The sequence below is a fragment of the Paenibacillus sp. FSL H8-0260 genome (assembly GCF_045040625.1).
Classification (GTDB): Bacteria; Bacillota; Bacilli; order Paenibacillales; family Paenibacillaceae; genus Paenibacillus_AQ; species Paenibacillus_AQ odorifer.
The window spans coordinates 1614799-1672469 of record NZ_CP150298.1 but is presented as its reverse complement, the minus strand read 5'-3'; the positions used below and the strand labels follow the sequence as shown (position 1 = coordinate 1672469).

Here is a 57671-nt window from a genome sequence, read left to right as displayed (position 1 = left end):
TTGCGGCCAATGCCACCGTTCACTGCTACGATATGCCAGGTCTGCTCAGATTTCGGAAAATATTTGTATGCTCCAGCAAACTGGACGCCCATCTCTTCTAGCCAGGTAATGGTATTGGCGGAATTTTCAAAATACCTTTTCACAAGAGTGGCATCTACGCGCCAATGCGTATATTCCATAAACATTTTGAAGGCCCGTTCTACACTGATATCTACCATCATGGATTTTTGCTGCCGCGTACCTATCCCCAGAGGTCCCATCCCCATATTTGCTGCGCCACCTACCGTACTGTTTTTCTCCAGCACTACTACCCTCGCTCCGTTCTCAGCAGCTTGCGCAGCGGCTGCCAATCCGGAAGGTCCTGCGGCAATTACAACTATTTCTGTCTCGATCTGTCTCATATAAAGTTCCTTTCCTAGAAACATTAATTTAAATACACCCTTAACCATTGCGCACTCCATTCCACCGCCTCATTTGCCAGCTCACGGAAGTTGATTGCATGGGTTTCTTTTGTATCTATGGGAAGTTCGTTATAACAGGCACTGTTAAAAGCATCTTCTATATAGCCATGGTGCGCAGCTTGCATCTGCCGTATAAAGACTGGAACGCCTGCCCTGGACAAACGAATTGCATATTGTTCGCCTTCATAGCACAACGCATCACACTCGGCAAGTACTATAATGACCGGCGGCATATTAGTAATGAACCGTTCAGGCGCATGGAGCGGTGATACATAGGGTTCCTTCCGTTGCTCCTCACTTGAATATAGAGAAGTAAACGCTTTCATCAACTCTGGGGCCATATCGGACAAACAGCGCTCCTTCGCTGCCGGATCATTTACGGCATCAAGATAGGGGTAATGCAAAATCTGGCAGCAAATAGAGTAGCGATCCTGTTCCCTTGCCTTCATTGATGCGGCTGTAGCAAGAGTCGCCCCTCCACTGAATCCCATAACTGCAAACCGTGAAGGGTCCATACTGAAGCTTTCAGCATTTTCGGCAAACCACTTCATTACCCCACAGACGTCATCTAGCGCTGCAGGGTAAGGATTCTCAGGAGCTTTGCGGTAATTTATCCCTACTACGTGACAGCCAATAAGAGTTCTGACTTCCTCGCACAGGTTATCATCCTTGGCAGCATCGCCAAGCACTAGCCCCCCGCCATGCAGCTCAAAAAGTACTGGCGAGTTTTGCCGCTGGGCACGATGCAACCAAACTTCAACACTGTGGCTTTCACCGCAAGGTATTTCCAGCCGCTCTCCATGAATATGCTGTGACAACAGGACCATTCTTTCAGATGCACGAATGGAGGGTATGATTTTAATGAAGCTTTGCAAGAAATCATCCATTTGATTTTCCTGTTTCTGTTCTGTTGAAACCTTCCCATACGGGATAACCCGTATACACTTTGGTTTCTTCTTCACCGTTCAGAGCACGCACAGTGCCTGCCGCAAGTGCCTCCATTTCAAAATCACCCCCGTACACCTTAACAGGTGCGATCCAGCCACAGTATAGCTCCACAAAACCTGTAAAATAGAGGTCATTGCTGACGCCGCCTGTGAGAATGATCCCGTCCACTTGGCCTTGAAGAACTGCTGCGCAAGCACCGACAGCTTTGCATAACTGATAAGCCATAGCATCATAAACAAGCTTCGCATAAGTATTTCCGCTAGCAATTATTTTTTTGATCTCCATGGTGTTATCTGTACCGAGATGACTGACTAGTCCTCCTGTCTTGCTGATCTTCTGGATCATTTCCTGATGGGTGTATTCACCGGAGAAGCACATATCAATAATGGGGACGGCAGGGATTGAGCCAGAACGATTCGGCGCCATAGGACCTTCTCCATTTAGTACATCATTGCCGTCTACCATTCTTCCCTTCTTATGGGCAGTAACAGATAGCCCCCCGCCCACATGCGCCACAATAAAGTTGCATTCCTCATACGGTCTGCGTAGTTCTTTGGCATACCGCATGGCGACTTCTTTCTGATTGAGCACATGTACTCTACTCTCTCGATAAATGCCCCTTATCCCTGTAAAACGGGCCAGCTCCTCATATTCGTCAACATCAGGCGGGTTGACCAAATATGCAGGTGCTCCGCCAAATTCATCCGAGAATGCTTGAATAAGCTGTGCGCCGAGAACTGCCGGATGCTTGACCGTTCTTCCCTCCCGGGAATGCTTAAGAATGGCTTCATTAATCGGATAAATGCCACCAACCATGCTTTCCAGACCTCCACTGTACGCAGCGTAAGCATCCATAGCAGTAAGGCTGATTTTAGCCTTATATAACTCCGATAGAATCGTCTCGCGCCGGTAAGGAAGTTGGTCGCCAATAGTTGCAAAGGTCTTTAGAACTGCCGGGTCATGGGCAACATTCGCTTTGAATACTTGTGTGTTGTTCTCAAAAACCGCCAATTTTGTTGAAGTAGAGCCTGGGCTGAGCGTAAAAATTTTATATATCCTTTCCATGTCTTCACAGTTCCTTTCCATGCTGTGCGCGTACAATTAGCATAATAATATTGCCCATCATTTCGGAAAGCGGAGCACTGCGGGAAAAATCGCAGATCGGCTGTGCAAAGCCTTGAAGTACAGGCCCATATGCATCGGCTTGACCAAAAAGCTGTATCAGCTTGACACCTATATTCCCGGCATGCAGATTTGGAAATATAAGCACATTTGCCTTGCCAGCGACATCACTTTCACGCTTCACTTTGTTTGCAGCAACCCCTGGGGATATAGCTGCATCAAGTTGAAATTCACCATCGATCTTCAAGTCCGGCACTCTGCCATGTACAATATCGATTGCCTTGCGGATAACATCAATACTCTCATGCTCCGTGCTGCCACATGTAGAAAAGGAAAGCATAGCAATACGAGGCTCCCAGCCGAGCAGCGTTTTGACAGTATGTCCAGAGGATATGGCGATGTCAGCAAGTTCGTCAGCATCGGGAGCGGCATTCACCGCACAATCAGCTATAGCAAGCAGCTGACCTTCAGGACCCTCAAAGCCCGGCACATTCACAATACCAAGACTTGAAATGCTGCTAAAGCTTTCCTGCATCCCGATAATGTTTTGAGCCGCCACAATAACCTCAGCCGTAGTATACTCGCGTCCAGCAGCTGCACAATCAGCCCTGCCGGTCTTAACCAGCAGCATCGCACAGTTTACTGGATCTTTTGCCTTGCGCAGGACCGCTTTTCTGCTCAACTCATCAAAACGGGCTTTATATTCGTCAGCGAGTTCTTCTAACTGCTGCTCATTCGAATTATTGAAGAAACTGAATGCCTCAGTCGAAATTCCAAGTTCCACCGCACGCGCACTGATACTCTCTGAATTGCCAATTAGCACAGGTTGGCCTATCTTGCGTGCGACCACCTCCGCGGCGGCTTTCAAAATCATTTCATTATCACATTCCGGAAAAACCACCCTTTTGGGATGAAGACGTGCTTTTTGCTCGAGCGTTTCCAGCAGGCTCATTTATATACTCCTTCCATCTGCAGCTATGGCAAAGGCCACCGCGTAGTCTGTATCATAAGAAAGGGAAATTTTCACTTGCGCACATGAGCTTTGCAGCGCCCGTTTGGCGATTTCCCCATGCAGTATCACATTAGGCCGCCCTTCGGCATCATTAAGGATTTCAATCTCTTTGAGACTAACTCCCTCGCCACTGATAGCTAGAGACTTGAACACCGCTTCCTTGCCGGCAAACCGCGTTACATAGTAATAAAAAGGCTCCGGACGGCTTATAGCTTGCGCGATCTCATTCGGAGTATATGTTTTTTGTATAAATGGATCTTCCTGCACCAGCGTAATGGCTCGCAGATGAGAAAAATTCACGATATCTGTCCCCACACCGATCATCGGACTTTCCTCCATATCTAACGGTAGATATATTCACCAGATTGATAACGTGGCGGAATTACCGGTACCTGAAGGAAGGATTGATATTCCCCGCCAGTGCGAATGATGTGTCTGCCCTTATTGTCTGTGTCCCACGCTAGAGGCTCGAACCATCCCTCCCGGATATAGCGGCCTGCCACCTGCACCCGCAGTTTCTCACCTTTATGCCAGATCCGGCTGGAAGGCACAATTTCGATATCCACCGGAACTACCTCTCCCCCAGTGAGCTTCAGCTCACGTTCGTGAGAAAGCACAGGCTGATAGTGGGTACTAAGCTTTGAATCAAGCTCTCTGTGCGAAACACGAATCTTACCCCATGCTCCGGGATGCGGCTCATCCAGTACATGCCAGGGAATCCAATTGCCCTCTCCATCAGCCTTCTGAATATTAATGAAAAGATCCATGTCGTCATGCCCGGCTGCTTCAACATAAAGCCGTAAAAACATATAACCGGTCAGCTCAGTATCCTCTTTAAACTCCATATCAAACATTGCTTCTCCACTGGCCGAGTCGTAAGTTACTTCGGATGCGGCAGAAACAGAACCTTCTTGCATGCTCATGCTGGCCGCATCCAGGTAGTAACGTGTATATTGAGTTCGCTCCAGAGGAAATCCTTTTTCCTTGCGCTGTACCTGGTAATCACAATCGAAAGCATCCATAACATCAAGCCGGACACGGGGGGTTAATTCCCAGCCATTATGAATGTCTTTCAGGTAGCGGTCATAGAAGCGCTTCAGGTCCTCAAGATTGTAAGGATCATAAGCATCTGCCCATTCAAAATCGCGATGTACGCGCAGCCATTTCTGCTTCGTCTTAATTTTACGATAGCCCTGAATTGAACCACGCAGATGAAAATGACTCCAGCCGGCGGTACAGTAACACGGAATCGTAATCTTGCTGAAATCAGGAATTTTGTCACGCCAGTAACCGTTCATTAAAGGATATTTCCGTGCCATAGCCACTTGATCATCGACACCGCCATTCCCCGTAACCGAAGCTGCGATGAATTCATTGAAGCTAAGTGCTGGGATGCCCCCTTCATAAATTGCTTCCCTGTACACATCAGTCGTGCCTTCCCACGGGGCTATACAGGCGAGATGGGGAGGTTGATAAGCTGCTACACGATACTGGGTCATGGCTACACCAGAGTTTCCTCCCATACCCACTCGACCATTACACCAGTATTGAACACCCAGCCATTCGATAAAATCATAGCCATCCTCACAATCCTGACGACTGAACATGCTTACATCACCTTCGGAATGACCTGCACCGCGAGTATCAACGTTGGCAACGGCGTAACCCATTCGGCACCAATACATAGGGTCCGGAGACTCGAACTTTGCGAGTTTGGATACGGTCTGCGGAGGAACGCCCATAATCTGCCACTCACTCATTCCTTCTCCTGGCCTTTTCCCGAAAAAACTCCAGGAAACTAGTGCAGGAATCTTGTCTATTCGGTTTTCCGGCATATATATATCACAATAGATAGTCACCCCGTCACGCATTTTAACGGGTACGTCTTGCTGACAGATCACGCCTTCACCCGCAATGTATGTTCTTTGGTTGAAGGGAGGACAGAAACCTTGTCCCATTGCATCCATTGGATTTTCACTTGCAGAAAGATCAATATCCTGCTCTTTATCAACAGGCCGACGGGCCACACGGTAAATACTCTCAAGCTCTTCGCCCTGAAACATTTCTTTCTTTGTAAAAAATTTGTTCATTGTCCTTCTCCTTATCCGTTCTCGCAAATTTCCAGCACATAATCAACAGCCTCAGCGATGGTTTGTTTCCGGCGAAATTTCATATATGGAATTTCAACATTAAAAGCGTCCTCCAAGAAAGTAGTGATCTGCGAAAAATGCACAGATTTTGCCTGTAAATCACTCGTAAATGAAAGACTTTCCGACAATTCCTCCGGCTTCTTCCCGAATAAAGGCGAAGCTCTTTCCACCAGCTTCGCATAAATTTCTTCACGTAATTCCAATACAATCCCTCCTTGTTGAATACAGCTCATCACACATTTTCAAGCTAAAGTGTCATTTATTGCTGCATGTGATAAATTCAGTATATATAATGAGAGCGTTATCTCCCATGTGCTGCAACTTAATCGTGATCGGTTATTTCAGCAAAGTTTTGTAAAATTGCACAAAGGTTCCTAGTGCTATTGGAGGCTGTTCTCGTGAATCTTCAAAAGATCATCAGAAAACTTAGCGACTGTTGTCTTGCCTGGCCGGAAGAGGCATTACAAACCAAAGAGATTAACGAATTTGCTATCCTGCGACCCTGCTCCGTATTCAAGACTGACACTGCCTATTTAGGCAAGCTTTCAGATATACCAAGGGACTTTCCAACAGACACCCCATTTTTCTGTATTCAGGATTGTGACGCATCTGTTGATTCTTATACTTGCCTTACCCTTCTGCCAAATGAACTGGATTTGCTTGATCTTTCAGAGAAAATCTCTACTATCCTTGCTCATGAGAATCGGCTTATTGAGCATATGCACACGCTTATCTCCGCACTTAACTCCAACAAAGGATTGCAGCACATGACGAATGAAGCCACCCGCATCTTTGGTAATCCGGTTATCATTGTTGATGCTGGCTATAAATTACTTGCTATGTGTCAAGCACCTATTCCCAGCCGACCTGATATTGAACAACAGAGACACTTAGGTTATGTCCTTGACCGAAATATTCAAAGCATGAAGAAATCCAATTTATACGAGCGGACCCGGATGGCTCTTTTTCCTTATTACTCTCGTGATCCCGAGACCAAGAACGGTTGGATTACAGCTTTTGTGTACGTCCACGGTATAGAATTTGCACAGGTTAGTGTTATGGAGCTTGATCGTGAATTTACTGATATTGATTTTGAACTAGTAAAATTTCTTTGCGAACTGGTTTCGGTAGAATTGCAGAAGAGTGATTTCTATAAATCCAATCAAGGAATGGTTCATAGCTTTCTGCTTACCGAACTCCTTACTGGTGATCTCTATGATGCTAATGTCATTGCAATGCGCTTGGCTCATATGGAGTGGCCGCTGTCCTCTAACTTGCGTGTGTTGACCTTAATTGACCAAAACAACGGTTTTTTTGAGGGAAAAGTTCAACTGGTCGCGCAGCATCTAAGTCAATTCCTGCCAAACAACCGTTGGATCGTTTTTCAAGGGCGCATTGTATTTCTAATCTCTCTCACCGATTCATCCCACGAAATAATTACTAAAGAAGAACGGATTCTGGAGTTTCTGCAAGTAAATAGTCTGACTGCTTCAATGAGTGACTCCTTCAGTCAATTAAATTTTTTGCGAAAATATTACAAACAATGTCTGGCTGCCATCGACTTAGGACTCCAACTTGACTTTAACAAGTCAATCTATGTGTATGAGGACTATCTCTGTGAGCATATTGGAAAAATCATATCTGAACATCATGATCTTGCTGATTTCTGTCATCCGGTTATTCAGAAGCTTATTGCTTATGACCATACCCACAAAACAAGTTTGCTGCCTACCCTTGAAGCCTATCTTCAGTATGTGGATACTCCAGCTCTTGCGGCAAAAGCTCTTTTTATCCATAGAAACACTTTGTTCTATCGTATCAACAGGATCCGGGAGCTTTTCCAATTAGACTTAAGCAACGGTGATATTCGTCTCAAACTGCAATTGACATTTCATTTTCTGAACTTAAAATACGAAGTACATAAATAAAACTAATCTTCGAGGAGTTTGTATGGACGTTCCAATTCAAAGAGAGGACTCGTCCCAGCAAACCTATATAACTTTATTCATAATCTGTAGAAGCTTTTACAGCACAAATAAAGGGCACCTTATACCGCCGGGCTCGGAACTTAAGCCTTAGCAGAAAGGTGCCCCCATTAATACTTCAGAGCAGATTACAGTGCGCTATCTTTAGCCATTGAAGCTAATTTTTCAGTCCCGTCAACGTGATTCCTTCTACGAAATATTTTTGACCAATCAGATAAAAAATGACACCCGGCGCAAAGGACATACACGTAGCCGCCATCGTCAGCGACCAGTCCTGCTTTAGTTGGCCTCTAAAGGCGGTTAGTCCCAAGGCTATCGTATACTTATCGCTTGAGTTTATGTAAATCATCTGTTGAAGTAGATCATTCCATAAACCGATAAAGATAAATAATGCGACGACGATCATCGCAGATTTAATGGCCGGCATAATAATGCTGAACAAAATGCGGTAATATCCAGCGCCATCGATCGTTGCTGCTTGATCAAGCTCTCTCGGTATAGACATGATAAACTGCCTAATCAAAAAGATATTAAAAGCCCCGCCACCACAGAAATAAGGCAAAATCAACGGCAGATAGCTGTCATGAATTCCTAAGCCTCTCGTCCACCCAATATATAGCGGAATAAGTGTAACCATGGCAGGTAGAAGCATCGAACCGACACAAAGAGCCCAAATCAATTTTTTGCCCCGAAAACGCAGTCTTGCAAAGGCATAACCGCATAAAGTCGCTGTAAAGGTTCCTGCCAAACAGGCGGGTACAATAATAATCATAGTGTTCCATAAATATTTCCAAAACTTAAAGATCTCTAGCGTTTCTGCATAGTTTGAAAACAACCAATTTCCTGGCAGCAGTGAAGGCGGATATTGGTATATCTCGGCATTCGACATGAGCGACGTGCGAAATATCCACCAGATTGGAAAGAGCACGAGTATAGTAAAAAAAATAACAACGACAAACGAGATCAGGTTCATCCATTGATTATTACGTTTTTTGCTCTTTAATCTTCCGTATGAGGCTACACTCATTTGTCATCGCCTCCTTCATTAAAGATCCATAGGTTGGAGGTTTTGAATAATACACCAGTAAAGCCTGCAAGAATAACAAAAATAACGGCTGTTGTCGCACAAGCATACCCCAATTTATAATTTACAAAAGCTTGATCATACATCAGATAAGTTAAAAAGCGTGAAGAATTACCCGGGCCGCCATTCGTTAATGAAAGAGCCGGCGTAACAATTTGGAGATTGGCAATCAAGCTCATTAGCAAATTGTAAAAGATAATGGGCGACATGCACGGTAAAGTGATATGCAAGAATCGTTTCCATCCATTCGCACCATCCATTTCAGCCGCTTCATGGTAGACGACCGGAACATTTTGCAGCCCAGCTAAGAAAATAACAATTAAGTTACCTGACAGCCAAACCGAAATCAAGGATAGGGATGGAATGACATAGCTGGAATCCGCGATAAAAGAAACTTTGTTCAAACCCATCTCAGAGAGAATAAAGTTAAAAAATCCAAAATTAGCTTCGTATAACCAGGACCATCCTACATATATTGCGGCTGCCGGCAAAACGTACGGTACATAGAACACAGCTCGGAAAAACCCTCTTGCCGGAATTTTACGATTCAGTAGCATCGCAATAAAAAGTGAATAAATCATGCCTCCAACTACCGATAAGACGGCAAAGTAGACCGTAGCTATAATAGAATCTTTAATATAAGGATCAGTGGTAAATAGATTAATATAATTCTCGAAGCCAACAAATTTGGGGTCTGAAAGTCCCGTCCAATTCGTTAAGCTGATCCCGAGCACCCCAATAAGAGGTAGATACGTTAAAAAGATCAGCCCAATGAAGGCAGGGATCAATAATATATACGCGGCTCGTGCCTCACCTGCATGAATACGTGAACGACGTTTCGGAGATTTATTAATCATTTCCATCTCTATCTCCCCACCTGAAGATCATAATATGGCCGCCGCGTGTGTGAGCTTGGCAGCGGCCAGTCTTTTACGAACTTTACTAATTGCCTGAATGGGCTGCTTTCAACGCATCGAGATTTTTAGAAATAGCATCCTTAGCGGTCGTCTTTCCAGTCCATACATCCCCTAGAACCGACCCGAGCAAGGTGTTAAACTCCGTCGTATGATTCGTATAGAACCACGCTGCAGGCTTCACAGCAGGTGATTGCGCATAATCGACTACTGCAGATTTATATTCGTCATAAACAGGGAAGTTAGGATTTTCGACCCATTTACGGGTAAGGGTCTCATCCGTGTACCACTTCTCCAGCGTCGGCATCCAGATCCCCGAGCTAATGAGGCCCCAGTTATTTTCTTCTGAGTTGTACCATTTCAGCCATTCCATCGCTTCTTTTGGATGCTTAGTCTGGGAGAAGACGACATTGGCGCCACCCGTGTTGAGAGTAACCTTATCCTTCATGTAAGGCAATACTGCAACGCCATAGTTCAAGCCTTCATTCTTGGCCGTATTCAGACTAGTTCCCACGTTCCACGCACCGTTAGTAGCCATGGCAACAGTTCCCGCGATGATGGTTCGTTGAATGCCATCATCAGTCTGTCCGACAGACAACGGAGCAACATGATCCTTCAAGTAAAGATCTGCAACCTTCTGAATTCCCTCTATACTGGCGTCTTCTCCAATTCTCACCTCAGTCCCATCACCCGAATAGAACCCTCCACCATTACCAAGCGCCCAGGTCTCAAGCTGCCATGGTAAGTTTTCAACGGATGCGCCAAACTGTACGATACTCTGCTCATTAAAGCCACTCTCATCAGGATGTTTACCATTTTTATCAAGGGTCAGCTTCTTTGCTGTTGTTACAAATTCGTCCCATGTCCACGCTTGGTCTAAAGCGGCTGGGGGATAGGGTACATTGGCTTTGTCGAACATATCTTTGTTGTAATAGAGGAGTAAGATTTCATTGGCAGCCGCGTAGGCTACGGTTTTCCCTTGATATTTGTAGGCTAAGCTATCCAGTGGTTTGCTGTCGCTTCCTTCGTACATTGTATTTACATCATTCAGCATGCCTTGGGTAGACCACTGAACGACCCCATCTTCTCTGAGCATCCCTGTATCAGGCAATTGCTCTGCCGTAGCCATTGTATTCAGCTTAGTCATGTAGTTTTCCCAAGGAATTGCTTGTACTTCTACTTCAATTCTGTCTTGAGAAGCATTAAACTTATCCGCCACTCCCTGGGTTACATTTCCTTCTTCCGCACTTCCCCACATCGAATAGATAATCTTGACCTTCTCCTCAGGCTTGGAGGTTGCGTTCTCAGATGCTTTGGGTGCATCAGATGCCTTGGTTGCTGTGTTTGTCTCGTCTTTCGCGCAGCCAATGACACTTAACGCTAGTGCAGTTGAAAGAATACCTACCCCGAATGCTTTACCTACTTTCATTTCCCTCTCCCCCTTCATAATTACATAGATATGTCTAACCGTTTGACCCCTTAAGTTATTGAGTTAAACGTTTAGTACCAACTTTTTTAATAATTTCAACCTTTGCTTGGAATCCGAAATTTCGGCCAGCAGATACGACTTTTAATATCGTAAATATTTTCAAAAAGTGGTATAGAGTCTTCATGAACTTGGGATATTTTAATGAAGTAAGCGCTTTATTGTTATTGTGTCATGATTTTCTTTTAGGGAAAATAGCATTTTTCAACCTGATTTTTAAAAATTCCAACCTTTAAAGAATCATCTTTTTCATAAAAACGGCAGAATCAGCTGATCCAAAATATTCACTTGCAGTAACGACAATAAGCAAAGCCGCCCTCCTACCCCACTGGTAGAAGCACTGCTCTGCCTATTTAGCATTTATACACATACACTGCTGTATGCAGCAACGCCGTTTTTCTCTTCTCGAAACATAACTGCGTGAGATCTCCAGCTCCTTAGCAAATTCCCGCTATGTTATCGAATTTCTTGAGGTTGTGGCCACGGACCGAGGTCAAGAATGAAGGCGTCTCTTATTCGTTCCCCATCGTGCTGATGTCGATGACAAACCGGTAACGGACATCTGAAGCAAGCACACGCTCCCAAGCTTCATCAATCCGGTCAGCAGAAATGACCTCGATTTCAGAAGCAATATTATGTTCAGCGCAGAAATTAAGCATTTCCTGCGTTTCACGGATTCCGCCAATCATCGATCCGGCAAACGAACGGCGGTGGCCGATCAGCGAGAATACGTTAACTGCCAATGGATCAGCGGGCGCACCGACATTGACTAATGTACCATCCAATGCCAGAAGTGAAAGATAGGCATCAATATTAATTTGTGCGCTTACTGTATTCACAATAAGATCGAATGAACCGGCAAGCTGCTTAAATGTCTCCGAATCGCTGGTCGCATAATAATGATCCGCTCCTAATTGCAATCCGTCTTCCTTCTTCTTCAGTGACTGTGATAACACAGTAACCTCAGCTCCCATGGCATGAGCAATCTTCACAGCCATGTGCCCAAGCCCGCCAAGACCCACTACAGCTACTTTTTTGCCGGGAGCGGCTCCCCAATGGCGCAGCGGTGAATAGGTGGTGATTCCTGCGCATAAAAGCGGTGCAGCCGCATCAAGCGGAATAGCGTCAGGAATCCGGACCACGAAGTCTTCTGTTACAACGATGTGCGTGGAATACCCGCCCTGTGTATAGTGACCGTGCCGGTCGATAGCTCCATAAGTGCCCGTATTTCCACTCAGGCAATACTGCTCCTCACCTTTTTGGCAATTACTGCACTCTCCACAGGAGTCAACCATACAACCTACCCCTACACGATCGCCGACTGTGTACTTTGTAACTTTGGAACCGACCTGGCTGACAATACCGGCGATCTCATGCCCTGGAACAAGTGGATACTTAACCGGTCCCCACTCCCCGCGGGCTGTATGAATATCCGAGTGGCAAATGCCAGCGTATTTAATCTCAATAAGAACATCGTGCGGCTGCAGATTCCGGCGTTCAATTGTAGTTAGCTTGAACGGGCCTTCCTGATTGAATGTAGCGCGTGCATTAACCTTTATCATAGTGAAACCTCTCTTCTAGTTAATATAAAAAGCTGTAACGCCGACTTTACAAAACCTATGTTATTACTTAAAGTTAACTCTAAGTCAAGCATAAAATATAATTAAGACTGGAGATAGATGATGAAGACATACTCCATTAGTGAAGTTGCAGAATATTTTAATATGACATCACATACCCTGCGTTACTATGACAAAGAGGGGCTTTTGCCTTTTATAGAAAGAACCCCCAGCGGGAAACGCATTTTCAAAGAAACGGATATGGACGCTTTAAAAGTAATTGAATGCCTGAAGTCATCCGGGATGCCGATTAAGGAAATAAAACATTTCATTGAGTGGTGCTCTGAGGGGGACTCCACCTTGCAGCAGAGATATGATATGTTCCTGGAGCGGAAAGCTTCTGTAGAAGCACAAATGGAAGAATTGAGAAAAACGATGGAAGTCATAGACCATAAATGCTTCTACTACAAGACCGCCTTGGATAGCGGCACGGAAGATGTTCATAAAAAAAATAACATTAAGAGTGCATTTACTCATTAAAAATGGACCTTCAAATTACAGTAAAGGCGGGGCAGATTGGTCTGCCCCGCCTTTCTTAATTTGGACGCTTTTTTGCCAGCAGCTTCTCCGTAAAATTCACATCAAAAAAATGAATAATGGGTCCCAAACCAAGTGCGGACACTAGAGTACCTAAGCCTATAACGCCTCCTGCCAGGAAGCAAATCAAAGCACAAAGAGCATCCGTAAACATCCGGTGCCAAAAATAAGATATTTTCGGGACGTTATCCCTCATTATCAGGGACAGGCTGTCGTAAGGAGCGACTCCCACAGCCGATGTCTGATACAGGGATACCCCAAAACTGCATACCACCACGCCAATCGCTACGACGACCACCCGCTGCCATAACAGCTGAGGTTCGCCTAACAGAGATAGCCAAGTACTATGAAAGAACGTAGCGATATACCCCAAAAAGATTGCGTTTACAAAAGTCCCTGCGCCAATATACCTTCGTCCGGTTATGAATTCGATTACAAACAACACCAGGTTCAGCAAGATCAGAAAATTTGCATATGTTATACCCACGCACTCTGCAAGTGCCATTACCATGCCGCTAAAGGGATCATTCCCCATACCGGACAGCTTAAAAATACTAATTCCCATGCCCAGAAATACATTGCCGATAACCATAATAATCAATCTTTTTTTATCCACGTTATAAAGATAACCCTTCATATTGCCCATCCTATTTTTCATATTAAAATTGCACCTTACAACAACCACGTCATTATATCATATATTCTATTGTTTGACGGTTATCTTTATTGATAGTATTCAAGAATGAAGGCGTCGAAAAAATCGCAAGAAAGTTTGGCTGTCCCCAGTCATAAACCAAAGTTGGTGTCAGATCTGCTATCCACAATTCAGCAATCTCATCCAGTTGCATTCTCCATTTTCCGCTGGCAACAGCCTTTCCCTGCTCCATAAGGAAACGAGCCTCATCATATGAAACTTCAATTCCCTTATTGCGCTCTATGAAATCAAGGACTGCTTGGTAATTACGTTTTTGATCTTCTTCTTTTTCTACCGTAAAAGCTGAATCGTATACCTCTGAGAAATCTAAGCCCTTAAAGTCATGGAGTTCCACCAGCTCTTTAAATGCGTCCGTTACGAACTCTCGAAATGTAATGTACTGCTCGATGTATCATGCTAAACAGTTTTTTTAGCTTCGTTCAGAAATATATTGAATCAATTCCTTTTATTGTCTAGTATTATAGAAAAGATTCCTATTTCCCTTAAGTTGTTTTCACAATAGGAGGAAAAATGAATAAGAATAAAATAAATATCTTGATAGGATTTATAACTTTCATAATTGTTTATACAGCTGGAGTCCTTCTTTTTCAGGTTCTATCTTATGGAGGATATTTTTTCATTGAAAAGAATTCATACATGATGACTCTTTATACTTTTTTAGTGGGGGTTGCCTGCCTGCTATTTATAGCGCTTTGGATTAAAACTGAAAGGAAAATAATAATTATTATAAATACGAGTATTGCTATTGCTATGCTCTTATTCACTCCGGCCATTGCAAACACTTACTATACAGCATCAGAAGATATTCGAATGTTGTTCCATTCAAATTATAAAAATGAAATTCAAGCGATAGAAAGAATTATTAAAGATCATCATCTTCCATTTTCAATCTACAAAAAAGAAAGTCTCCAGAACTCAAAATATTATAACTATCTCTCCATCCTAGTAATTAAAAACTCAGACAGCAAGCTTACTTCTGAGGAGATACAATCATTCATTGGTAAAATGCCCATAACTAAAATGTCGATATATTTTAGTGACAATATAAACGGACGCGTAGTAATTATTAAAACAGATGAAAATCGGGACATAAAAAATTGTACACCGGAAAAAACTTGTAGCAATCTTCAAATTAAATAAATATCGCCAAAATATACAATTAAGTTTTCAGGTGGGTCGCCCGACATCTCCGCCACCTCTGTTTCACTGCATTCCGGGCTGGGCTTTGCCTGCAGGACCTTTGGGATTCTACCTCATGAAAGACATCCTACCAATCAAAAAAGCAATTCCCAGTAGAAAAGTCGCTTTTTGAGGTTATGGACGCGATAGGATGTAATAACCTAGAAATGAACTGGATTATGCATGCCTCTGGGCATGCAAACAATTAAAAAGCCTCATGGAGTTGTTACGCTCCTATGTGGCCTTTCACTTAACTATCTTGAATTTTCTTCTTCAATTACAATATTTCTAGTACTGTTTTCCCAATCATATATTTTTCCAAACATTACCTCTATACCGCAAGTGGTACAACTAAATAGATATCTAGATTGTATTGAATCTTCTTCTCCCTTACTAATATCACATATAGTTACTCTAATTTTGGAGTGATCCCAGTCTGATTGACTGCAACAGTTACAAACCAGTTCCTTTCCCCATATTTTAATAATAGCCATGTTTACCTCCTACAAACTAATATCCTTAACCCATATCGATCTTCTTATAAAAAAATGTATTTTACTAAAAAAAGCTTACTGAACTATGTTTATCAGAAGTTCAAGGCTAGCAGTCCGTGATAGAGCATATTAAAATGAGGCCAAAAAGCCATAAACTCAAAATCTCCCGTCAACCTCCTCCGGCTTGTCGTTTATAAAAATACCATTTTCTAGATAATCTATTCAAACTATCCCTATGTTTGTATTTAGGTGATAACCTGCCTCCCTCTCCTATTGCCATACTTATCCCGGTTTTCATAAACCTCAAAACCAGAAGTGTATTTTTTCACTTAGTCACCTACAGTACTCGAATTGCTCTTCAAAAAAATCTCTCCGTTCTGGTTCACCTGCATGGTTGAAACACAGTATACTTGGATTGTTATCTGTCCGAATGCATTTTTTCATGGCGTATCTTTCTTTTTCATAATTCAAATCGTTATCATCATTTATGACTACTCGTTCATCCATAGATAAATAATCATCAATCGACTGAGTTGATGGTGAAAGATATGATTTTCCCAGATTATTACATTAATGAAAATAACGAAATTGTGCAGCTGTTTAACGATTTATTGAAGTTTTTAAGTCATTATGATGTTACACCATAAGGTTTATACTTGGACCTTCCTTAAATGGAGGAGGGAAGAATCCGTTACTTCCATAGCTAAGGGTAACTACCTACTACGATCCTCTGTAATGGCAATATCAATCTCATTTAAATACCTAGATAAAGTCTCTTGTCTTTCTATTCTAGTAATAATTCTCCAAAGCGCTTCTTCATGTAGCACTTTTCCCGCAAACATACCGGATTTTAATAAACCTTCTTTTGCTTTCTCATGTGTATACTTAACATTAGACAGCTGCAACCAAATACCTCCATACCTTATTAGACACTCCACAGTGTTGTCCGCCTGTCCTTTTACTTTCTTAAGCGAATCTGTCACTTCTCATTATTAACTCCCCTTATTTTTGCAAATGATAAAGGGAGAAGAGTCTCCATTGCCAGCCAGCTAGAGGCCGACTCTATCCATCCCTTCAGCAAATGGTACAAACAAGTGTCCGGCTATCCGACAGACAAGTTTCGCAGCCGCAGCAGGATGATTTAATATAGAAAACGGCGCTGCATCAGTTCAGCGCCGCTGTACCATTTTCAAGTTTGATCACAGCATCCAGCCAACCTCCCTGTAGGCCCTCCAAAGCGCCTGAAAAGATTGCGACTGTGCCAGGTGTCATTTCGTACAACGTGTCTAGCAGCAGGAAACGAATCTCGATATCCATGCCATAGAGAGGCTCATCCAGCAGCAGAAACCATGGATCAGCAAGCATCGCCTGAGCAATCATAAGCCGTTGCTTGTTGCCGCCTGACAACCGCTGAATGGGCGTTTTCCACTCGGCAGTAAGCCCGAGCCGTTCACATAGCTCACGAGATCGTTCCTCAATGGTTGCCCGTGGCATCAGCTTCATCTCACCCACATAACGCAAGTATGCCTCGACGTTCATATTATCATAGTACGCTGTCTGCTGTGGCTTGTAGCCCAGATAAGACTTGAAAGCATTCCCTGACAACGTCACGCCATGAAGCTGATAGGTAATCAGGCCGCGTACAGGCTGGTATAGACCAGCTATCGCTTTGAGCAATGCTGTTTTCCCACTGCCATTGGCGCCCTCCAGACCATACCAGCCTGGCGGCAAAGCCAGATTCACATCCCCTAGCAGCAGGTGACCATTATCTGCAAGAAGTTCAACCGCGGTAAGTTTTAGCTCAGCTCCTCGCACCACTCTTCCCTCCTATCCATATTGCTTGTAATAATGCCGATGGCGCAGCAAAATACTTGTTATAACACCCAGCGCTATTGCCAGACTAACAGCAACAAGCTTGCTTGCAAGCCAGTGTTCGGACCCGTATTCGCTGAACAATTGAAATACGCCAAGCCTCTCGCCAGCGGAAAACTGGATGACGCCCACTGCGAGGACAACCGCGGTACCAGACCATGTCCCGAAACGAAGCATTGCAGCCAGCGCTGCAAAAGCGCTCAGGCAGATCGGCAGTAATAGATCTGTGATCAGTAAAGTAGTGTTAGATCCGAATTCACCGCTGGTACCCGTCATAACGATTATTCCATAAAACAACAGCGCTAGAAGGAGGTCATATAGCAGTATGGTTCCTATTCTGGCTACCATAAGCTGTACGGGTGTAACAGGAAAGGTCGCCTCAAGCTCACTCATTGGCGTATGCATGGATCGGAGTGAATAGGCCACACTGGCTACAGGAAGCAACAGAATCGTAAATAAAAATACATCCGGCTTGGCAGAGCTACTGAACCATTCACTTGCTACCAGCCCCTCAACGACTGCTCCTATGCCAATCATAAGCGCTGATGTAAGCCAAAACAGCCAATGCATCGTCCTTACCTGAGCTGCCATGCGTTGCATAAGCCTTACTGGTAAAGATATAGCGACAGTTGCTTGCCGCCCAAGCCTGTCATGTCTTGCCACTCGCCTGGAAGAGGGTACAGCAACCGCCCACTCAGGCTGTGTGGCATATGTGGCGGCAAGCGCCAGCAGAGATTCCGTCTGCTGGCCGCTGGGACCATCGACGGTATAGCGATCCAGTTGGCTGAATACGGCTCCGATCTGGTCATGCTCCCATCGATCCGCTGCTGCTTCACCCTTTTCCTCTAGTTGCCGCTGCTCTTGCAATTCCCTGTGCAGTTGACTGTCGCGACTAGCCTTATCGGCGCTACCGGCTCCGGATATGTAACTCATCCTGATCCTCCCCTTTCTGCAATGTATGGGCCAGTCGCCTGAACGCCCGATACAGCTTGGACTTGACCGTTCCAAGCGGCAGTTCCAGCAACTCGGCTATTTCATCCAGCTTGAGTTCCTCATAAAAACGCAAAATAACAATTTGCCGCTCCTCCTCAGGCAAAGCGCCAAGGGCAGCAATGACTGCTTCACGCTCATATTGCTTGTCTAAAAAAGACGCTACCGTATCCTTACCGCCATCTGCCGCATCATACACTCCGGTATCCTTAGCCGCTACTTCATAACGATAAGCTCCGGACTTCCATACATCACGGCACAGGTTCGTCGCAATTCGATAAATCCATGGTCGAAACCGTTCAGGCAACCGACCAGCTTGCAAAGCCGTGAATACTCTGACAAAACACTCTTGCACCAAATCTTCTGCGAGTTGACGCTTGCTGGTCAGTCGGTATAAATACGCATAGATGGTCTGATGATACCGATAGACGAACAACTCCAGCACGGCTGTATTCCCTTGCTTGTATTGCTCGAGCAGTTGCTCATCCGTAACAACAGCCCTGCTGTTCACTTGACTCTCTCCTTTCTCGCTCAGCACTATTGCCTGCACACGAGCCAACCTCTGCCTTTCCCCAATAGAAGCATACAGCAGAAAAGCAGTATTCCAGCTGCTGCAAATAATGCGATAGCGTTATGCGATTTATCTGTGAACCGGCTCACCGGCCAGATGGCTTGAAATAAATAGTAACGATTGAGCGGCATACTGGACATAAAATACTCCAGCAGCCACACCGTTGCCCCCACTCCTAGCCCGACAGCCATATTGCGCCCTAGCAGACTGCCCAATGCCGCCAGACCGCCAAGGAACATATTCACACTGAGGCTATGTTTAATTATGTAAGCTAGTTGTGCCGTACTTAAAGCGATCGCCCAGCGGTCAATTGCCCAGAGCAACGCTGCTTCATAGATAACTAGCAATAGCGCAGCGACCGCTCCTCGCTCGGCGAACACGAGTAATTGTGAATATGGATAGCTGAAATGATGGGCAAAAGTACCCTCACTGAAATCATCGACGAACAAGGCAGCACTCAAGGCAATCGCAAGTAAAGGCAGCACAAATATAAAAGCCACTTTGACATGATAAAAACCAGGAGAGGGCATCATCATTGGCAGCATGAGGCAACCAGCTGCTATCAGCGCCGCAATAATAGCTATAGCTAGCAAGTAGCCGCCCCATAGGATGCGCCAAGCATATTTTGCACGGGACAAAAGAATGAGGGCAACCTTCATTGTCCTCCCTCCGTTTTCCTTTGCAAATAGCCTCGCAGAAGCGCTTCCATTTGTTCATCACTGTCCTCGATTAGCTGCTCTGTGCCAATACTGTCATAGACAAGCTTGATGACATCGTAGACACTTTCAATACCGTACTGGCTGTATATGGTGTTCATAAGGTCATAAACCTGATTCGGTGTACCGTTCAAAAAATAGCTGCTAACAGGTTCGAACAGTCGATCTGGCAGTTTCCCTCCGACCAGCTCGAGCTCGTTATAAGCCTGAAAAAAGTTATTCAGTGTATATTGGGCGTTTAAATTTAACATTCTCGCATTTCTAATCTCTCTACGTTTGGCACTGTAATCAAGCCAGTACTGCCCCGTTCTCAGTTGGATATTCCCATTCTTCCCTCGATCAATTTCCGCCCCAAAATAACTTGACACAGACACCTTAGACAAAAAGTGGATATCGCGAGCTTCCGGACCTCCAACTGATGCATCTACCATGCCAAGAGTGCTCATACTCACCATGTTCAAACTATAATACGGATAATCGGCAAGTGCCATAGTAACCGTCTGGGGAAAGCTCGTTGCAGCTTCTCCATCCAACATTTTCAAAGTATGTGCCGCTTGGGCGTAATGCCTGGCTGCGAACTGTGCTGCTTCTTCGACAGAACGGGCAGGCAATTGACCAGATGCCAACAGACGAAACGTCTTGCCGTCTGCCGTCGCTTCTGCAAGTTGCAGATCGCCCCCAAATAATGTAAGTCCGCTTGCTTCTTCCAGCTCCAGGCGCGTGATGGTCGCTCCCTTCTCTCCAGCCATCTTACTAGTAATGACAGAGGCGTTGGAGAACAGTTTCAAGCCACTTGGCCCTGTGATAGCAACTTCAAAGCCCGCCATAGGGCGCGGCAGTTGTGTGTCCAGAATATCTGTAGCGTGACGCCCCCATTCGTAGTGATCGGTAAGCAATTCCGATAGCCGGCTATTGCCGATAACAGGGTACCAGCCATAGAAAGCTGGCAGGAAAATCCTGTTATCGTCGACAACAGCGATCTGCTCCCATCTATCCCTGCTAGGAGCGACGGAATAATAATGCCGCCAATCATTTAGGGTACCGCTATATGTCATCTCGATCTCCATATGCTCCCCTGGCATAACATCCGTTGCAGGCTTGATCCAAAGTACATCTGTAGCCTCTTCCCACTCATAGGCAGCAGCAGCACCGTTCACCTTCAGTTCCTGTACATCAAAGATATGTCGCAGCATGATTGGGAATCGCTCTAGTGTTGCCGCTTGTCCATTGCGTGCTTGCATCGTCGCCTGTATTTCTAACCCATGCCGCGGCAGTAATTCCAAATTCAGCTTGTAGCTGTTAATGTGTAGATCCTGGAACTTCATTCCGACAAGCAGATCTTTAATATGCGATACCGAGAGCGGATTGCTGGTATTCCCGTTTGTGTTAAGGGTGATCCGAGACATTTCCTCAATATCCGCCTCCGAATATTTACCCGCTGCAATTCCAGCAACGAGCAGTTGCTCCAATTCACGCTGTTGCGTGATATCATTGGCTGAAGTAAGACGTTCGCGATAGAAACGTTCATTGGCATCCGCAATATCTGCCCGTTCCTGCAGGTATCCGTACATCGCACTACCTGCCCATAACAATGCTGCACCTAGAATCAGCATCGTGGGATAGACAAGCCATGCCTTGACCCGTTCCCGCCTGCGTCTACATACTACAAGTAGAACAGTCATGACCATTCCTGCTGCTAAAGCTGCAACGATGCCGCGATGCAGCCAAAATGCCGAATCATATATAAATCCCCACATACGTGAGTAAGACTTACCAATATATTTAACTAGTGAATAATCGAACCAAATCTGCGTATGAGGGGGTAATGAAAAAGAAGGGCGATCGGTCTTAAAAAATTCCGGTAAAATAATTGCCAAGCTAAGCAACAGGACGAAGCTGATCAAGTAACTGTATCGCTTACGGATAAGGATACCTATTAAGTAGGCAATTACAGTTGCAAATAACATTGGGATCGCAAAGGAAGCCAATACAGCAGAGGTATACCATTCACGCATTCCCCATGAGATACCATCATTTACTACCAACCATACATAAGCCCCCATCGGCACGAGCGCAGCTGCTAACGGAAGGGTTACAGCACAAAGCAAGCGTGCAGCCTCCATTTCCCATGTTCGATACGGAAAGGTAGCCATCATGGTTGCTGTCTTCCATTCTTCATCCCGCCGTGCGATCGCTGTTGCTAACAAAGGCAAAATAATGAGGGCTACAAGGCAATACACCTCAGAAATGTCCATCACGTATACTGCACGATCCAATTTGGCATTGGTGGTCTGAAACATCAAATACAGGATGCCGACCACGGTTGCCAGCATCAGATACAAGCCTGGGCCACGCAGCAGCAGCTTGCACTCGGTTTTGTAATAGCGAATCAGGCTCATTGGCTATTCCCCGCCCTCATGACCGCGATATATCCGTCCTCAAGCCCTGCCTTTGCCAGGACTGCTCCAGGTAATGGAACAGAACTGGCAAGAACACGCGCCTCATAGCCGGCTCCTGAACGCTTTGCAGTCACGATGGCTGCAGTTTCTTTGAGCTCTGCAAGCTTCTCATCACCCACTTGGACCGTCCACACTTGTCCCTGCACACGCTGGAGCAATTGTTCTTGCGTACCGTGAAATACGATGCGCCCTCCGCTCATAATCGCCATACTCTTACAGTTATTATCAATATCGGCGACGACATGTGTAGACAGTAGCACAGTACGATCTTTACCCAGCTCAGTCAGCATATCACGAAATCGCATGCGTTCTTCAGGATCAAGCCCTGCCGTAGGCTCGTCCACAATAATGAACTGCGGATCACCTAGCAACGCCTGGGCAATACCGATGCGCTGCCGCATCCCGCCAGAATATTTGCCTATACGCACATGGCGCTTCTCCTCCAGATTGACTCGGCGCAACATTTCGGCTACTGCTTTCCTCCGGACTTTTCCATTTGTAATGCCCTTCATGGACGCGACATAATCGAGATATTCTGCGCCTGTCAACTTGCGATATACGCCAAACTCTTGTGGCAGGTAGCCAAGCAAGCCACGAATTTCACGTTCATCCCGCCCAAGCTTGCAATGTCCAATTTGTACATCCCCTGATGTTTTCGGTATTACTGTTGCCAATATTTGCATCAATGTTGATTTTCCCGCCCCATTGGGACCGAGTAAGCCGAACATACCCGTACCCAATGTCAGGTTAATTCCGTTCAGTACTTGTTTACTGCCATATTTTTTGCACAATTGCTGGATAACTACATGCATCATTACCTGCCTCCATTCGTACTTGGCCAACTACCGTGCGCACGAGTAGATTGTCGAACAGTATAACGACACTCCCTTCTAAAAGTTTAAAAAACAGGTGATTTTTTAAAATAATAGTATCCTTGCGCTGCCAATATGACATTTGTTCGATGTGTCTACTACGACAAAAAAACCTCCAACCCCGTATATGCGGCTTCGGAAGTTATTCATTAACCTGCATTTCGCAGTTACTCTAAGTACAGAATCCCAAAATCACAGCTTCTATGAAATTCTGGTTTGTTCGAATGAACTTTGCTCCATGTTCCAAAGTGCGGATAAACCGTTTCATCGCCGCACTTGTAAAAGTTTCCTCTTATCCTTTTTCCCGGCACTGCCCGAAAATCCGAAAAATAAGATTGTACCCATGCCCATGAGATCGAAAAGCTTAATTCCCAATACGCTTCCCCTTTATCATTAATCTGATCCGTGGTGGATAGGACTTGGAAAAGTGCTGGATTGATAGTGATTGGGAAGCGATCATACCGATCCGCTCCTATCTGCAAGAGAATTGCGCCATTCGCATTAAATTCGAAATTCATATAGCGCTGGTCCGAATCCGGAGAAGGCTGAAAAAAGAACTCGATGCAGCTATCCTTATACACAGGATCATTCATGTTTCTATATGTTCGTATTGGATTCTGTTCGTAAACCTTAAACTGAAGCTTCAGATCCTCCTGACTGTAATTTAATCTTGCTGTAACGACCGGGTTATATCCTTTAAGCCATTGATACTGTTTAATGATCTGGAAATCTTCTGTAACTGAAACATCCGTCTGATTTATCAGGCGGGAAATCACTAAGGTTTCTAATTTTCTTTCCATGGTTCATTCCCTTCGGTTGGAAATCCCACTAGGCTAACACAGCAAAACAACCCTATTAATTAACTTGATTATTTAGACCCGCGACTTACCGGTTTTCCAATACGCAGTCTCGATCCCCGAAATTTCGCACGGCCGTCTGCCGTTACCTGTATTGGCGGATGATGGAACTGCACACTCTATATCCCCTCGGGCGCTTCCCCCACTTCCCGATCGATGGTCAGATCCCCCCGTATCCGTTCTCCTGCAATGCGGCGAAATAGGCGTCGAAATCTACCTTCACCTCGCCGAATGGAACCTCCCGGAATATGGCTCCGGAGCTTACTAGCCCTGCAATCCGTTGATGATCCAGCGGGTGGTACCCGACGGCACCGTATACATCCCTCAGTTCGACTGACTGATGTCGGCTGCCGTACTTTGCATGGGTGTGGACAATTTATTCCTCAGCAGGTGTACACCATGCACCGGTTCATCCCCTGTTACCATCACCATGTTGGTCAACCCTTATTTCGCGCAAGGTAACGTAATTCCTTCATGGATCGCCCGGTCGGCTAAGAGAGCGATCTCCATCGCCCGGCAGGCTTCCTCCATTGCCGGTATAGGGGGCAAGTTGTTCTCCAGCATGGACAGGAAATAGTCCAGCTGGGCACCCGTAGGCTTTACGGAGAAGTCCATATTGATCTGCCGGACCGCTCCTTTCTGGTAGTCTTCGACCTCGATCAGATTCCCCAGATGCTGATCCTCTCGCGGTCGTTCGTTCTTGTATATGATGCGAATCCGGCCTGCCGGTCCGATAAATTCCTTCCGGTTATCAGTCGGAAGCCCCTTGCCCCACCCTGTCTCAAAGTAGCCGATGGAGCCGTCCGACAGACGGAGGGTCATGAGTCCGTAATTGTAAGTATACGGCGGGACTTCTTCGTAGAGACGCTGCCCGATCCCATTGACGCTTACTACGTCCGCCCCTGTAGCCCAACGCATCACATCGATATAATGGACGCCGCAATCCACGATCGGCGAGACGTCCCGGAGCAGGGATAAGTGGGAAGCCCAATTTTTGGAGGGCTTCAATTGGGATAGCCGGATGACCAAAGGGAAGCCGATGGCGCCCTCCCGGATCATCTTCATAACCGCCTGGTACGTAGTGTTATGGCGAAGGATGTGACCGATCAGCACCTTGGTTTTAGCTCCACGGGCCAGCTTCATGAATTCCTGTGTTTCCCGTGCATTGCCCGCCATCGGCTTCTCGCATAGGATATGCTTCCCTGCAGCGAGACAATCTTTTGCGATCCCCAGATGGGAGGACGGGTACGTGGCGATAATGACCAGATCCACATCATCACGCTCTATCAAGACCCGGTAATCCGTGCTCCAACACTCAGCTCCGTATTGGCTTGCCACTAAGGAGGCCCTGTCCCGGTTCCAATCCGCCACGCCGATCAACCGGACCCGCACCTGTCGTGATATCGCGTCCAAGTGGAGAGAGCCCATATAACCACAGCCTATCACGACCGCCCCGTACCTTTTCATGATGCATCCATCCTATCCTTCTCACTCGCAGAGGTTATTTTATGTTGATCCAAGCTCCTTGTTGGGAGAAACCGAAGTCTCCTTACAACGTCTAGTCTTCTTGGGCATTGATGATTTACCATTCTTCATGCATATACTTCTCTTACATTTGTACAATACCGGACTACTACAGAATAACCTGCATCTTGTTATGATACCTTGTCACCTTTATTATATAAGAATGATGGATATTTTTATTTAGCAAAGAAAGTTACTTTTTGCACGATTCCGTTATTCCTTCTAATTCTATGTAGGGGAGGGGCTCGGTTCATAGGTTCTTTCTTCTATCGCTTGCCGCAAGGTCTGCCATTTTTGTACGATGTATGCGGAACTTCAACCCTATAGATTGCCAATGCTGGGCGCACATAAAAAAGCAACTCCCTTTTTGCAAGTCGCTTTTAAAACACTCTATAGTGAATCTTAAGTTATTATCTACTATCCTCACCGCTTCGCCTTATAAAACTCATGATACAGCTTCAGAGCCAAGGATATCGATAAGTGTAATTTCATTACCTTCCTTGTCCGTCCCAATCGGATCGTGCAGAGATACGTCTTTACGTGTTTTCTTGAGCGAACGCAGGTGCAACAGGATTTCGTTTTCAATACAACGAGCAGCAAATGTGGCTAGTTTGGTTCCTTTGTTTGGACGATAGCTCTCAATAGCTTTTATCAGGCCGATGGTGCCGATGGAGATCAGATCCTCCATGTCTTCCCCAGTGTTATCGAATTTCTTGAGGTTGTGGACACGATACGATGTCAAAATCCACTTTCTTGATAGAAAAGCGTTGATAGAAGTATGAAGGTTTTACCGGATGGATGGCTCTTTTTTTGTTATTCATTGTCCTTTTTTTAATAGTCACTTCGTTTTCTTGAATTTTCACTTGATATCAACAACTTAACAGTTGAAAGACATGATATTTAACATAGTTTGAGCATGTTTACAGTCACATCCGGGAAAGAATTAGCTGTGTTACGATATATCTTATTACTCTAGAGGAGTATTAATAATGTCAACAACTTGCAAAAGAGGTGTGTAATTGAAACTTCCAACAATCCAATTCGGACATATTAAATCGAGAGTTCCTGTTATTCAAGGTGGAATGGGTGTAGGCATATCCTTAAGTGGACTAGCCGCTGCTGTAGCCAATGCAGGCGGGATCGGCACCATCTCTGGTACAGGGATTACTCCTGATGAGCTGAGAATGCATATTCGCAAAACAAGAGAACTCTCTAAAGGGAATGGCTACATCGGTGTGAATGTACTATTCGCAGTGAAGGACTTTGCCGAAAAAATGAAGATTGCTTTGGAGGAAAAGGTTGACTTTATTATTTCCGGAGCCGGAATTTCTAGAGATATTTATGCTTGGGGTAAAGAATATGGCACTCCTGTCGTAACTATTGTTTCATCCGCCAAATTAGCCCGAATTTCCGAAAGACTTGGTGCCTCCGCAGTCGTTGTGGAAGGGTTCGAAGCTGGAGGCCATTTAGGTACAGACAGATCCATGTTTGACATCCTTCCTGAAGTCTTAGAGGCCGTTTCGATTCCTGTTATTGCTGCGGGTGGAATTCTAACAGGGGATGATATCGCAAAAGCCCTTCGGATCGGCGCATCTGGTGTTCAAATGGGTACCCGTTTTGTGGCTAGCCTTGAGTGTGATGCTCCCTTAGCCTTCAAGCAAAAGTATGTAGATGCTCAGCAAGGAGATACTGTCCTAATCAAGTCTACTGTGGGTCTAGAAGGTAGAGCGATTCGGAATGATTTTACGGACCGGATCAGTGATGATGCCAAATTAAAGATAGTCAAATGCTATAATTGTCTAAAGGTTTGTTCACATCGCTTCTGTACAATGGAATCCCTGCTCACTTCCCTTAGAGGAGATGTTAAGAACGGATTGGTTTTTGCTGGGTCCAGAGTTCATGAGATTAAAGAGATTTTGTCCGTACAGCAGATTATCGACAATTTAATGGATGAGTATCAAGGGGCATTGAACCCGACAACTTAAGGTTGTTATAAGATTCAAAAGCACGATTAACCACTTAAGCAAGCTTGGGATTTCCGAGCATAAGTGGTTTTTTTATTTCGCTTGATACTCAAATTTAGTTATATTTAATAAGCTTTTGTGTTGTATTTAACTAAAGATTTCCGTACCTTTCTTTTTAATTGCAACAACAGCTAAATATCTTCACAGCCAAAATGCAATATGCCCAATCCCCAGGATAATCGCAAAAGATGACTGGATATATGTACTTTTCAGAGCACCACTTAACAATTTTCCCTCTCCCTTTCTCATGTATTTTTATGAGTTGGTTTAATACAAAAATTCGCTGAACTATATCTTCTCTAATATAATTCTAATATGGTCCTTGAAGCTTTCTATGTATGCCGGTTAACGGATACTACCTTGTGATTATGAGTTTACCGCTCAGCCTTATAAAACTCATGATAAAGCTTCATGAGCGCCCTCTTCTCTATCCTCGAAACATAACTCCGCGAGATCCCCAACTCCTTAGCAATCTCCCGCTGTGTCCTCTCTTCTCCACCTGTATCCAGCCCAAACCTACCCACCACAACTTCTTTCTCCCGGTCATCCAGAATATCTAGGTTGCGATATATCTTACTCTTCTCGATCTTCAGATCGACTTCTTTAATGACGTCATCAGCTTCGGAGCCAAGGATATGGATAAGTGTAATTTCATTACCTTCTTTGTCCGTCCCAATTGGATCGTGCAGGGATACGTCTTTACGTGTTTTCTTGAGCGAACACAGGTGCATCAGGATTTCGTTTTCAATACAACGTGCTGCAAATGTGGCTAGCTTTGTTCCTTTGTTTGGACGATAGCTCTCAATAGCTTTAATCATTCCGATGGTGCCAATGGAGATCAGATCCTCCATGTCCTCCCCAGTGTTATCGAATTTCTTGAGGTTATGGGCACGATGTGATGTCAAAAAATAAACCAATTACGATCGATTCTGATTCGAATTGGTTTCCTTTTGCACATTATATTTAATTTGTAGTTTCCGATTGATTTCTTGTGTACATCCTGGTAATCCATTTAAATAACACTTTACTTGATCAATTAACTCTAAGTGAGATGTCAGAGTATTACACTTGTTAAATTGAGTCTAACAATATCCTCGGTTTCAATATGATAGCTAACGTTTTTCACACGTAGAGCAATACATTCAATATTTAGCCGAACATCTGCTAGTCCCATATAAAACACAATAATTTCAAAGCCTTGTTCCTTTGCATCCTCATCTGCCTTATAACGTTATCACCCGCTAAAATGGTTTCCACAATGAAATCCCACTTATTCCAGATACACTACCTGGCTATTCTTATGGCTTCTTTCCCAGCAGAAACTTTACTCTTTTCAGGATGCCCATTAGTGATCTTGCGGCTATGCATCTGGAATCATCAGTGATTCTGCTTTATGCCATGCTCCGATATAGAATCTTCCACTTTCATGAAATGAAAAAAATAATATTCTCCGTTAATTTTTAGCTGTTCCTTTTCTTTTTGATTTCGCCAAATACACATAGAGATAAGTGAAATTCAAGGTTTTTGGTGATGCAGCCGGATGATGATACTCAATATCCAATGGATTCCCCAAAAACTATCATAAATTGTAATATATTTAACATAATAGTTTACATATACATTACACATAATAATCAAAAGAGCCGTTTTTTCCTTTTCACAAACTCAAAATATATTAAATTTATAATATTCATTGACTGAAACAAATACTAGTGTTATATTTCCTAACATTAAATAATAAAATACATACAGGAAAAGGAGATTACGCACATGAATAAGTTCAAACGTCTACGTGAAACTAAAAGAGAGCATTCTGGTTCCACCCGATCTGAATATTCACCAGCAAAAAAAAATTGGAGTAAAAAGCAATTTATAGCTACTTCAATTGTGTTATCTGTTATTGCTACGAGTGTAATTCCGTTCCAAACAGCTGACGCTTTAACTAGAGTTACTTCAGAAAGTGGCACAGTATGGGAGATTCACGATGTTTTTGCTCCTAGCTTAGACACAGGAAGTTTACGTACAGTTGGTGCTACACAAGTACAAGGTTTCGGCAATATCTTTGTTAAAGTGTCCTCGCCTTCAGCTCCGCTGATGAATGGTCAAATGATGCGTGGGTTTGACTTGAAATATGACGGCGTTAATAAGTTTACTTCGGCTCAATCTGTAAATCTAGGAAATGTAACAGTAACACGTGAGGTGTATGTGGATACTATTCATAATCGAACGAGATTCTTTGATACTTTCACTAATAAAAATGATGTGGCAATAAAAGTTGATGTATCATTCGGTGGCTCTTTAGGATATGGTACAACAACAAATGCTTCAGTAGTTAAGGCAACCTATTCAGGCGATCTAAAGGTAACTACAGATGATTCATGGATTGTTGTAGATAGTAGCGCCAAAAACAATAAGCCGCTAGGCGTTGCAGTGGGATCTCCAAAGCCGTTTGATAATGGATTAACCGGTCTAGGTAATCAGCAACAGGATCCCTTCACAATACCCTTAGCTGAGTATGGAAATGAAGCGAATTTCTATGGGTTCATTAATTCACTAAATATTGGGCCGGGCGAATCGAAATCCCTAGTAAATTATGTACAAGTTGGAGAAGCTGGTGAAGAAGGGTTGAAAAATCTGGTTGCTATGCTAGATGGACTTAATAGTCTGCTGGATGTAACAGGATTAACAAACGCACAAATTCGGTCAATTAGCAACTGGGATATATCTGCTATAGAGGGACTTGATACTGGAGATCATCTGGTTATACCAAATGCTCCTGCACCTAAAGAATTAGTAACTTCATCGCCGTATGATGTTAAGAATAAATCCATTGCAGAAATGCAGCAGGATATGATTACTGGCAAAACTACCTCTGTACAAATTACTCAAGCCTATTTAGATAGAATCAAGGTATACGATGAGGGACAATTGGGATTCCATGCATTCCTGCATGTATCTGAAACTGCGCTTAACCAAGCAAAAGCTGCTGACGATGCCCGTGCACAAGGTGTAAAAGGTGATTTATTGGGTATTCCAATTGCGATAAAAGATATTTATGATACAAAGGATATGCCTACTACCGGTGGCAGTAAAGCTCTTGAAGGCTGGCAGCCTGATTCTGATGCATTCCAAGTGAAAAAACTGCGGGAAGCTGGAGCTGTAATTATTGGTAAAGTAAATACTTCTGAGTTTGCTAACAGCGGAAGCTTTAGTGAAAGCGGCTGGCAGCAAACATGGAATGCACTCTATCCATCGAAAACATCTTTTGGCTCAAGCGGCGGGTCTGCAGTATCTGTTGCAGCTGATTTTGCAGCAGCAGCAATGGGATCGCAAACAGGAGTATCTCTCTATGCACCAACTACAGGCGCTAGCTTAAAAAGCTTCCGGGGTACAGACGGTATGGCAAGTACTACAGGTGTACTGCCACTCACTTGGGGACAAGATTATGCAGGTCCCATTGCTAAAACAGTAACTGACCTAGCTATTATATTGAATGCTACAACGGGTACGGACCCACAGGATATTTTCACAGTCACTGCTGATGCAGATCATAAGCGTCCAGTGGATTGGAAGGAATCTCTGGATGTTAATGCATTGAAAGGAAAGAAAATTGGATACATTCCTGCATCCTTTGTATCTGCATATGCTGATGATGATACTGGACAGGCAGTGATGGATAAGTTCTCAGAGCTTCAAGCAGCGGGCGCGACTATGGTTGAAATGTCAGCTGTACCATCAGGCCCTAGTCGTCCTTCAGGTATTAATGGATCTACTGAAGGTTGGGCACGTTATATTGAGTTGCATAAGGACTTCCCTTATATTGATGGAGCAAGTGTACTAGCTTCAGATAAAGTGCTTATCTATAATCAAAGAGGATATAGTACCCCAACTCGTATGACTGAACAGGCTGTACAAGATTACATTAAGTATAGAACTGACTATAAAGATGTTATTAAAAGCTGGATGGACGCGAATGGCGTTGATGCTGTTGTTTATGCAGGTTTTATTAGTGACGTATATAACAATGACGCAGCAGCTTCTCAATTAAGTTCAGACCGTAACACAGGCGTATTAACCTCTACTATGGGTCTACCTACGGTAGTTGTTCCTGTAGGAACGAATGACAGCGGATATTCTATCTCTATGCAACTGGTTGGTAGAGCATGGGACGATGCAAAAGTTTTAGGCATGAGCTACGCTCTTGAGCAACAAAGTCAAGCTAGACTACTTACAACATTTGCTCCAGCACTTCAATACGTTTCAAACTCTACTAATCCTGATCCAAACACAGATAATGGACCAACCCATCCAACTACTGGAGGAGGTACGGTGACACCTCCAGCAATAACAACGCCTATAGAAACACCGGCACCTGCAGAAACAATAACACCAGCAGATAAGCCAAAAGTTGTTAGTTTTGTAGATACCATGAATCATTGGGCAAAAACAAGCATTGACGCACTAATTGCTAAGGGATTATTGACGGGGTATTCCGATGGAACATTCCGTCCAAATTCAGGTTTGACTCGTGCGGAAGCCATCAAGGTAATTGCAACGCACATGAAACTTGAAGGACAAGAAAGTAACTTTATAGATGTATCTCCAACTCATTGGGCGAATAAGTTTATTGGTGCAGCTGCTAGATCAGGCTTGATGAACGGATATAGTGACGGAAGCTTCCGTCCAGATGAGAAGATTAGTCGTGGTGAATTAGCGGCACTAATCACTCGAGCTTTTAAGCTAACAGGTACTGGAAACACATCATTCAAAGATGTTACAAGAAATGCATGGTATTATGATTCCATTGATGCACTCGCATCCAATAATATTATTACAGGATACGCAGACAGTACATTTAAGCCTGAAAAAGATATTACTAGAGCAGAGTTTGCAACAATTGTTTCCAGATTACTAGAGACTACTAATTAAAAGAAATTCAATTAAAAATGACAGAGTACTCGAGTAACCACGTTTACAGGAAGGGCCATCCCGAAAGGGATGGCCTTATAACTTGCCGTTACAGATAGTGCGATGAACCGTACCACAAGTAGAACGAAAAGACTTTTTTTCGGATTATGGAAAGACGGTCTCGTTTATAGCAGAAGTTCCCTCTGTAAGTCGTTTGTTCCTAGCGGGACTATCACTTTTTATGGCGGAAAAGTAGAGTTAGGGACTGTATGCTAGGGGACTAGCAGTCTATGAGGCGTCAGATCTTACGGTTGGTAATCACACTATTCCTGCAAGCTACAGCGGCGATAATCACTATAAAGATTCTACAAATAGTTGGCTACAAAACGTGAATAAAATATGGTCTCAAATCAGTATGAATATCTTACAATCTACTATGGTGGGGGCTCGGTCGATGTACAAGTCGGTACACTCGGCATGTCATCCCTACTCGATCTTACTCCATCCAGCGCCTAGAAAATTATTTGCTCATATAAACATTTTCATATTTATTTCCTCATTGAGTTCCTGGAGACATTTGAATATTCCTTCATGATCATCATGCTCTGAGATTCCTTGACACTCACTCCCCGACCCGAAGATCGGTTTCATCCGTATGAATCAGCGGTTTTCGTAACAAAGTGGAGCGAATCTCCCGTTTTGGCCGTTAGCACCTTTATGATATATTGTTATACTCTATGCGCTGGAACGCAAAAGAAGACAACTTCTACTGAAGGTGCTCCTAGAGTGTCGATAAAGTCCAATGAAATAGTTAGGGGAAGATGAGCTGCACGGGAATGACGGCATTCTTAGGTGAATATATATTCTCTATTTGTTCAAGTAACAGCTTTACGGCTGTACGTGCCATTTCCTGTTCATCCTGTTGTACATAAGCTACGAATGAAAGATGTGGATTATCGAAAGATAGCAAATCGATATTTGAGTGATTGTTGAGACGGCTGATAGCGGCCGATGTAAGGCGTGCGGTTTCTTCGGTTAAGGAGAAAGCTGCCGAAATTCCACTATGCCCCTGCAAGAAGTCGCTTACATAGTCCAATGCTTGCTTACCGCGTAGAATGTCGAGAGGGATGTGACACCACAAGCTCTTGTCGATTGATATACCTCGATCTGTGTACGCCTTCTCGAAGCCGAGCGTGCGATCCTCGATGGCTGTATTGGCATTCTCAGGTGAGATGAGCGCAATCTGATGATGACCCTTGGATAGCAAATGAGAGACAGCCTTATACGCACCGCCGTAATTGTCTGATGTAATCGTGTATGTCTCAATGTTGCGCAGGTAGCGGTCGATGAACACACATGGGAATTTATCGAGCGACAGACGCAGTAGTGATTCGTTGTACTTCTCATCTTCTGTTGGAAAAACGATCAGTCCCTTCACACCGAGCCCCGTTAGTGTACGAATGGCGTTCGATTCGATAGAGGAGGACTCTCGCGTGATGCTTAGTACCATGCTGAGGCCAGCTTCAGACAGGAATTGTTCCGTGTAGTCGACGAGCTTCTGAATGACACGGGTTACCATCGTCGGAATAATGAAGCCGATGAGCGGCAAGGACGACGCGCTGTGTGGAGATAATGGAGAATCAATGCTAGAAATATCAAGACTAGAAGAGACGAATGTGCCTTTGCCTTGTACGCGTATAATTAATCCTTCGTCAGCTAGCTGGGTTAAGGCGTTTTTGACGGTTATTTTACTTACTTTGAATTCGTCCATTAATTCTTGTTCAGAAGGGACGCGGTCCGTTGGCCGAAGCTGCCCAGATTTAATTTTCTGTACAATATCTTCTTGAATTTGCTTGTAGAGCACCAGCTTTTTCAAATAAGTACATCTCCCTTAAAATTTAATGATTTTTATAATCAATTGGTTATATAAAATATATTACGTATATATTATAATGCAATTTATAAAGCGCTTACAATACAGAATTAGGAAATTTATTACGAAGGTGTCTTTTCATTAAAAGGTTAGAATCATGTTAAGAAGGTTGGTAACGAGACGTATTGAAACCGCTTAAATTAACAGAAGTGACCAGTCACCCAGCATCTCAAATGAGTAACAAAAAAAGAGAGGATGACGAACAAATGAAAAAACGCATTACATTAATCTCCATCGTTACAATCCTTATGATGTCACTAGTTTTGTCGGCATGTAGTAAGTCTTCCAGTTCATCAACGGAAACACAGCAGTTAGGCGCTGATGCCGGTGAGAATGCAACAGAAATGTCATTTTGGACATTCGTAGATTTGCATGGCAAGCATTTGGATAAAATGCTGGGGTTATGGAACCAACAGAATCCAGACAAACAGATTAAGTTGAATGTAACGGTTATGCCTTATGATGATATGCACAACAAGCTCTTATTGGCAGTTACAAGTGGAAAAGGTGCTCCTGATATTGCGGATATCGAGCTTGGTCAGTTCCCTAAATTCTTGGAAGGGGACAACGTTCCACTGGAATCTTTGAATGATGTATTTGCACCATACAAAGACGTTGTCGTTCCCTCACGTGTCGATATTTACTCCAAAGCTGACCAGGTTTATGGCTTTGATTATCACGTAGGTGCTACGCTTGCTTTCTACAACACGGAAATTCTCGAACAAGCAGGTGTTGACTACAAGATGATCAAAACTTGGGAAGATTACAATCAAGCAGGTATCAAGGTTTATGAAAAGACTGGTAAGTACTTAGGTACTGCTGATACATCCGCTACGTGGCAAGCCTCGCTGTTACTTGCTCAGCAAAACGCTGATTTTACAGATGAAAATGGCAATCCAAAAGTTAACTCCCCTGAGATGATTAAAGCATTTGAAATGTTAGTTGACCTGCAGAAGAATAATGTTATTCATACGATCCCAGGCGGACAACCCGACACAGAAGAAGCAAAAGGCGAATACAACAAAGGCAACTACGCAAGCGCATTGATGCCTGAGTGGTACATGTCCCGCTTTGTAAACGAAATGAAGGACCTTAAAGGTAAGTATGCAATTGCTCCATTGCCTGTATTCGAAGAAGGTAATCCTCGTTCAGTTGGCTTAGGCGGTACTGGCACAGTTGTTACTAAGACTGGTAAAGACGTTCAGTTGGCAAAAGAGTTTGTAGCTTTTGCTAAGCTTTCGAAAGAAGCTACTACTGAAATCTGGAATACACTTGGATTTGACCCAATCAATATGGAAGTATGGAAAGATGAGGCTGTAACGAAAAACCCTGATAACGAATACGTCCAGTATTTTAAAACAAATGCATTTGATACTTTGAATGAAATCAAAGACGAAATTAGAGCTATCAAATCCGTAAAAGCTTCACCGACGATCGGCAATGTGCTCAATACGGTTACTCTGAATGCGATCTTTGAAGATGGCCAAGACGTGAAGGAAGCTCTCGATGAAGCACAGGCAGCAATTGAACAAGAATTGAAATAAAAATAATAAGTAAATGGTTATGATTAAGCCTGTCGGCAAGAATGGTGCTCGACAGGTTTAGTCATAGTCAAGGGAGAGTGGGATTATGATAAAGAAATTTGTATACTCTCAAAAGGTTGCACCTTATGTATTTGTGTTGCCATTCATAATCATATTCTTGATATTCTGGTCTTATCCACTTGTAAATTCATTCGTAATGAGTTTTCAAGATAGGATGTTGGGACAGGATCCAAAATGGGTTGGTGAAGCGAATTATTCGAAGTTATTCACAGATAAAGTGTTTTTGACGGCTATTAAAAATAGCGTTGTATACATGCTAGGAACCTTAGTGCTGTTAATCCCTTTCCCAATGTTATTTGCAGTTATGATAAACAGTAAGTTAATGCTGGGGAGGGAGTTTTTTAAATCTTCGTTCTTTCTTCCTGCATTGACATCTGTCGCAGTGGCGGGTACTATTTTTCGCCTAACATTCGGCGAAATGGATGGTTCATTAATGAACAGTTTTCTAGGTCTATTTGGTGTAGAGCCTACTAAATTCTTGAAAGATGCAGAATGGAGTATGGCTGCACTATTAATTCTTGCATGTTGGCGATGGACAGGTGTTAATATGCTGTACTATCTATCTGGTTTGAAAAACATTGACAATGATTATTATGAGGCTGCTTCAATTGACGGGGCATCTGCTTGGCAGAAGTTCAGATCGATTACAATGCCATTATTGAAGCCGACCACGATATATGTTACGACAATTAGTGTTTATGCAGGTTTGGCAATGTTTACCGAGAGCTTAATGATGTTTAACGGTAACAATTCACCGAAAAATATTGGCCTAACTATAGTCGGATATTTGTATAGACAAGGAATTGAGAAGAATAAGCTCGGTTACGCTGCAGCAGTTGGTATCGTTCTATTAGTCATTGCTATGATTATCAATTTAACGCAGTTGAAATTTAGTGGAATGTTCAAAAAGGAGGAGGATTAAAATGGGCACTAGTCAGATGAAGAACAACGTAATTGCTAGAATAGTCATAATTAGTACCTTTATTATACTATTCGTTATAATTATGGTTCCATTCTATGCAGTGGCCCTCTCTTCCTTTAAACCAGGTGAAGCTTTAATAAGATATGGTCTTAACTTAAGTTTGAATTTTGAAATAATGAGTTTTGATAATTTTATCTATTTATTCACTGGACAACATGATTATTTTGTATGGTTTTGGAACAGTATGACGTTAACAATCATTCAGGTTGCTTTAACACTGTTTGTAAGCGCTTTTGTTGCATATGGTTTTGCAGCGTATGATTTCAAAGGTAAGAACTTCCTCTTTATATGTGTGTTGCTCATTATGATGGTGCCATTTGAAATATTGCTGGTTCCTTTGTACAGCTTAATAAATGATTTGCAAATGGTGAATAGCTATTCGGCAATCATTCTGCCGGGTATAGCTAATGCCGGGACGATATTCTTCTTTAGGCAATATCTCAGAAGCATACCAAAAGAAATTATTCAATCTGGGCGAGTTGATGGAGCAAACGAATATGCGATATATTTCAGAGTGATTATGCCGATTATGAAGCCTTCCTTTGCGGCAATGGCCATTCTGAATGGTATGAATAGCTGGAATAATCTATTGTGGCCATTCATGGTGTTGGGAGATCAAAATAAATATACACTGCCAATCGGTTTAAAAACATTGTTAACTCCTTATGGGAATAACTATGACCTTCTGATCGTGGGCTCCTTCTTCTCCATCATTCCAATCTTCATATTGTTTATCGCTTTCCAGAAATATTTCATTGATGGTATGACTGCGGGTGCTGTTAAAGGTTAGTATCTATTACTTATGAAATAGGTGATAAGATGGGAGTCCAACAAGAGGAGTTACGCGTCATTAAACCATTGATCGAGCAACGAGCTGATCCTTTTATATGCCGACATTCAGATGGTTATTATTATTTCGTGGCCTCGGTTCCAGAGTATAATCGGATTGAAATCCGTAGGGCACAGGACCTTGTAGGGCTTATTACATCAGCTCCTGTAGTGATCTGGAGAAAGAGAGAGACTGGCATTCTTAGTGCCAATATTTGGGCGCCAGAGCTGCATTTTATTGATGGAAAATGGTACGTATATTTCGCTGCCGCGCATACGTCGGAAACTACAGAAGGCTTGTTCGACCATCGGATGTATGTACTGGAGAATGAAAATGCAAATCCGCTCGAAGGCAGCTGGACGGAAAGAGGACAGGTTCGTACCGCTTGGGAAAGCTTCTCCCTCGATGCCACTACCTTTGAGCACAATGGTAGCCTCTATTACGTATGGGCACAAAAGGATCCGGAAATCGAAGGCAACTCTAATCTCTACATATCTAAAATGAGCAATCCGTGGACGTTGATTGGGGCGCAAACGATGATTACGATGCCCGAATATGACTGGGAGATCATCGGGTATAAAGTGAACGAAGGCGCGGCATTTGTTCGCAAAGATAATCGGGTATTCCTCACTTACTCTGCTAGCGCTACTGATTTCAATTATTGCATGGGCTTGCTTGAAGCCGATGCGGACTCGGATTTGCTCGATGCTGCCTCATGGCGCAAGTCGAAAGTACCGGTTCTCACGACTGATGAGAGCATCTCGATGTATGGTCCTGGTCATAATAGTTTCACGGTGTCAGAGACTGGCGAGAAGACGCTGTTTGTGTTCCACGCAAGAACGTATAAGCATATTGCAGGAGATCCGCTATACGATCCGAATCGCCATACATTTGTAGCGGAGCTGTTGTGGACGGATGACGGCAGACCTGATTTTCGCGGCTCTGTTGCGGCACTTGCACGTTCTGTACAATACGAATAGATCTGCAAGCGCTTCACAAAATTCTAAATGGATTTAGTTGACTTATGTCGTACATGGGGAAGCCTTTATAATTAGAAATAAAAACAAGTACCCATCCAATCGATGGGTACTTGTTTGCAATGCAATAGAAGTGATGAATTACGTAATGTTGTACTAACTATTTGGTGATCGGTATAGACGAAATAGTAATCATAGCATTACTGATTGGCTAAATGTGTTGCTACTGTCATGAGTGTCATGCTAAGTTAAAAACAATCTATTTCATGAAGCAATAATCAATACGATGTGGGTAGTACAGACATAATAGTGATGTGGACGGAATCCTGTAAATGGTTCAAGGAACAAATCAACATCTTATATTAATCGTGTTAACGTAAATATATGTATTGTATGAAAGTGGGTATACCTATTGGATTCGAAGCTAGCAGCATATATAACATTAGTTTGTACTTCGGCTGTTCTGAATTTGTCTATACTTGTCTTTACTTATTGGAGGAGACATTATTATACAAATATCGCTAATTTGTTCATGTGGAATACATTAACTTCAATGATTTATTGCTTTGGTTATGCCTTTAGCTTAACATCGACTTCGTTAGAACAGCTTAGATTTTGGAATATTGTACAGTATGCAGGGATGCCATTTTTCCCTCCGTTAGGATTAATGTTTGTCATGCAATATTTGGGTTATAAAATAACGAGAAAAAGAATAATCGCACTACTTACAATCCCTTGTATTACTTTTCTCATCAATGTAACTAATGAATCCCATCATTTTTACTATAGAATATATGATATCCATTCGGTGCTTGGGGCTCCATATAGTGAGATTGAGTATGGGGCATGGTTTGCCGTACATAATATTTACATTTTCTGTTGTATGTTAGCTGCGCTCTTATTGCTGCTTTCACGCTGGAAGGAAACCGTTAGTGTATATCGATCTCAATTATTTGCCCTCATCTGCGGTCAACTGCTTCCAATAATGACTGCATTTTTATTATTCATAGGAGTGACACCCGATGGTATCGATCCTGTACCCATGGTTATTTGGTTTTCTTCTGTTTTGTACCTTTGGTCTATTACCTCCTCTCGAATGTTATCAATAATGCCAATTGCAAAGGAAACGATCTTTAATAGTATGAACGATGGTGTCATTGTGCTTAATGATACCTATCAATTAATCGAATATAATCAAGCTTGTAAAAGTATGTTTAGTGAATTGGATCGATCAACGTTAGGGCAGCCATTTGATCAAGTTTGGTATATGCTAACGGATCAATCATTCCCTGTTCAATTAGATACGATCTCAGATAAATTGAATGTTACGATTCATCAAGGTAATTATATATATCAGCTACGTATTTCTATGCTTCAACAATCTAATAATAACTCTGGCTTACTAATTATATTTACGGATATAACAGAGCTACATACATTACAACAAAAGTTAGAGCATCAAGCCTATTATGATGATCTTACACAAATATACAATCGTCGTGCCTTTTTCCAGAAAAGTGAGCAAAGCTTAATGAAAGCAAAGGGTGAATTATCATCCTTTGTGATTATTCTATTTGATATTGATTTTTTCAAAAAAGTGAACGACACTTATGGGCATCAAACCGGAGATCAAATGCTAGTACATGTGGCTCAAATATGTAAGGCTGAGATGGGAGAACATATACTATTTGCTAGATATGGTGGTGAAGAATTTGTACTCGCTTTACCTGGTTATACACTAGCGGAAGGGGAAAACTTCGCTAATTACCTTAGATTTTGCATTGAACAGAAGCCTCTAGTTGAAAATGAAAAATTGGTAACGATTACCTCTAGTTTTGGGGTATCCGTAACGACAGGAGCTGTGGAGGAAACAATCCATCAACTTCTTCATAAAGCTGATGAAGCACTTTATGCTGCCAAAAGAGCTGGTCGAAATCAAGTGCGGGTTTTTAATGAAAAGTACGAATATGTGGAATAGTACAGCAAATTAAAATAGAGGCGTACATCGGAGCCGTGCTTAGTTTAGTAACTTGGTGGATTGAGAGCAAAATGCCTCTCAATCAAGAAGAAATATACTTATGAGTGACTGTTTCAACAGGATATAACAGTCAGTTATTCTGATATTGAAGGATCATATGCTAGTGATGCTATTAGGCAATTTACAGAAAGAGGAATTGTAAACGGTATAGGTATGAGAATTACCTGTATTTCGCTCTATAGATGTTACGGTGAACCGTATCATAAGTAGGGCGAACCCTATCTACACAAAAAACGACTCATCCTTAGACAAGTCGCTTTTCAAGTTTTATTATTAATGGATTATTACTGTGTAATTGTCATCAGTCCTACCGCTTCGCCTTATAAAACTCATGATACAACTTCATGAGCGCCCTCTTCTCTATCCGCGAAACATAACTCCGCGAGATCCCCAACTCCTTGGCAATCTCCCGCTGTCCTCTCTTCCCCGCCTGTATCCAGCCCAAACCTACCCACCACAACTTCTTTTTCCCGGTCATCCAGAATATCGAGGTTACGATAAATCTTACTCTTTTCGATCTTCAGATCTACTTCTTTAATGACATCATCAGCTTCGGAGCCAAGGATATCGATAAGTGTAATTTCATTACCTTCTTTGTCTGTCCCAATTGGATCATGCAGGGATACGTCTTTACGAGTTTTCTTCAAGGATCTTAGGTGCATCAGGATTTCGTTCTCAATACAACGGGCAGCAAAAGTGGCTAGCTTTGTCCCTTTGTTCGGACGATAACTCTCAATAGCTTTAATCAGGCCGATGGTGCCGATGGAGATCAGATCCTCCATGTCTTCTCCGGTGTTATCGAATTTCTTGAGGTTATGGACACGATGCGATGTCATTAACAGAGTACCAATATGATGATTTGATACAAACACATTTCCGCCATCCGGGGAAAAGCGGTTACGCTACCTGGGGACTGCCTAACAGTCTACTTCAACCTGGATATTGTGCACCATGGAGTGAGGAATCTCCAGATAAGGGGATTTATTCTTAGATAGGAACAAGCCTGATGCGGTTTCGCTTCAGGCTTGTTTGGTTTTTGGCGCAGTAGCGGAGGCATTTGTCCGGCTTGGATCTTCTGAAAGGTTGTAAGATTAAATCCCATGTTTCCCCAATTCCGTATTGTTCACTACATCCACAGCATATGCCGGAAGGATCTTTAGTTACTGAACTCAGGATAAACCTCTGGTAGCCCCATTTTCATTTTTAGGAATATACAGGATTAATGAATCTCCACAGGAAAGACAAAGAGACGAAATATCAATTTTACAACACGTGTAGAAGAAACAGAACAATATATTTATAAGAGGGTAATAAAGAAACAAACAAAAAAATTCTTAATATCGTATGACATAAATTAAAAAGTTTCTTACATATTGCATGCTTTTAATTTATCTGTGGACTATTAATCTTCAAATCAGATAATCAAATACTTGATTATGTGGGTGAGCAGAGGTTATGGGCAAGAAATGATCTAGAAAAAACACCCTATGATTATTAGTCACAAGGTGGCCGCAAGTATATTTCAATTTTTTCTATGACTCAACAAAAAGCGAGTTCAACTGTACCGCCTTCTCCTTTTATTATGTTTTTTAATGAATCTAAGGCTTGAACAACATAGCCATGACTTAATTCCTTACGTTCTAATATCATTTAGGTGTATCTGGTGCAAGAAACGCGGATAATCCCTTTGTATCTTGAGGTCGAGCTGTATGATTTGTATTGGTCATTGATCCACTATGATATATTGTCTGCTGTTTCTTATTTGAGGAAGTAGCTTCAGTTACAGATTCTCCCACTGACACTGCAGCCGTTATTCCTATAGTTTTCACCAATGCTTCATTTACTTTACCTGCTTGTGCACTAGGATATGGGACAACTGCCGCACCGCCCTTGACCACGTAATTATGGGGGTCAATCTTTGGAGCATTAGCAACTGCTTCTGCTAGATTTTTTTTATAGATATCAAGTAGTTGTGTTATGCTTCTTCCAGGGTTATTATTCTTAATGGTATCTGGAACAAATAAAGAGCTAGAATTGGTACACCCCCCAGTATGCGCATATCGACCATTACCCGACTTACAGTAATTTCCAGTTGGATCAATATTAATTAATGGATTATTATGAACATAAGTATATAAGTTCAAACTAAGCGGTTTTGAATCTGACCTTCATACGTATCTTCCGTTATAAATCGCCCTATTGAAGGATCATAATATCTAACCTTAAGATAGATTAGTCCCGACTCAGCATCTTGTAACTCTCCTGTATATTTGTATGGGTTGTCAAATCGCCTGAATTGACTGCTATTTTCATTAGTTTGATTTCCCCAAATATCATAGTCATAACTCTTAAGAGTCGTCTTTCTATCATATGCGTCGATAATTATGGTATGCGTGCAAACACGTGTTAACTTAGATATTTAGCATGGACATCGAATTTATTTTATTACAAACGTTTTATTTTCTTATGCAATTAGTGGATAGCATATCATCATTATTGTTACTCCAAATTTTTATTCGAAAGATAGTACCGATTGATTTCATGAATCTCCATTATTATTTTCTACACAAATTACATATCAATTGACTAATTATTATTTAATCTGCTTTAACATAGAAAAACTGCACCTCAAATTGTGAGTTTAGTCAACAATCGAGGTACAGTTCAGAGTGTTACACATGAGGTAGAATGTCTTACATTCTATAATTACTCACTCGTGTAATATTATAATTTAAACTAATATATAATGATTTAATTTCAAATTAACCTCTCCAAAATTTCCATTGTGATTTCATCTATACCTGCGTCTTTATCATCAAGAGTTGGATAAGTGGATAACCGCTGAAGATCTGGTACTAACTCCAATTTATCCCTCAAAGATAATTTATCAAACAATAGACTTAAGATAGAACACTTCCACAGACCATCTTCAGAATTTAAAATATCTCTAATAAATGGAACTAATTCTGAATTGAATTGTAATAGGATATCACTAATCTCTATTGAAATTGGCCAATTTGAATCTTGAAGCCATTCAAATAAATCAGGTAAAATCGTTCTAATAGCATCCTTATCACATTCCTGCAATATTTTCACACTATCGAAATCATGTTTATCTTTTGGTAATAATTTTCTAATGCTCATAATATTCCTCCAAATCAAAATTCACTTACTAATACTTAATACATATTTTTTGTAATAGTTTTGTTAGATAATACGGATTATCCGGTGAATTTTCTCTTGATGCCATCCATAACTTATGCTCATACGGGTCAACTGCAATAATAGCAACGTGACCAGTTGCAGGTTTATCAACAAAGGCATATAATTTCCCAGTTGCATTCACTGCTTCCATTGTAGTAAGAACTCCTTTTGGTTGCCGCGGTGCAAGAAAAAAAGACAAACCCAATGCATCTATTCCTGGTCGTGGCGTAAGGTTTTTATTACCTAAGCCATTATTTCTAAAAATAAGGCGATCATCACCAGATGGGTTCATCTCATCTACTTTAACTTGATCCATTGCTATTACTGATGTAATCCCTGCCGCTTGAATTAATCCCTTTAAAATAGAACCTCCAACTGAATTTGGATATGGTGCCGCCACTTCATTTTTTTGAACTTGAAAAACCTGAATATTCTGAGCTTTCTTTATTGCTTCCTCTTTCTCATTATTATAAATTTTCATAAGTTGAGTTATTGATTTTCCTGGATTTGAATTCTTAATATTATCAGGGATATAGATACTACTTGTACTTGTACATCCGCCACTATGAGCATATCTGCCGTTACCAGATTCACAATAGTTTCCACTAGGATCTGTATATAATAAAGGATTATTTTGGACATACGTATATAAATTTTGACTCAGTGGGTTTGTAATCTGCCCATCATAAGTATCCTCCGTTATAAACCTTCCTATTGAAGGATCATAATATCTAGCCTTAAGATAGATTAACCCCGATTCATCATCTAGTAACTCACCTGAATATTTATACGGGTTGTCAAAGAACCTTAATTGATTACTATCTTCATTAGTTAGATTTCCCCAAATATCATAGTAATAACTTTTAAGGGTTGCCTTGCTCCCATCTGCATCAATAATTTTTACAATATCACCATGAGCATTATAAAAGTAATATCCAGCTCTTGAATTAACATAATCTTTTCTAAATAACAATTTACTTCCTTGAATATTTCTCGCTTTTGATTTCCCACTAGCATCAAGCTCATCAATAACTTTCCCATTCACATAAACATATCTAGTGAAGACTCCATTAACTGTTTTAGTTGCCCTCAATCCATCTGGATAATATGTGTAAGTAGCACTATCGTTACTATCACTATAAGCCTTTAATAAATTCAGACTATTATACGTATATTGTTTTGATTCCATTAAGAGATCAATTTCTTCTGAATCCTTTGAAGTTGCCCTATCCCCATTTGCATTATATGTGTAATTTTTGTTTGCAGAAGGAACAGGATTTTCATCCATTATTCGATTAAGAGCATCGTATTTATATCCCGCAATAACACCATTTCCATCAATTTTATCAATGTTTCCAAACCCATCATATGAATAAGTTTCATTGAAATTTGTTGTTGAGCTATCGTTTATACGATTGCTGAAAACTTCACCAAAGGCGTCAGTTACAGTTAATTGCTCAAGTGATCCTGGAAATGTGGTTCTAATGGAATTAAAATCGGATGAAGTAACATTTACATTAGTTACTGTTCCCATATCAGGATATGAGACTGTATTTATTCTATTCAAATTATCAAATTCGTAAGATACTTTTTTCCCATCAGGATAAGCAATTGTATTCATCCTATCAAAGCTATCATAACCTAAAGTATAACTAACTCCCGATACAGACTGTACATCTAGTCTTTTCCACTGGTCATAATGATATGTTATTTTATTATTCTCACTATTCCATGATTTTGTAATACCTCTAGTAGTAGAATCGTATTCAAACTGTTCCCAATACACCTCAGTTCCATTTTTAGTTATTGATTCACGCTCTTTTTGATTATCATGAGTATATGAGTAATTGTGTATTTGTCCTACTCTATCAGTAGCCTTATTCAAATTCCCATTTACTCCATACTCATATGTTTCTTTTTGATTACTGTTGTTCTTTTCAGATAGTTTCCAACCTATTTCATTGTATGAATTGTATTTTTGAAGGATATTGTTTCTATAAATTTCAATGACTTGTCCTAAACTATTATGTGTATACCTCGTTTCTTCTCCTTTAGCATTCATTATATAGATTAAATTGCCTTCACCATCATATCGGTATTTGGTTATATGGGTATTTCCATCTTTATCCTCAATTTTTTCAGATGAAATTTTCCCAGTAGGTGTATAAGTATAACTTTTAATTCTTAGCTTCAATCCATTTGGTGTTTTTTCAACTAATTTTGTTAAGCGACTATTAAAATCATAATATGAGGTTTCTTTTTTTCCATCACTAAATGTCTTTTCAATTGTATCCTGAGATATAGCTACATTATCCGAGCGCTCAACAACATTTGAATATAAATAAGTTGTAGTTTCTCCAATTGCATTTGTTTCTTTAACCACACGTCCATTAGTATCATATACAAATTCTACTTTTTTATTAGAGTCTCCGTAAGGCATTGTTTTTGTAACCATTACACCATCAGGTACTTCATTTGTATTAATAGTCCGTGTTACACCATTAATAGTCCGTTGTTGTTTTGTAAGTGTCCCAAAAGGTGTATAGAATTCATCATCAATTTCTCCATCTGGCATAATGGTTGAAATCTGGCGTGTACTGTTATTATAAATGTATTTCTTTTCTGTTAAAATACCAGTTCCATTATTAACTTGTCTTAAAATCAATCTATTCAAAACATCAAATGTATCAATAAAACTACTACCATCAGGATATGTAGTTTTTTTCAATTTACCGTCAAGATAATATTCATACCCTAAAGTTAAATCTTGAGCACTTGCTCTTTCTTTCAGTTTTACCTTTGTTGTCTCATATTTCACATTTCCTTTGTCAGTATAAACAAAATTAATTTCTGTATCATTATTTCCCAAACCAAATTGTTCACCCCTCATATTGGTTTTGATTTTAGTTGGTGCTTTATGGATAGCATCATATTGAGTGTATTCAGTAGTCTTCAGATCGCTCTTCATCACATTAGAAGGATTCTTGTAACTATATGTCTCAACTGTAATCCAAAGTTGATTTCGATTGTTAATATTAAAATCTGTATCTGGATAATAACTATTTTCTTTGGTTGTCTGAATATCTCCACCTTGCTCAGTATAAACTGATTTACTGAGTTTATGATTTGGCCCATTGTATTGCATAACCGCCATGTTACCCAAGTTATCACTTTGTGTTAAAATATTCCCCCAATCGTCATAGGTATATAGAGATGGAATTTTTTCTGAAATCGAAGTTATAGAATCGGGATTCATTAAACTATTAATATCATCTATTGAATTATTCGCTACAAATGTAGACTTTTTCTTAGGTTGAATTTGACCCGTATCATATTCGTATTGAGTATAAACATTATTATAAACTTTATAATAGTTATTTGATTGATCTTTTATCTTATAACCATATTGATACAATTCATTTCCATTTGGTGCGTTGCTTATCATGCTATAATCCATCAAAAATCTTGAACTATTTAAGTAATAATGTAAAGACGATACTTCTTTTTTTCCATCTGCAGCTGTTACTTTCTTAAGTATAGTTTGTTTATCACCGAAACGTGATGAATTCCTTAAGCGAGCGATATCTTGTTTATTACTTTTCCAAAATTCATCCACTTGCCACCCATGATCATTGTGTACATTGGAATAGTAATTAGAAATAATAATCGGTTTTGAATCCTCAGTGTAAATATAATCCAATGACTGAACTGGATGATAAGATACGTATTCTAATGCATATTTATCTTGGTATAATCTTGCTACTTGACCTTGGTTCATTAATGATGTGGAATTTCTCCATGCCGAGTCATAATTCGCATATGAAAATCTAGCTGTCAGGCCATTATAATACTGAATGTCCTTTAGAAGTAAATATGGAACTTCTCCGGAAGTAAGAATATTATTTTTTTGAATACTATTTGCTTCAAAATAAGTATTATCAGACCAGCCATAGCAATTATAAAAGTTATTATAACTAATATTTAATAATTCACCTGCCGAATTCGAATAGAATCCATTTAAAGGTGTATAAACATTAAAATTAAAATCAGCCAACTTCGTGGAGTCTACCCCATAGTAAGTATATTCTTCCATTTTCACTACAGCATTAGTTGTATAGTCATATACAGAATTTAAATTCCAATAAACAACATCTTCAGTCACATTTTGATATCCACTTGTTGTCCATTTCCTAAATGTAATAGTAGCCTTCTCTTGAGTTGTACTATACATTATTTTTTTTACTCTTACAGATCCATCATCCAATAATAGGCCTGAAATTACATTATTCGAATCCCTAAGTATCGTAATAATTCTTTGATACGAATCAGTAATAACAATATTATAATTATTCGTAGTTGCATCTGTATTGAAAACGTAGGTAACCTGGTCGCCAGTTGCATTGCTTTTACTGACAATATTACCCTGATCATTAAACTTGTATTTTATTTCATTGTTTAATTTAAGAATAAAGTAGTATTTAGAAACTCCATTTTCAGTATATGGCTCCTTACTAAGAACTACATTTTTATAAGGATAATTAAAGATCGTTAAATCATGAAATTCATAGGAATCTCCGCTTTCTAATGTGAAAACAGTTTTTTCATATGGCGTGATCATTTCTTTATAGGAATACCCATCTTGATAGCAAGGTTGTGGAGTATTGATATAGCAGGATGAACTTTCATGAGTGTTTACAACTTCCGCCTTTATTTCCGATTTTTCCATAACAGGAATATTTAAATTCCATCCTGCTGCTATATATGCAACACGATCACCCTTTTCTAGAGGAACAGCCTCATTGCCGCCATTTTGCTCATAGAATTTACTTGAAGTGCTAACTCCTATTTCTAACTTAGGCTTCAATAATTTACTATTTAAAGAATTGTAAGTTCTTTTCAAAACAATATCTAGATCCGATTTCCCTTTAATTTCAAGATCCACAACACTTCTATTTGCTGTCCGATACACGGAATCAACAAGATCATCCGTATTAACTTTGTAATTATATACGTTTTTAGATTCAGTGATAGTATACTTTTGATTAGTTGGGCTGCTAGCAAAGGTATTAGTAGCAGCATTTTTCTTGCTTTTCAAGGTATTGGCTGCCTGGCTCTGTTTTGACAGTTGTTCATGAACCTCACTTTTGTATATTTTCTCATCCGCAAGTGTAAGCATCGGTTTATGTTCATTTAAATATTTGGTAGGATTCTTATAATAATCTAAAAAATCCTCAGCCATTGGTACATATTGATACAATTTTGTTCTAGAGGTTTCATTTAGAGAAAGTAGGAGATTCACAGCTTCTTTTTCATCCCAATTAGAAGCTTCAAGTTTCTCAGTGTTGGTTAGATATTGAGAGAATTCTGGATAAAAATAAGCTGTTATTTGTTTCATTTCACTTGAAAATTCATCGAGGAATGCTTTAGTCCGATCACTCGGTTGTACAGAAGGCTTTAAGAACTCTTTATTTCTCCTCAAGACTTTATCAAATATTGATTCAGAACCAAATTCATCTCCTATTAACTCTTCCTCAATTGGAGTCTCAAGATCCTCACTTTTTATATTTATGTTTTCTGAAGATGCTAAAGGCGTTTCTTCCACCGCTGGAGACCCTTCATTATAATCAGACTCAGCAAATACATTCTGAACAGTTTGTAAATTATTAAAACTAGACATTGTGATTAGCATTATTAATATTAAGGATATTATTTTTTTCACTATTATCACCTCAGTTAAATATTCAATCAAAATTTATCAACTTTTATATCAAGCTACTGTATTAACTTAGTAATCGCAGAAAGTAAATTTCCATTACCATCGTATACATAGTCGCGCCGATAATTAATATTCCCTTTATGAATAATAATTGCCGATAAACGATTATCGGAATCATAAATATATTCATTATTATGACTAGTATCAAACTTGATAACGTTTACTGGAAGACTTGAATAAGAATTCATTGATCCATTACCTAATTGACCAACCTCATTATTTCCCCATGTTATAACCGCATTTTCTGTAAGCGCTATACTATGTGATTCCCCTGCATCTATTTTCAATACATTAGACGCTTTCACTTTGGTAGGAGCAAGTTTTCTTTCAGTCGTGCCATCTCCAAGTTGGCCCTTGTTATTTCCTCCCCAACTCCAAACAGTCCCATCTGACTTTAATGCTAAAGAATAATTTCCACCACCGCTAATAGCGATTATATCTTTTAGTAGACCTACCCCATTTTCCCCTCTTACTTGGACAGGAAAACGACGTTCTATTGTAGAACCATCACCGAGTTGCCCATTATCATTCTGCCCCCAGCTCCATACGGTCCCATCATCTTTTAATACCAAGTTAAAATTATCTCCTGAACTAATTGCTTTAATATTTGTCATTGGAGGAGCATTATTCGGTCTCATTAGTATTAAACGTGGAATATTACTACCTACGAGGGTTCCATTCCCTAGTTGACCGTGATTATTGCCCCCCCAAACATATACATTTCCATTTGAAGAAAGTGCAATAGAATGTGTCTCACCAACATCTGAAGCTATGATATTCGTAAGAGGAATCCCATTTACTCCTTCGATTTGTTCAGGAATTGTAATTAACTCTGAACTATCCCCTCCTACTTGCCCATATTGATTATCTCCCCATCCCCATAATGATCCGTTCGATTTAACAGCAAGAGTATGATAGAATCTACTGCTAATATTATTTACATTTGATAATCCATAAATGGAAGTTGGAAAGACAGTAAAATCAGTCTGATCTCTAGCAGGACCCAAACCCAAAAACCCCCAATAATTGAATCCAAAAGCCGTCACTGTACCGTCAGTTTTCAAAGCATATGTGCTATAAGTACCACCAGTGATGCCTTTATTCATCGCAACCACATCGGTGCCAGCTAACTGTATTGGTTTATTACTAGATGGAGTTATAAAGTCTCCCAACTGTCCCATATCATTACTTCCCCATAACCATAAATCTCCATTTGCACCTATAAAACCACTCTTATCTATACCAGCATATATTTCCCCACCAACTTGTGCACTTTGAGTTAAAAATGGAACTAATCCATTAGTACTTTCACTTAAAAAAATAGATTTCATTAAATGCTTACCATGAGTAGAATTAATCACACTAAAATCATCATATGTGGATTCAACTACCGTTAAATTTTGATATGTAGAGTTTATTACAGAGTCTTGTTGATGACTCTCGTCACTAACAACTTTAAATTTAAGTATGTAATTGTCTTTCAATTTTTCTCCATTTATATTTGAAAGGGAGTACGGAGGTATATACAAAATATATTCTTTGGCGTTTTCCAAAGCAATTTGCGGGGTTATTATTAATTGATGACCTTCGATCGATTTCGTTATATCTATCGACTTGTTACTATTAATATCCACTAAATTAATCAAATTAAAGAATTGACCTTCGCTAATACCCTGATCAAATTCCACATTCAACGGAGAATCTTCTGATAAATCAATTGTTTGTTCTTCTGGAATCAATTTTAATCCAACAAATGACTCTTCTGATTTATTTATACTATCAGCATTCACATAAGATATAAGGCTATAAGATGCAATTAAAAGAAATAAGGCAAGCAAAAGTGCATTATATTTCTTCATATTTTTTCTCTCCTATCAAATAAATTCGCTCTCACGAAAATGTACAACTGATAAAATCAATTGTACAGTATTATTTAACAACTGATTCTATTTTGCCGCGGTATAAATATAGGAGAATTATCGATGGTGATACAACATCAGTAACCACTAATAGTACATGTCAACAGCAGCACCTCTGAAGCTAACAACGAAACATTTTCCGTATTTATGAATCTTTGAAATCCATTAAGAATGAACATAATTGATTCAATATCACTCTAATAAAATAAACAGTAAAGCACCAAAAAAAAATTTGGACATGACAAAAAACACCTCCCCCATCCTCGTGGGATCTCTGAATTTATTTATGGCAGGTATTCTGACTTCGCAGTTTATTAGGAATTACACCATCAACTGTTTTTAAAGTTAACAATGTAATTCTTAAGTGCGTTCACAGTGGCGGGACCGCGTTGGAATTTCACCAACATTCCCCTTTTAAGTCACATGGAAAGTTCTATGTGATCACCATAAATATTTATTTGAATAATATACCATGAAAAGAAAAATGTTCATATCAATATTTCTAATGACTTTTTTAACATTATTTTCACATGAGATTTTGCATAATTCATATTTTGTTACAGCGTTATGATCAGTCCGCAGCGAAATATCAGTGTTGTGTGAGCTGAGCAATAAATGGGCAGACGGGCAGTTAAATTTCTGAATATGCTTTTTTTATGTTCATTTAGCCCAACTACTTGAATTAACAAAAAAAGCAACCCCCTTGTTGGCAAGTCGCTTTTAACAAAATCTATTGTGAATCTTTAGTTATTTCTAAGACCCTACCGCTTAGCCTTATAAAACTCATGATACAGCTTCATCAGTGCCCTTTTCTCTATCCGCGATACATAGCTGCGACTGATTCCAAGCTCCTTAGCAATCTCCCGCTGTGTCCGCTCTTCTCCACCTGTATCCAATCCAAACCGCCCAACGACAACTTCTTTTTCCCGGTCATCCAGAATATCAAGGTTACGATAAATCTTACTCTTTTCGATCTTCAGATCTACTTCTTTAATGACATCATCCGCTTCCGAACCGAGGATATCAATGAGTGTAATTTCATTACCTTCCTTGTCTGTCCCAATTGGGTCGTGCAGAGATACATCTTTACGAGTTTTCTTCAAGGATCTTAGGTGCATCAGGATTTCGTTCTCAATACAACGGGCAGCAAAAGTGGCTAGCTTTGTCCCTTTGTTCGGACGATAACTCTCAATAGCTTTAATCAGGCCGATGGTGCCGATGGAGATCAGATCCTCCATGTCTTCTCCGGTGTTATCGAATTTTTTCACTATATGGGCAACGAGCCGCAAATTATGCTCAATCAACAAATTGCGGGCTTTGGCATCTCCCTCAGCCATCATCCCTAAGTATCGGCTTTCCTCCTGCTCCGAGAGCGGTTGTGGAAATGCATTATTCCTTACGTATGATACCAGCAGCGTCAGTTCTTTGATCAGCAACGCAATCGTGCTTAAGAATCCAGGCAACTTGGCGACACCTCCCGCACTTGTACAATGAAACCGATCTGTTTGCCTTACGGGTTCATGGTCATCCTTATTGTATGTGGGCGTGCGCCTAGAAGTGCCTGTACGGGGGAAATTGTACAACCACAGAAATTTATTTTTCATACGAGAAATCAGTCATACTCTACTCAATTACTTGTCTTTTTAACACAATGTTGTTAGCGGTAATTCTCACTCTCTTTTGATAATAAATTCCGCTTCACTAGACGTAAGAACCTTTATGATGTCCTTATCAAAAGTAACCTTCAAAATAGACTCAGGTAATTGTTCTATAATACCGCCGCAAGAATCTCCCGACGGATCACCGTATACAGCCGAAGCCAGCCAGTGGATTCCAGGCTCAAGGAAAGTCGTCAGTGTAGGCAAAACAGTCCGGGGATGAAGCAGGTTTGTGTTGGCATTAGGCCAAATTAGCTCAGCCTTTTCGTAGCCGATCAAACCCTTGACTCCGCTTATTCCCCATGCTGTAGATACTGCCGCGGTTGTAAGGCCGATCTGCTGTTCCACCCCCGCTTCCTGACCAAGCGCGAAGCCGCCCTCTGCGGCGTCCAACGGTCGTCCGGTCTCGATCCGGTGTATCCGAATATGCCAGGGCAGCCCAGCAACGATCCAGGTCCGAACCTCCACATTAGTCCATGGCTTCCAGACAGAGTGCAGCACATTGTCCACAATTCTTGACTCCATATTCCGCCGTCTGACCCGATACAAGTTGTCCCCGCTCTCACTCAGAGCGAGCATGGAATCAAATGCACCCTGAGACAATCCCCATTCGGAGCGGGGTACACTGAACCCGAAGCCTGTTGAGTATACGAATTTCTCATACTTGGCAGACGTGTGGGTATGCTCATTCGTATATAGATGACCACTGTTGAAGGCAGCCACATGGCCGGAAGCAGGTTCGCGGACAATGACAAGATGCGCAGGCTTCTGGACTATAACTGCAGGAATATCCGGCAGCGGCAGTTCCTCTTCCTTCCAGAATGGATGCTCCGCGCTGAGAGCCAATGGCAGGAATGTCTTTAACGCCCAGTAGGGGGAACCGGGAGCGTTATAATTCTCCGCCATGACCAAGTTGGGGTAGGTATAACCAATCGTCAGAATGCCTCCGGCATCAAAGATCGGCTGGCTGAACCACCAGCGCAAATTGCGCAGTACTAATCCTTTGACCACACCTACAGGGAATCCTTCAACGCCTGCATAGACGAGGGCACCCCAGAAAGCAGCCTGGGCAAAACGGTAGGTTAAGCTCCTTCCATAAGGAAGGGCAGATCCGTCCGGAGCGAACCAGCCCAACAATTCGGTGGCAAAAAGCCGGGCCCGTTCTTTGAACACCTGTGAACGTTCCGGGTCCTCCTGTTCCATCAGCTTCGCGTACAGTAGCGCATAGTAATGGATGGCAAAAGGAACATAATAATCGCTATGCCCGTTAATTCCATCACTGTACCAGCCATCACCCAGATAAAAATCATCCATTCGCTTCAGATTGTTCTCCAGCTGCTCCGCGTCGTAGGGGCGGCCGATTCTGCGGAATCCAACATTAACCAGCACGTTGAAGAACAGCCAGTTGCAGTCATAGCAAGGATGGGAATTAATCTGATTCAGCCAGCTGTACAATTGCTCCTGTTCCTTCTGGGTAAGTGGTGACCAGATCTGTCCAGGAATGGCGGCTAAGGCGAACCCGAAGACCGCCATCTCTACCAGACGCTGGTCATAATCTTGAACTTCACCCCAGTATTCTTCATGGGCAGGATCCGTGCCGTGGCGTATGCCATCCAGCACAGTATCCCAAAGCCCGCTTTCTCCACCTCCCATGAGCAGGGGCACTAAGCCCCACAATACCCGGGAGAAACCTTCCATTTCTGCAGTTACTGCTGGATAGCTCGCTCCTGTCCCGCCGATTGCCAGCCGTGCACCGCCTCTGCTGTAGAGCGGCCGAAGCGGATCTGTAAGCTGTTCAAGAGCAGAGACCAGATCCTCCCGGGTCTTTAGCGGATTTTTAGCAATAGTCGTAAAAGTCTTTTCAGTCTGCATTATATGCCCCCTATTCCCAGTAGAACGGTCCGGCATCTTTTAGCCGGGCTAGCGCTTCGACATAGAAGAAATCACCATAGATAAGCGGAACATCTATATTCCGATTCTCAGGATAGTTACTCGTACCATGAAGCAGCAACCCTTCTTCTTCTGCATTGTCCCAAGTTCCATAATTCCGAAAAAGGGATTCAGTAATTCTTATAGCCCCGTTCCGATACACATGAGCCTCCGAGTCGTCCACCTGGCTAGCCAGCAGGAGCAAGCCACTCGCTGCACAGGAACCTGCAGAGCTATCCCGAATCTCCCCAACTTCACCGGGAGCACGGAAATCCCAATGTGGAACGTAATCTTCGGGCAGACGGGTCAAGAAGAAATGTGCGACCTGCTTGGCTGCATTGAGGTAACTCTGTTTGCCCGTATGATGATAGGCCAATGACAGTCCGTAGAGCGCCCAGGCTGCCCCGCGCGACCAAGCCGACTCGGGCGCATAACCTTGCCCGCCAAGCTTTTCAACCACTTCGCCCGATTCCGTGTTGAATTTGACGATGTGATAAACCGAACCATCCGGCCGGATGAAGTGCTCCAGCACCGTATCCATATGCGCCTCAGCGATATGCCGATAACGTGGATCCCCTGTTACTTCGGAGGCCCAAAAAAGCAGGCTGGTATTCATGCAGCAATCGATAATGGCTACCCCGCTGTTATCCTCGCCTTCACTCCATGGATTCCAGGCCCGGATGTAGCGTCCTTTCAGATTGAAGCGGGCCGCCAGATAGTTAGCTGCCTTCAACGCCCGGACTCGTGATGCTTCTCTGCCCGTGAGCTTGTAGTTCGCAACACTGGTCAACAGCCACATAAAACCTAGGTCATGGTCCAGCTTCACATAACCATCCAGCACCTCGTCAAGCCGTTCCTCACACTGCTCAGCAATCGCTTTCAAATCCTCATCACCATTCTCAGCATAGAGCTGCCAGAGCATTCCCGGCCAAAAGCCAGCCGTCCACCAGTTTGGTGCTTCAAGCACGTATTTGCCGCCTTGACTGGCATGGGGGAATTCTGCACCGATTCTCCGGCTGTTCGTTCTAGTCTTCTCCAAGGCTTTGCCCCAAGCCTCGTCTACCCAAGCTTGCTTTACTAATCTACTCATCTAAATCCCGCCTTTATCCGAATTAGCCTCTACCCTCTGATAGAGGACTTTTTATAAGCTCAGGTCCATCTTTTATAGAAATTGAAAAGTGAATGCCAGTTTGCCCACCGCGCCAAGCTGAAGCACATGGAAGTCCAGACTATACCAGAGCTTCTCCATGCCAAAATGATCCCGGTACATATGCACAGTAATCTCCGGCTCAACTTTCAGCCAATCGTATGTCACTTCAACGCCGCGAGCGGTAGTCCCCGGCAGCAGCAAGGTACCCGGATGAAGGAGCTTAGGCTCACGCCAGGTGACAAACCGCTCCGTCCAGCTCGCCGGAATTCCCGCATACCGGTAAGTGTCTGTAAGCTCCAGCCGTGGACATTCCTCTTTATACCAGACGAACGAACGGATTAAGGACTGTAGTCCTGTTACCTGATACGCCTGTGTCAGATCCAATGTCAGCTCATCATTCTCCTCCGCCGATGCATGCAGCACTGTGGAGCTGAACGCCCGACCGGCCAGCTGATACTGGCCATCAATGATCGGCAGCGAATGACCCTGCGATCCATTGCAGTCATACTGGTAACGGCCAGCCCCAAAATAATCAGCAGTATACTCTCCGCTTCCAAGATCGGATGCGTAGATCTCTCCCCGGCCGCTCAGAATGAAATGTCCCAGATCATTATGGTTATGCGGTTCAGCATTGTGCCCGCCCTTGGCGGCGAATCCGAATGAACCCGCCTCCGACACATGACGCGAGACAAGCCAAGCGGCATCAGGGAGATAATAGCTGGCGGCTCGCCAAGCTTCGTCCTCCTTGCCAGCTCTGGTCCAGATCAGATTGCGGAAAGCCGGTGCAAAGCGGCTGCAATGATCTTCAGTGTAAGGAGCGCGCAAAGCGGATGGGGGGCGTTCGACATCCGTACAGACTTCCGCCAGATAATGGGACAATCCCATATGTACTAGCACCTGAGGCACTGAATCAGAGAAATTGGCTACATGACTTCCGTCAATGAAACATTTTTGTTGGAAGCGCGCGATTTGCGCTACCTTCTCTTGGTTGAACCAGTCCAGTCTGCCTGCGCTTCTGGAACAGAGGAGATCGCTATAATAAGTGAAATAACCAAACCCATAATTCCAGTACCCAAGGCCTTCCAGACAGGCACCGTCCTCACCGAACCCTTCCAGGTAATACAACATGGCGCGCTCTGTCCTCAGCAGAATATCCGCAAGCATGGCTGGGTC

45 protein-coding genes, 2 pseudogenes and 1 riboswitch (2 of these 48 only partly in view) are annotated in these 57671 nt (G+C 42.1%); of the genes and pseudogenes, 10 read left to right on the top strand and 37 right to left on the bottom strand.

Translation table 11 applies throughout. The features are described from left to right. The 7 genes in view from MHI51_RS07265 to MHI51_RS07235 are tightly spaced (at most 23 nt apart) and all read right to left on the bottom strand, a layout consistent with a single transcriptional unit that may run on beyond the window. On the bottom strand, window positions 1–401 hold the 5' end (the start) of the coding sequence (locus tag MHI51_RS07265) for an FAD-dependent oxidoreductase (RefSeq protein ID WP_076218382.1). 1054 nt of this gene lie to the left of the window's left edge; only the first 401 of its 1455 coding nucleotides appear in the window; the start codon lies at window positions 399–401; its stop codon lies beyond the left edge, outside the window. Between the two features lie 23 nt (window positions 402–424). Continuing rightward, a complete protein-coding gene (locus MHI51_RS07260) occupies window positions 425–1348 on the bottom strand; it encodes an alpha/beta hydrolase (RefSeq protein ID WP_076218366.1) in 924 nt (307 codons plus the stop codon). Then, complete coding sequence (gene buk, locus MHI51_RS07255; protein WP_076218367.1) at window positions 1341–2474, bottom strand: butyrate kinase; 1134 nt, start codon at window positions 2472–2474, stop codon at window positions 1341–1343. The genes MHI51_RS07260 and buk overlap by 8 nt, the downstream gene beginning before the upstream one ends. 4 nt (window positions 2475–2478) lie before the next feature. Next, on the bottom strand, window positions 2479–3483 hold the full coding sequence (locus MHI51_RS07250; RefSeq protein WP_076218368.1) for a phosphate acyltransferase: 1005 nt from the start codon (window positions 3481–3483) through the stop codon (window positions 2479–2481). After that, entirely contained in the window at window positions 3484–3867 is a 384-nt protein-coding gene (locus MHI51_RS07245; protein WP_076125332.1) for a holo-ACP synthase, read from the bottom strand. A 17-nt stretch (window positions 3868–3884) separates the two neighbouring features. Then, on the bottom strand, window positions 3885–5633 hold the full coding sequence (locus MHI51_RS07240; protein WP_076218369.1) for a CocE/NonD family hydrolase: 1749 nt from the start codon (window positions 5631–5633) through the stop codon (window positions 3885–3887). An 11-nt stretch (window positions 5634–5644) separates the two neighbouring features. After that, entirely contained in the window at window positions 5645–5896 is a 252-nt protein-coding gene (locus MHI51_RS07235; protein ID WP_076125336.1) for an acyl carrier protein, read from the bottom strand. A 195-nt stretch (window positions 5897–6091) separates the two neighbouring features. On the opposite strand from MHI51_RS07235, the gene MHI51_RS07230 reads away from it, so the two are divergent. Continuing rightward, window positions 6092–7621, top strand: coding sequence for a CdaR family transcriptional regulator (locus MHI51_RS07230; protein ID WP_076218371.1), 1530 nt, complete (start codon window positions 6092–6094; stop codon window positions 7619–7621). A 214-nt stretch (window positions 7622–7835) separates the two neighbouring features. Here the strand turns inward: MHI51_RS07230 and MHI51_RS07225 are convergent, their stop codons facing one another. From MHI51_RS07225 to MHI51_RS07210, 4 genes are all read right to left on the bottom strand, one after another. Beyond that, a complete protein-coding gene (locus tag MHI51_RS07225; RefSeq protein ID WP_076125340.1) occupies window positions 7836–8705 on the bottom strand; it encodes a carbohydrate ABC transporter permease in 870 nt (289 codons plus the stop codon). Beyond that, window positions 8702–9619: a carbohydrate ABC transporter permease gene (locus MHI51_RS07220; RefSeq protein ID WP_248547752.1), complete on the bottom strand. Its 918-nt coding sequence runs from the start codon at window positions 9617–9619 to the stop codon at window positions 8702–8704. Before MHI51_RS07220 ends, MHI51_RS07225 begins: the two co-directional genes overlap by 4 nt. A gap of 85 nt (window positions 9620–9704) precedes the next feature. Then, window positions 9705–11105, bottom strand: coding sequence for a sugar ABC transporter substrate-binding protein (locus MHI51_RS07215; protein WP_076185355.1), 1401 nt, complete (start codon window positions 11103–11105; stop codon window positions 9705–9707). A gap of 569 nt (window positions 11106–11674) precedes the next feature. Next, complete coding sequence (locus MHI51_RS07210) at window positions 11675–12724, bottom strand: NAD(P)-dependent alcohol dehydrogenase (RefSeq protein ID WP_405173722.1); 1050 nt, start codon at window positions 12722–12724, stop codon at window positions 11675–11677. Window positions 12725–12844: 120 nt separating this feature from the next. Between MHI51_RS07210 and MHI51_RS07205 the strand changes: the two genes are divergently transcribed. Beyond that, on the top strand, window positions 12845–13261 hold the full coding sequence (locus MHI51_RS07205) for a MerR family transcriptional regulator (protein WP_076218374.1): 417 nt from the start codon (window positions 12845–12847) through the stop codon (window positions 13259–13261). Window positions 13262–13316: 55 nt separating this feature from the next. On the opposite strand, the gene MHI51_RS07200 is transcribed toward MHI51_RS07205, so the two are convergent. Both MHI51_RS07200 and MHI51_RS07195 read right to left on the bottom strand, forming a co-directional pair. Continuing rightward, the gene (locus MHI51_RS07200; RefSeq protein WP_248547753.1) at window positions 13317–13976 is read right to left on the bottom strand and encodes a YitT family protein; all 660 of its coding nucleotides are present in this window, start codon (window positions 13974–13976) and stop codon (window positions 13317–13319) included. A 31-nt stretch (window positions 13977–14007) separates the two neighbouring features. Next, complete coding sequence (locus tag MHI51_RS07195) at window positions 14008–14367, bottom strand: hypothetical protein (RefSeq protein ID WP_076218375.1); 360 nt, start codon at window positions 14365–14367, stop codon at window positions 14008–14010. 176 nt (window positions 14368–14543) lie between these two features. Here MHI51_RS07195 and MHI51_RS07190 point away from each other — a divergent pair, with 176 nt between their 5' ends. Then, window positions 14544–15173: a hypothetical protein gene (locus MHI51_RS07190; RefSeq protein ID WP_076218376.1), complete on the top strand. Its 630-nt coding sequence runs from the start codon at window positions 14544–14546 to the stop codon at window positions 15171–15173. A gap of 293 nt (window positions 15174–15466) precedes the next feature. On the opposite strand, the gene MHI51_RS07185 is transcribed toward MHI51_RS07190, so the two are convergent. The 12 genes and pseudogenes from MHI51_RS07185 to MHI51_RS07130 all read right to left on the bottom strand — a co-directional run. Continuing rightward, window positions 15467–15706 (bottom strand): hypothetical protein, encoded by a 240-nt coding sequence (locus MHI51_RS07185; protein WP_076218377.1) that lies wholly within the window; start codon window positions 15704–15706, stop codon window positions 15467–15469. Between the two features lie 713 nt (window positions 15707–16419). Beyond that, entirely contained in the window at window positions 16420–16611 is a 192-nt protein-coding gene (locus tag MHI51_RS07180; protein WP_076218378.1) for a hypothetical protein, read from the bottom strand. Window positions 16612–16870: 259 nt separating this feature from the next. Then, window positions 16871–17521: an ATP-binding cassette domain-containing protein gene (locus MHI51_RS07175; RefSeq protein ID WP_076218379.1), complete on the bottom strand. Its 651-nt coding sequence runs from the start codon at window positions 17519–17521 to the stop codon at window positions 16871–16873. Window positions 17522–17533: 12 nt separating this feature from the next. Beyond that, complete coding sequence (locus tag MHI51_RS07170) at window positions 17534–18511, bottom strand: hypothetical protein (RefSeq protein WP_076218380.1); 978 nt, start codon at window positions 18509–18511, stop codon at window positions 17534–17536. Then, window positions 18486–19079, bottom strand: coding sequence for an RNA polymerase sigma factor (locus MHI51_RS07165; RefSeq protein WP_076125358.1), 594 nt, complete (start codon window positions 19077–19079; stop codon window positions 18486–18488). Before MHI51_RS07165 ends, MHI51_RS07170 begins: the two co-directional genes overlap by 26 nt. A 26-nt stretch (window positions 19080–19105) precedes the next feature. Next, window positions 19106–19798, bottom strand: coding sequence for a hypothetical protein (locus tag MHI51_RS07160; protein ID WP_076276595.1), 693 nt, complete (start codon window positions 19796–19798; stop codon window positions 19106–19108). After that, window positions 19795–22254: a hypothetical protein gene (locus tag MHI51_RS07155; protein WP_405173721.1), complete on the bottom strand. Its 2460-nt coding sequence runs from the start codon at window positions 22252–22254 to the stop codon at window positions 19795–19797. Before MHI51_RS07155 ends, MHI51_RS07160 begins: the two co-directional genes overlap by 4 nt. After that, complete coding sequence (locus tag MHI51_RS07150) at window positions 22251–23129, bottom strand: ABC transporter ATP-binding protein (protein ID WP_342410538.1); 879 nt, start codon at window positions 23127–23129, stop codon at window positions 22251–22253. The genes MHI51_RS07155 and MHI51_RS07150 overlap by 4 nt, the downstream gene beginning before the upstream one ends. 224 nt (window positions 23130–23353) lie before the next feature. Further along, window positions 23354–23986, bottom strand: a complete 633-nt coding sequence (locus MHI51_RS07145) for a carbohydrate-binding family 9-like protein (protein ID WP_076125364.1) — start codon at window positions 23984–23986, stop codon at window positions 23354–23356. Between the two features lie 501 nt (window positions 23987–24487). Further along, window positions 24488–25435 (bottom strand): Gfo/Idh/MocA family protein, encoded by a 948-nt coding sequence (locus MHI51_RS07140; RefSeq protein WP_256719255.1) that lies wholly within the window; start codon window positions 25433–25435, stop codon window positions 24488–24490. Further along, a complete protein-coding gene (locus MHI51_RS07135; RefSeq protein WP_254847731.1) occupies window positions 25359–25517 on the bottom strand; it encodes a hypothetical protein in 159 nt (52 codons plus the stop codon). Before MHI51_RS07135 ends, MHI51_RS07140 begins: the two co-directional genes overlap by 77 nt. A 504-nt stretch (window positions 25518–26021) precedes the next feature. After that, a pseudogene (locus tag MHI51_RS07130) lies at window positions 26022–26339 on the bottom strand (sigma factor); the annotation flags it as partial. A gap of 247 nt (window positions 26340–26586) precedes the next feature. Here MHI51_RS07130 and MHI51_RS07125 point away from each other — a divergent pair. After that, window positions 26587–27552 (top strand): nitronate monooxygenase family protein, encoded by a 966-nt coding sequence (locus MHI51_RS07125; protein WP_076219033.1) that lies wholly within the window; start codon window positions 26587–26589, stop codon window positions 27550–27552. 413 nt (window positions 27553–27965) lie between these two features. On the opposite strand, the gene sigK (MHI51_RS07120) is transcribed toward MHI51_RS07125, so the two are convergent. Then, window positions 27966–28508, bottom strand: coding sequence for an RNA polymerase sporulation sigma factor SigK (sigK, locus tag MHI51_RS07120; protein WP_081398220.1), 543 nt, complete (start codon window positions 28506–28508; stop codon window positions 27966–27968). An 853-nt stretch (window positions 28509–29361) separates the two neighbouring features. Between sigK (MHI51_RS07120) and MHI51_RS07115 the strand changes: the two genes are divergently transcribed. Then, entirely contained in the window at window positions 29362–32520 is a 3159-nt protein-coding gene (locus MHI51_RS07115; protein ID WP_405173720.1) for an amidase family protein, read from the top strand. Window positions 32521–33310: 790 nt separating this feature from the next. Here MHI51_RS07115 and MHI51_RS07110 read toward each other — a convergent pair. After that, the gene (locus tag MHI51_RS07110) at window positions 33311–34375 is read right to left on the bottom strand and encodes a GntR family transcriptional regulator (protein WP_076219034.1); all 1065 of its coding nucleotides are present in this window, start codon (window positions 34373–34375) and stop codon (window positions 33311–33313) included. Window positions 34376–34638: 263 nt separating this feature from the next. Between MHI51_RS07110 and MHI51_RS07105 the strand changes: the two genes are divergently transcribed. The 5 genes from MHI51_RS07105 (at window position 34639) to MHI51_RS07085 (ending at window position 40802) form a co-directional block, all read left to right on the top strand. After that, the gene (locus tag MHI51_RS07105; protein WP_042185834.1) at window positions 34639–35976 is read left to right on the top strand and encodes an ABC transporter substrate-binding protein; all 1338 of its coding nucleotides are present in this window, start codon (window positions 34639–34641) and stop codon (window positions 35974–35976) included. An 85-nt stretch (window positions 35977–36061) separates the two neighbouring features. Then, window positions 36062–36958 (top strand): carbohydrate ABC transporter permease, encoded by an 897-nt coding sequence (locus MHI51_RS07100; RefSeq protein ID WP_042185833.1) that lies wholly within the window; start codon window positions 36062–36064, stop codon window positions 36956–36958. Window positions 36959–36974: 16 nt separating this feature from the next. Further along, the gene (locus MHI51_RS07095; RefSeq protein ID WP_076125501.1) at window positions 36975–37808 is read left to right on the top strand and encodes a carbohydrate ABC transporter permease; all 834 of its coding nucleotides are present in this window, start codon (window positions 36975–36977) and stop codon (window positions 37806–37808) included. Between the two features lie 29 nt (window positions 37809–37837). Continuing rightward, on the top strand, window positions 37838–38827 hold the full coding sequence (locus tag MHI51_RS07090) for a family 43 glycosylhydrolase (RefSeq protein WP_076276597.1): 990 nt from the start codon (window positions 37838–37840) through the stop codon (window positions 38825–38827). A 409-nt stretch (window positions 38828–39236) separates the two neighbouring features. Next, complete coding sequence (locus tag MHI51_RS07085) at window positions 39237–40802, top strand: histidine kinase N-terminal 7TM domain-containing protein (protein WP_076276598.1); 1566 nt, start codon at window positions 39237–39239, stop codon at window positions 40800–40802. A gap of 367 nt (window positions 40803–41169) precedes the next feature. On the opposite strand, the pseudogene sigK (MHI51_RS07080) reads toward MHI51_RS07085, so the two are convergent. The 10 genes and pseudogenes from sigK (MHI51_RS07080) to MHI51_RS07035 all read right to left on the bottom strand — a co-directional run. Then, window positions 41170–41680: pseudogene (gene sigK, locus MHI51_RS07080) on the bottom strand (RNA polymerase sporulation sigma factor SigK); the annotation flags it as partial. Between the two features lie 828 nt (window positions 41681–42508). Next, window positions 42509–43006, bottom strand: coding sequence for a hypothetical protein (locus MHI51_RS07075; protein WP_076219036.1), 498 nt, complete (start codon window positions 43004–43006; stop codon window positions 42509–42511). Continuing rightward, a complete protein-coding gene (locus MHI51_RS07070) occupies window positions 43003–43194 on the bottom strand; it encodes an RHS repeat-associated core domain-containing protein (protein WP_256718978.1) in 192 nt (63 codons plus the stop codon). Before MHI51_RS07070 ends, MHI51_RS07075 begins: the two co-directional genes overlap by 4 nt. Before the next feature lie 425 nt (window positions 43195–43619). Beyond that, a complete protein-coding gene (locus tag MHI51_RS07065; RefSeq protein WP_076276600.1) occupies window positions 43620–44006 on the bottom strand; it encodes a DUF5071 domain-containing protein in 387 nt (128 codons plus the stop codon). Between the two features lie 28 nt (window positions 44007–44034). Further along, on the bottom strand, window positions 44035–49785 hold the full coding sequence (locus MHI51_RS07060; protein WP_076276601.1) for an RHS repeat domain-containing protein: 5751 nt from the start codon (window positions 49783–49785) through the stop codon (window positions 44035–44037). A 53-nt stretch (window positions 49786–49838) separates the two neighbouring features. Continuing rightward, window positions 49839–51701, bottom strand: coding sequence for an Ig-like domain-containing protein (locus MHI51_RS07055; RefSeq protein ID WP_076220111.1), 1863 nt, complete (start codon window positions 51699–51701; stop codon window positions 49839–49841). A gap of 330 nt (window positions 51702–52031) precedes the next feature. Continuing rightward, window positions 52032–52225, bottom strand: a riboswitch (cobalamin riboswitch). 297 nt (window positions 52226–52522) lie between these two features. Beyond that, window positions 52523–53224: an RNA polymerase sporulation sigma factor SigK gene (gene sigK / locus MHI51_RS07050; RefSeq protein WP_036675850.1), complete on the bottom strand. Its 702-nt coding sequence runs from the start codon at window positions 53222–53224 to the stop codon at window positions 52523–52525. Between the two features lie 207 nt (window positions 53225–53431). Continuing rightward, window positions 53432–55291, bottom strand: a complete 1860-nt coding sequence (locus tag MHI51_RS07045) for a DUF2264 domain-containing protein (protein WP_405173719.1) — start codon at window positions 55289–55291, stop codon at window positions 53432–53434. 10 nt (window positions 55292–55301) lie between these two features. Continuing rightward, window positions 55302–56438, bottom strand: a complete 1137-nt coding sequence (locus MHI51_RS07040; RefSeq protein WP_405173718.1) for a glycoside hydrolase family 88 protein — start codon at window positions 56436–56438, stop codon at window positions 55302–55304. Window positions 56439–56510: 72 nt separating this feature from the next. After that, window positions 56511–57671, bottom strand: partial view of a hypothetical protein gene (locus tag MHI51_RS07035; protein WP_405173717.1) — the 3' portion only. The gene runs 648 nt beyond the window's last position; only the last 1161 of its 1809 coding nucleotides appear in the window; its start codon lies off the right edge, out of view; its stop codon occupies window positions 56511–56513.

Excerpts from the sequence above, each read along its gene's own strand:
- MHI51_RS07245 (WP_076125332.1), bottom strand. The coding sequence starts at position 3,867 with ATGATCGGTGTGGGGACAGATATCGTGAATTTTTCTCATCTGCGAGCC.
- MHI51_RS07090 (WP_076276597.1), top strand. The coding sequence starts at position 37,838 with ATGGGAGTCCAACAAGAGGAGTTACGCGTCATTAAACCATTGATCGAG.
- MHI51_RS07160 (WP_076276595.1), bottom strand. The coding sequence starts at position 19,798 with ATGAAGGTTGCCCTCATTCTTTTGTCCCGTGCAAAATATGCTTGGCGC.
- MHI51_RS07225 (WP_076125340.1), bottom strand. The coding sequence starts at position 8,705 with ATGAGTGTAGCCTCATACGGAAGATTAAAGAGCAAAAAACGTAATAAT.
- MHI51_RS07135 (WP_254847731.1), bottom strand. The coding sequence starts at position 25,517 with ATGCATCATGAAAAGGTACGGGGCGGTCGTGATAGGCTGTGGTTATAT.
- MHI51_RS07250 (WP_076218368.1), bottom strand. The coding sequence starts at position 3,483 with ATGAGCCTGCTGGAAACGCTCGAGCAAAAAGCACGTCTTCATCCCAAA.
- MHI51_RS07205 (WP_076218374.1), top strand. The coding sequence starts at position 12,845 with ATGAAGACATACTCCATTAGTGAAGTTGCAGAATATTTTAATATGACA.
- MHI51_RS07190 (WP_076218376.1), top strand. The coding sequence starts at position 14,544 with ATGAATAAGAATAAAATAAATATCTTGATAGGATTTATAACTTTCATA.
- MHI51_RS07185 (WP_076218377.1), bottom strand. The coding sequence starts at position 15,706 with ATGGCTATTATTAAAATATGGGGAAAGGAACTGGTTTGTAACTGTTGC.
- MHI51_RS07100 (WP_042185833.1), top strand. The coding sequence starts at position 36,062 with ATGATAAAGAAATTTGTATACTCTCAAAAGGTTGCACCTTATGTATTT.
- MHI51_RS07210 (WP_405173722.1), bottom strand. The coding sequence starts at position 12,724 with ATGATAAAGGTTAATGCACGCGCTACATTCAATCAGGAAGGCCCGTTC.
- MHI51_RS07040 (WP_405173718.1), bottom strand. The coding sequence starts at position 56,438 with ATGAGTAGATTAGTAAAGCAAGCTTGGGTAGACGAGGCTTGGGGCAAA.
- MHI51_RS07200 (WP_248547753.1), bottom strand. The coding sequence starts at position 13,976 with ATGAAAAATAGGATGGGCAATATGAAGGGTTATCTTTATAACGTGGAT.
- MHI51_RS07220 (WP_248547752.1), bottom strand. The coding sequence starts at position 9,619 with ATGATTAATAAATCTCCGAAACGTCGTTCACGTATTCATGCAGGTGAG.
- MHI51_RS07095 (WP_076125501.1), top strand. The coding sequence starts at position 36,975 with ATGAAGAACAACGTAATTGCTAGAATAGTCATAATTAGTACCTTTATT.
- MHI51_RS07170 (WP_076218380.1), bottom strand. The coding sequence starts at position 18,511 with ATGAGTTACATATCCGGAGCCGGTAGCGCCGATAAGGCTAGTCGCGAC.
- MHI51_RS07150 (WP_342410538.1), bottom strand. The coding sequence starts at position 23,129 with ATGATGCATGTAGTTATCCAGCAATTGTGCAAAAAATATGGCAGTAAA.
- MHI51_RS07065 (WP_076276600.1), bottom strand. The coding sequence starts at position 44,006 with ATGAGCATTAGAAAATTATTACCAAAAGATAAACATGATTTCGATAGT.
- MHI51_RS07260 (WP_076218366.1), bottom strand. The coding sequence starts at position 1,348 with ATGGATGATTTCTTGCAAAGCTTCATTAAAATCATACCCTCCATTCGT.
- MHI51_RS07145 (WP_076125364.1), bottom strand. The coding sequence starts at position 23,986 with ATGGAAAGAAAATTAGAAACCTTAGTGATTTCCCGCCTGATAAATCAG.
- MHI51_RS07055 (WP_076220111.1), bottom strand. The coding sequence starts at position 51,701 with ATGAAGAAATATAATGCACTTTTGCTTGCCTTATTTCTTTTAATTGCA.
- MHI51_RS07155 (WP_405173721.1), bottom strand. The coding sequence starts at position 22,254 with ATGAGCCTGATTCGCTATTACAAAACCGAGTGCAAGCTGCTGCTGCGT.
- buk (WP_076218367.1), bottom strand. The coding sequence starts at position 2,474 with ATGGAAAGGATATATAAAATTTTTACGCTCAGCCCAGGCTCTACTTCA.
- MHI51_RS07240 (WP_076218369.1), bottom strand. The coding sequence starts at position 5,633 with ATGAACAAATTTTTTACAAAGAAAGAAATGTTTCAGGGCGAAGAGCTT.
- MHI51_RS07215 (WP_076185355.1), bottom strand. The coding sequence starts at position 11,105 with ATGAAAGTAGGTAAAGCATTCGGGGTAGGTATTCTTTCAACTGCACTA.
- MHI51_RS07115 (WP_405173720.1), top strand. The coding sequence starts at position 29,362 with ATGAATAAGTTCAAACGTCTACGTGAAACTAAAAGAGAGCATTCTGGT.
- MHI51_RS07105 (WP_042185834.1), top strand. The coding sequence starts at position 34,639 with ATGAAAAAACGCATTACATTAATCTCCATCGTTACAATCCTTATGATG.
- MHI51_RS07045 (WP_405173719.1), bottom strand. The coding sequence starts at position 55,291 with ATGCAGACTGAAAAGACTTTTACGACTATTGCTAAAAATCCGCTAAAG.